At 69.4% G+C, this 57084-nt stretch carries 48 protein-coding genes; 17 read left to right on the top strand and 31 right to left on the bottom strand.

Features of this window, described 5'->3' with window-relative positions:
- Positions 1-173: 173 nt before the first annotated feature.
- From rplL to HMPREF3165_RS02555, 5 genes are all read right to left on the bottom strand, one after another.
- On the bottom strand, positions 174-563 hold the full coding sequence (gene rplL / locus HMPREF3165_RS02575; protein ID WP_009747839.1) for a 50S ribosomal protein L7/L12: 390 nt from the start codon (positions 561-563) through the stop codon (positions 174-176).
- Between the two features lie 63 nt (positions 564-626).
- The gene (rplJ, locus tag HMPREF3165_RS02570) at positions 627-1148 is read right to left on the bottom strand and encodes a 50S ribosomal protein L10 (RefSeq protein WP_009407225.1); all 522 of its coding nucleotides are present in this window, start codon (positions 1146-1148) and stop codon (positions 627-629) included.
- Positions 1149-1494: 346 nt separating this feature from the next.
- Positions 1495-1977: a DUF6912 family protein gene (locus tag HMPREF3165_RS02565; protein WP_003786969.1), complete on the bottom strand. Its 483-nt coding sequence runs from the start codon at positions 1975-1977 to the stop codon at positions 1495-1497.
- Positions 1978-2061: 84 nt separating this feature from the next.
- A complete protein-coding gene (locus HMPREF3165_RS02560; protein WP_003786972.1) occupies positions 2062-3945 on the bottom strand; it encodes a CpaE/TadZ family protein in 1884 nt (627 codons plus the stop codon).
- The gene (locus tag HMPREF3165_RS02555; RefSeq protein ID WP_040321427.1) at positions 3942-4622 is read right to left on the bottom strand and encodes a hypothetical protein; all 681 of its coding nucleotides are present in this window, start codon (positions 4620-4622) and stop codon (positions 3942-3944) included. Before HMPREF3165_RS02555 ends, HMPREF3165_RS02560 begins: the two co-directional genes overlap by 4 nt.
- Before the next feature lie 200 nt (positions 4623-4822).
- Here HMPREF3165_RS02555 and HMPREF3165_RS02550 point away from each other — a divergent pair, with 200 nt between their 5' ends.
- The gene (locus HMPREF3165_RS02550) at positions 4823-5047 is read left to right on the top strand and encodes a helix-turn-helix domain-containing protein (RefSeq protein WP_003786975.1); all 225 of its coding nucleotides are present in this window, start codon (positions 4823-4825) and stop codon (positions 5045-5047) included.
- A 23-nt stretch (positions 5048-5070) separates the two neighbouring features.
- Here the strand turns inward: HMPREF3165_RS02550 and HMPREF3165_RS02545 are convergent, their stop codons facing one another.
- Complete coding sequence (locus HMPREF3165_RS02545) at positions 5071-5619, bottom strand: hypothetical protein (RefSeq protein WP_003786977.1); 549 nt, start codon at positions 5617-5619, stop codon at positions 5071-5073.
- A gap of 180 nt (positions 5620-5799) precedes the next feature.
- Between HMPREF3165_RS02545 and HMPREF3165_RS02540 the strand changes: the two genes are divergently transcribed.
- Positions 5800-6645, top strand: coding sequence for a LysM peptidoglycan-binding domain-containing protein (locus HMPREF3165_RS02540; protein WP_003786979.1), 846 nt, complete (start codon positions 5800-5802; stop codon positions 6643-6645).
- A gap of 109 nt (positions 6646-6754) precedes the next feature.
- Positions 6755-7270 (top strand): Rv3235 family protein, encoded by a 516-nt coding sequence (locus HMPREF3165_RS02535; RefSeq protein ID WP_003786980.1) that lies wholly within the window; start codon positions 6755-6757, stop codon positions 7268-7270.
- A 71-nt stretch (positions 7271-7341) separates the two neighbouring features.
- Here the strand turns inward: HMPREF3165_RS02535 and secA are convergent, their stop codons facing one another.
- A complete protein-coding gene (secA, locus tag HMPREF3165_RS02530; RefSeq protein ID WP_003786982.1) occupies positions 7342-10173 on the bottom strand; it encodes a preprotein translocase subunit SecA in 2832 nt (943 codons plus the stop codon).
- A 330-nt stretch (positions 10174-10503) separates the two neighbouring features.
- On the opposite strand from secA, the gene HMPREF3165_RS02525 reads away from it, so the two are divergent.
- Together HMPREF3165_RS02525 and hpf are read left to right on the top strand one after the other, a co-directional pair.
- The gene (locus tag HMPREF3165_RS02525; RefSeq protein WP_070510647.1) at positions 10504-11424 is read left to right on the top strand and encodes a ComF family protein; all 921 of its coding nucleotides are present in this window, start codon (positions 10504-10506) and stop codon (positions 11422-11424) included.
- A gap of 216 nt (positions 11425-11640) precedes the next feature.
- On the top strand, positions 11641-12291 hold the full coding sequence (gene hpf, locus HMPREF3165_RS02520; RefSeq protein WP_003786987.1) for a ribosome hibernation-promoting factor, HPF/YfiA family: 651 nt from the start codon (positions 11641-11643) through the stop codon (positions 12289-12291).
- 101 nt (positions 12292-12392) lie between these two features.
- On the opposite strand, the gene HMPREF3165_RS02515 is transcribed toward hpf, so the two are convergent.
- The 3 genes from HMPREF3165_RS02515 to mtrA are packed head-to-tail and all read right to left on the bottom strand — an operon-like array spanning position 12393 to position 16784.
- Positions 12393-14189, bottom strand: coding sequence for an LpqB family beta-propeller domain-containing protein (locus tag HMPREF3165_RS02515; protein WP_003786989.1), 1797 nt, complete (start codon positions 14187-14189; stop codon positions 12393-12395).
- On the bottom strand, positions 14186-16069 hold the full coding sequence (gene mtrB, locus HMPREF3165_RS02510) for an MtrAB system histidine kinase MtrB (RefSeq protein ID WP_070510645.1): 1884 nt from the start codon (positions 16067-16069) through the stop codon (positions 14186-14188). The genes HMPREF3165_RS02515 and mtrB overlap by 4 nt, the downstream gene beginning before the upstream one ends.
- Before the next feature lie 34 nt (positions 16070-16103).
- Positions 16104-16784 (bottom strand): MtrAB system response regulator MtrA, encoded by a 681-nt coding sequence (gene mtrA, locus HMPREF3165_RS02505; RefSeq protein WP_003786992.1) that lies wholly within the window; start codon positions 16782-16784, stop codon positions 16104-16106.
- Between the two features lie 268 nt (positions 16785-17052).
- Between mtrA and HMPREF3165_RS02500 the strand changes: the two genes are divergently transcribed.
- The 5 genes from HMPREF3165_RS02500 (at position 17053) to HMPREF3165_RS02480 (ending at position 22732) form a co-directional block, all read left to right on the top strand.
- Positions 17053-18372 carry a DUF7847 domain-containing protein gene (locus HMPREF3165_RS02500; protein WP_003786994.1) on the top strand — a complete coding sequence of 440 codons (1320 nt, stop codon included), beginning with the start codon at positions 17053-17055 and terminating at the stop codon, positions 18370-18372.
- A gap of 7 nt (positions 18373-18379) precedes the next feature.
- On the top strand, positions 18380-19066 hold the full coding sequence (locus HMPREF3165_RS02495; protein WP_003786996.1) for a DUF4129 domain-containing protein: 687 nt from the start codon (positions 18380-18382) through the stop codon (positions 19064-19066).
- A complete protein-coding gene (locus HMPREF3165_RS02490) occupies positions 19063-20274 on the top strand; it encodes a DUF4350 domain-containing protein (protein ID WP_003787000.1) in 1212 nt (403 codons plus the stop codon). The genes HMPREF3165_RS02495 and HMPREF3165_RS02490 overlap by 4 nt, the downstream gene beginning before the upstream one ends.
- Positions 20271-21374 carry an AAA family ATPase gene (locus HMPREF3165_RS02485; RefSeq protein ID WP_003787003.1) on the top strand — a complete coding sequence of 368 codons (1104 nt, stop codon included), beginning with the start codon at positions 20271-20273 and terminating at the stop codon, positions 21372-21374. The genes HMPREF3165_RS02490 and HMPREF3165_RS02485 overlap by 4 nt, the downstream gene beginning before the upstream one ends.
- A 65-nt stretch (positions 21375-21439) precedes the next feature.
- Positions 21440-22732: a DUF58 domain-containing protein gene (locus tag HMPREF3165_RS02480; protein ID WP_003787005.1), complete on the top strand. Its 1293-nt coding sequence runs from the start codon at positions 21440-21442 to the stop codon at positions 22730-22732.
- Between the two features lie 23 nt (positions 22733-22755).
- Here the strand turns inward: HMPREF3165_RS02480 and HMPREF3165_RS02475 are convergent, their stop codons facing one another.
- The gene (locus HMPREF3165_RS02475; RefSeq protein ID WP_003787008.1) at positions 22756-23751 is read right to left on the bottom strand and encodes a stage II sporulation protein M; all 996 of its coding nucleotides are present in this window, start codon (positions 23749-23751) and stop codon (positions 22756-22758) included.
- Positions 23752-23765: 14 nt separating this feature from the next.
- Here HMPREF3165_RS02475 and HMPREF3165_RS02470 point away from each other — a divergent pair, with 14 nt between their 5' ends.
- On the top strand, positions 23766-24647 hold the full coding sequence (locus tag HMPREF3165_RS02470) for an RDD family protein (protein WP_003787010.1): 882 nt from the start codon (positions 23766-23768) through the stop codon (positions 24645-24647).
- Positions 24648-24705: 58 nt separating this feature from the next.
- On the opposite strand, the gene HMPREF3165_RS02465 is transcribed toward HMPREF3165_RS02470, so the two are convergent.
- Positions 24706-24945, bottom strand: coding sequence for a Trm112 family protein (locus HMPREF3165_RS02465; protein WP_003787012.1), 240 nt, complete (start codon positions 24943-24945; stop codon positions 24706-24708).
- On the bottom strand, positions 24942-25376 hold the full coding sequence (locus HMPREF3165_RS02460) for a DUF3499 domain-containing protein (RefSeq protein WP_003787014.1): 435 nt from the start codon (positions 25374-25376) through the stop codon (positions 24942-24944). Before HMPREF3165_RS02460 ends, HMPREF3165_RS02465 begins: the two co-directional genes overlap by 4 nt.
- Before the next feature lie 60 nt (positions 25377-25436).
- Here HMPREF3165_RS02460 and HMPREF3165_RS13595 point away from each other — a divergent pair, with 60 nt between their 5' ends.
- The gene (locus tag HMPREF3165_RS13595; RefSeq protein WP_003787018.1) at positions 25437-25913 is read left to right on the top strand and encodes a metallopeptidase family protein; all 477 of its coding nucleotides are present in this window, start codon (positions 25437-25439) and stop codon (positions 25911-25913) included.
- Between the two features lie 31 nt (positions 25914-25944).
- Here HMPREF3165_RS13595 and HMPREF3165_RS02450 read toward each other — a convergent pair whose 3' ends face one another.
- Genes HMPREF3165_RS02450 through HMPREF3165_RS02440 form a run of 3 tightly spaced genes read right to left on the bottom strand, consistent with a single transcriptional unit; the run spans position 25945 to position 32290 of the window.
- The gene (locus HMPREF3165_RS02450) at positions 25945-27900 is read right to left on the bottom strand and encodes a DUF5719 family protein (protein WP_003787020.1); all 1956 of its coding nucleotides are present in this window, start codon (positions 27898-27900) and stop codon (positions 25945-25947) included.
- Positions 27897-31973, bottom strand: coding sequence for a glycosyltransferase family 2 protein (locus HMPREF3165_RS02445; protein WP_020991739.1), 4077 nt, complete (start codon positions 31971-31973; stop codon positions 27897-27899). The genes HMPREF3165_RS02450 and HMPREF3165_RS02445 overlap by 4 nt, the downstream gene beginning before the upstream one ends.
- Positions 31970-32290: a WhiB family transcriptional regulator gene (locus HMPREF3165_RS02440; RefSeq protein ID WP_003787027.1), complete on the bottom strand. Its 321-nt coding sequence runs from the start codon at positions 32288-32290 to the stop codon at positions 31970-31972. The genes HMPREF3165_RS02445 and HMPREF3165_RS02440 overlap by 4 nt, the downstream gene beginning before the upstream one ends.
- A gap of 328 nt (positions 32291-32618) precedes the next feature.
- On the opposite strand from HMPREF3165_RS02440, the gene HMPREF3165_RS02435 reads away from it, so the two are divergent.
- Complete coding sequence (locus tag HMPREF3165_RS02435; RefSeq protein ID WP_020991740.1) at positions 32619-33410, top strand: TIGR03089 family protein; 792 nt, start codon at positions 32619-32621, stop codon at positions 33408-33410.
- 38 nt (positions 33411-33448) lie between these two features.
- Here the strand turns inward: HMPREF3165_RS02435 and manA are convergent, their stop codons facing one another.
- Positions 33449-34639, bottom strand: a complete 1191-nt coding sequence (gene manA / locus HMPREF3165_RS02430) for a mannose-6-phosphate isomerase, class I (protein WP_003787031.1) — start codon at positions 34637-34639, stop codon at positions 33449-33451.
- Positions 34640-34671: 32 nt separating this feature from the next.
- Positions 34672-35253: a dTDP-4-dehydrorhamnose 3,5-epimerase family protein gene (locus HMPREF3165_RS02425; RefSeq protein ID WP_020991741.1), complete on the bottom strand. Its 582-nt coding sequence runs from the start codon at positions 35251-35253 to the stop codon at positions 34672-34674.
- Positions 35254-35455: 202 nt separating this feature from the next.
- Between HMPREF3165_RS02425 and rfbA the strand changes: the two genes are divergently transcribed.
- A complete protein-coding gene (gene rfbA, locus HMPREF3165_RS02420) occupies positions 35456-36328 on the top strand; it encodes a glucose-1-phosphate thymidylyltransferase RfbA (RefSeq protein ID WP_003787035.1) in 873 nt (290 codons plus the stop codon).
- A 90-nt stretch (positions 36329-36418) separates the two neighbouring features.
- Here the strand turns inward: rfbA and HMPREF3165_RS02415 are convergent, their stop codons facing one another.
- The 3 genes from HMPREF3165_RS02415 to HMPREF3165_RS02405 form a co-directional block, all read right to left on the bottom strand.
- Positions 36419-37984 (bottom strand): DUF2142 domain-containing protein, encoded by a 1566-nt coding sequence (locus tag HMPREF3165_RS02415; RefSeq protein ID WP_003787037.1) that lies wholly within the window; start codon positions 37982-37984, stop codon positions 36419-36421.
- A 54-nt stretch (positions 37985-38038) separates the two neighbouring features.
- A complete protein-coding gene (locus HMPREF3165_RS02410) occupies positions 38039-38968 on the bottom strand; it encodes an SDR family oxidoreductase (protein WP_020991742.1) in 930 nt (309 codons plus the stop codon).
- A gap of 150 nt (positions 38969-39118) precedes the next feature.
- Positions 39119-40240: a glycosyltransferase family 4 protein gene (locus HMPREF3165_RS02405; RefSeq protein WP_003787041.1), complete on the bottom strand. Its 1122-nt coding sequence runs from the start codon at positions 40238-40240 to the stop codon at positions 39119-39121.
- A gap of 167 nt (positions 40241-40407) precedes the next feature.
- On the opposite strand from HMPREF3165_RS02405, the gene HMPREF3165_RS02400 reads away from it, so the two are divergent.
- The 3 genes from HMPREF3165_RS02400 (at position 40408) to HMPREF3165_RS02390 (ending at position 43737) form a co-directional block, all read left to right on the top strand.
- On the top strand, positions 40408-41520 hold the full coding sequence (locus HMPREF3165_RS02400) for a glycosyltransferase family 4 protein (protein ID WP_070510642.1): 1113 nt from the start codon (positions 40408-40410) through the stop codon (positions 41518-41520).
- Positions 41517-42527, top strand: a complete 1011-nt coding sequence (locus tag HMPREF3165_RS02395) for a glycosyltransferase family 2 protein (RefSeq protein WP_070510641.1) — start codon at positions 41517-41519, stop codon at positions 42525-42527. Before HMPREF3165_RS02400 ends, HMPREF3165_RS02395 begins: the two co-directional genes overlap by 4 nt.
- Before the next feature lie 136 nt (positions 42528-42663).
- Complete coding sequence (locus HMPREF3165_RS02390; RefSeq protein WP_070510639.1) at positions 42664-43737, top strand: glycosyltransferase family 2 protein; 1074 nt, start codon at positions 42664-42666, stop codon at positions 43735-43737.
- 27 nt (positions 43738-43764) lie between these two features.
- Here HMPREF3165_RS02390 and HMPREF3165_RS02385 read toward each other — a convergent pair whose 3' ends face one another.
- From HMPREF3165_RS02385 to HMPREF3165_RS02340, 10 genes are all read right to left on the bottom strand, one after another.
- A complete protein-coding gene (locus HMPREF3165_RS02385) occupies positions 43765-45054 on the bottom strand; it encodes an ABC transporter ATP-binding protein (protein WP_083303163.1) in 1290 nt (429 codons plus the stop codon).
- 8 nt (positions 45055-45062) lie between these two features.
- Positions 45063-45929 carry an ABC transporter permease gene (locus tag HMPREF3165_RS02380; protein WP_009747800.1) on the bottom strand — a complete coding sequence of 289 codons (867 nt, stop codon included), beginning with the start codon at positions 45927-45929 and terminating at the stop codon, positions 45063-45065.
- Between the two features lie 4 nt (positions 45930-45933).
- Positions 45934-47028 (bottom strand): NAD-dependent epimerase/dehydratase family protein, encoded by a 1095-nt coding sequence (locus HMPREF3165_RS02375; RefSeq protein ID WP_070510637.1) that lies wholly within the window; start codon positions 47026-47028, stop codon positions 45934-45936.
- Positions 47029-47212: 184 nt separating this feature from the next.
- Positions 47213-48319: an acyltransferase family protein gene (locus tag HMPREF3165_RS02370; protein WP_070510636.1), complete on the bottom strand. Its 1107-nt coding sequence runs from the start codon at positions 48317-48319 to the stop codon at positions 47213-47215.
- A complete protein-coding gene (locus HMPREF3165_RS02365) occupies positions 48316-50196 on the bottom strand; it encodes a rhamnan synthesis F family protein (protein WP_070510634.1) in 1881 nt (626 codons plus the stop codon). Before HMPREF3165_RS02365 ends, HMPREF3165_RS02370 begins: the two co-directional genes overlap by 4 nt.
- Before the next feature lie 74 nt (positions 50197-50270).
- Complete coding sequence (locus HMPREF3165_RS02360) at positions 50271-51113, bottom strand: NAD-dependent epimerase/dehydratase family protein (RefSeq protein WP_003787057.1); 843 nt, start codon at positions 51111-51113, stop codon at positions 50271-50273.
- Positions 51114-51148: 35 nt separating this feature from the next.
- Positions 51149-53158, bottom strand: a complete 2010-nt coding sequence (locus tag HMPREF3165_RS02355) for a hypothetical protein (RefSeq protein WP_070510632.1) — start codon at positions 53156-53158, stop codon at positions 51149-51151.
- Positions 53148-53615: a GtrA family protein gene (locus HMPREF3165_RS02350; RefSeq protein WP_003787061.1), complete on the bottom strand. Its 468-nt coding sequence runs from the start codon at positions 53613-53615 to the stop codon at positions 53148-53150. The genes HMPREF3165_RS02355 and HMPREF3165_RS02350 overlap by 11 nt, the downstream gene beginning before the upstream one ends.
- A complete protein-coding gene (locus HMPREF3165_RS02345; protein ID WP_020991747.1) occupies positions 53612-54667 on the bottom strand; it encodes a glycosyltransferase family 2 protein in 1056 nt (351 codons plus the stop codon). The genes HMPREF3165_RS02350 and HMPREF3165_RS02345 overlap by 4 nt, the downstream gene beginning before the upstream one ends.
- A gap of 97 nt (positions 54668-54764) precedes the next feature.
- Positions 54765-56810 (bottom strand): rhamnan synthesis F family protein, encoded by a 2046-nt coding sequence (locus tag HMPREF3165_RS02340; protein ID WP_003787067.1) that lies wholly within the window; start codon positions 56808-56810, stop codon positions 54765-54767.
- Positions 56811-57084 lie beyond the last annotated feature (274 nt).

Raw genomic sequence — 57084 nt, 5'->3', positions numbered from 1 at the left:
CCGATCCCCCACCGCCCCGAGCCCGACGACGTCGAAGCACACGGAGGCCGGACAGCACCAGGCCCCCGGAACACGACCGAGTCCCGCCCACCTCATGGTGGACGGGACCCGGTGAAGATGGGCATCCCCGGCCCTCGGCGACCCTCAGGCCGCCTCAGGCAGCGGGGAGAGACTCACTTGAGGGTGACGGTGGCGCCGGCGCCCTCGAGCTGCTCCTTGGCCTTCTCGGCGGCCTCCTTGTTGGCGCCCTCGAGGACGGGCTTGGGAGCGCCGTCGACGAGCTCCTTGGCCTCCTTCAGGCCGAGGGAGGTCAGAGCGCGCACCTCCTTGATGACCTGGATCTTCTTGTCGCCGGCGGCCTCGAGAATGACGTCGAACTCGTCCTTCTCCTCGGCGGCGGCGTCGCCACCGGCAGCGCCGGGGGCGGCGGCAACGGCCACGGCGGCCGGAGCGGCGGCGGTAACGTCGAAGGTCTCCTCGAAGGCCTTGACGAACTCGGACAGCTCGATGAGGGTGAGCTCCTTGAACTGCTCGATGAGCTCTTCGGTGGTCAGCTTCGCCATGATGGGCGTTCCTTCCTTATCAGGTTCCTGCGCGCGCAGGGTTGGTGGATGACGCGTGCGGCCTCAGGCCGCGGTCTCCTGCTTCTCGCGCAGGGCGTCGACGGTGCGCACGGCCTTGGAGGCCGGTGCGGCGAAGAGGTACGCAGCCTTGGACAGGGACGCCTTGATGGCGCCCGCGGTCTTGGCGAGCAGCACCTCGCGGGACTCGAGAGAGGCAAGCTTGTCAACGCCGTCGGCGGACAGCACGGCGCCGTCCATGACACCGCCCTTGATGACGAGCTGCTGGTTGTCCTTGGCGAAGTCACGCAGAGCCTTGGCGGCCTCGACCGGCTCACCGGTGACGAACGTCAGGGCGGAGGGGCCCGTGAGGTCGTCGGCGAAGTCCTCGAGCCCGACCTGGCGGGCGGCGATCGCAGCAAGCGTGTTCTTCACCACGGTGTACTCGGCGTTACCGGCGAGGGAACGACGCAGCTCCTTGAGCTGGGCGACGCTCAGTCCCCGGTACTCAGTCAGCAGGACCGCGTCAGCCTGACGGAACTTGTCCGCCAGTGCAGCAACGGCTGCTTCCTTGTCAGGCCGTGCCATGGGCCCTCCTTCCGTGGTATGCCGCAGGGGCCCATTCACTGGAAAAGCCCCGCGCCGGTGGGCACGGGGCTTGAATTCGGGCATGCCCGAAGAAGTCTCGTTCTCACCTGCGCCGGCCCCACCTGATGTGGACTTGGTCCCGCCGGAGCGGGCGACCTGCGGTCTTTGGCAGAGAGCACCTTACCCAGCAGCGACCTCCGCGGCGCAAGGCAGGCGGCCGTGGAACTGGTCACGCCACCGCGAATGCTGGACGAAAGCATCCCCCGGTCGGCCTGGGTTCGGGGGCAGCGGGCAGTCCGACGTCGGACGCGGACGCGCCCCGCACTGACCTGCGCTGCCGGCCCAGTCAGACGCCGAGGCTCTCGGCCAGCGCCTCCCGCTCCGTGACGTCGTACCAGAGCAGGTCGGCCTCGGCGGCGCGCTCGAAGGCGTCCTCGTCACCGAGTCTGGCGGCTCGTACATCGTCCTGCGCCTCGGGCTCGTCCACGAGCAGGGCGGCGACGTCCTCCCAGGAGATCTCACCGGTGACCTCGATCGTACCGGGCAGTACATCGCCCTCCACGGGAAGCTCACGCACGTTCTCGGCATCGACGTCGGCCGCGATGACGATGCGCCGGTCGGCCAGGCCCGCGGCCTCAGGCTCGGCCAGAAGGACGACGGAGGCGTCGGCGGCGCACAGCGAGGCGGAGACCTCCAGGCCCTCCTCATCCTCCTCGGGCAGGGCCTGGGCGAGGGCCGGGGTGACGGCGTGAGCCGTGAGCGGCTGGTGCGAGGACCCCAGGACGCTTGCACGCAGGTGGGCGGCGGTGGCGGGCAGGTAGATGCGCATGCGCCCAGTCTGCCCTACCTCCGCACTCACCCCCTTCCACGAAGCAGCCGGGCGGCCCACCCGGCACCGCCCGCGCTCCGGTTCTCAGTAGCGGTGTCGACCAGTTCCCGGCGGCGCAGACCCCGGGGGCGTTCCCGTACTCGACTCTGTCCCGGATTGGTGCGGCGAGCCGAGGACCGGCCTCTGCGGCTGGTTCACTGGCTGGCTCGCCGGCTGGATCGATGGTGGCAGGCCCGGAGGCGACTGCGGCGGCGCCTGGATGAGTCCGCTGGGCGCCTGGGGAGCCGGCGGTCGTTCACCGACCACCCGTCCCCCGTCCCCGCCTCGGCGGCGGCGCCTCGCACCCGCGCTGCACACGTTCGAGCGGCTCCTGCTTCTGCCGGTTGCGGCCTGGGCCGAGGAGCTCCTGCGGCCCCGGCGCCCACCGCGCCGCTTGGAGCGCCACAGCAGGGAACGACGCGGGGAGGCGGCCCTGCGTAGCGCTGCGACCTGCGGATCGATCCGGTCGACCAGTGCACTGAGAGCCTTGCCCAGTGCACTGGCAGGCGCCTGCTCCAGAACAGTGCACCCCTGAAGCAGGCAGGCATCGGCCGTTGCCGCGTCGTCGGGCAGGAGCACAATGTCCTCCAGCCCGCCGAAACGCGCCAGGGCCTCTCGCAGAGCCTGCTGGGGAGAAGGTCCTGCGGCCGAGGCCCGCACCCGGTTGATGACGACCTCGACCCGGCCTGCGGGGTTCATGGAGGCCCCCATCTCATCGAGGAGCTGGAGCAGCCGGCGCACCCCGACGGGGTCGGCCCCGCCGACGACCAGGATGACGTCGGCGTGCGACACCAGGTCGGCCGTCACAGCCCCACGTCCAGGCTCAAGGGTGAAGTCGTCGACGTCGTCATCGGCGGGCCCGCCGGCGACGTCGACGACGGTCCAGGCCGCGGCCCGGCGGCACTGCGCCCACACCTCGGCCATCGAGGCCGGTGGCAGCTCGCGCCAGCGCCCGGACCTGCCCAGGCCGCCCAGCAGGAAGAGCCCATCGCCCACCGGAGCCAGGATTCGTCGAAAGCTCTCCGCGTCAAGGCGGCCGTGGGTGGCCAGACGGGCGGCCCCGGCCAGGGCCGAGGAGTCCTCCGGCATGCCGAGGAGCTGGACGAGGCTGGGAGCCTCGACGTCGGCGTCCACGAGGATCGCGCCGCCGCAGGCGGCCAGGCCGTGGGCGAGGGAGGCGGCGACCGTCGAGCGCCCGGGAGCACCATGAGGCCCCCACACCAGGACGACCCTCCCTCCACGCTCGTCACCCGCCGGGCTCGCCGCGACCGGGAGCACAGGCTCCGGCGTATCCGCGGCGGCCGGCTCCCGGCCGCGCAGCCGGTTCTGCCCCGTGTCCTCCTCGGCTCCGGCGTCGTTGGAGACCCGGGGCGGCTGCGACGGCGCCGTCCCGCTCTCAGGGGAGCCAGGCGACTGGCGCCACAGCTCTTCGAGCCAGGCGGTCTCCTGGACGGCAGTGTTCGATTCCGTGTGCGGTTCCGTGCTCGGTTCCGTCGAAGCGGGGGTGGCGGCGCTCAGCCAGTCGGCGCTGTCAGCTGCCGGCCCGCTCCCGGTGGGGGCCACGCCGGAAGCCCCACCACGACGCACGAGGTCCTGCAGCGCCGCGCAGATCCGGCCGGGCTCCGTGTCGCGCCGGAGAATCGGCCACCCCGCACTGCGCCAGCGCTCCTCCTCGTGGGCCTCCACCAGGAGCATTCCGCTCAGGCCCGCACGCGTGAGCCGATCCAGGACGGTGCGGTCGATCTCGTCGAAACCGGTGTCCAGCAGGGCGAATCCCGCCAGTCCGGCCATTCCCGCTGAGAGCAGCTCTGGCAGGTCGGCGCATCGGCGCACGACGCACAGCCCGCTTCCCGCCTGGCTCAGCGCCCGCAGAATCTCGGCGTCGTCGCCGCTGAGAGCCAGGAGGACTCCGGCGCCCGGGGCGCTCACGAGGCCTTCTCCGCCGGCGCTTCCTGGCCGGTGGGAACCAGGACGAGCGCCCCCTCCTGACCGACGGCGCTGAGAACGGCGGCGAGGGAGGCCTCGGGAACCTTGACCTCCACCCCGGTGCCGGGTCCGGAGATCAGCCCCTTGCTGGTCTCACCGACTGAGGCGATGACCAGCCCTGTGGCAACGCGGCGGGCTCCAGCCCCCTCGGCCTGCCCCGACTGGTCGCCTTGGCCTCCCTGTCCACCCTGCCCGCCCTGCCCGGCCTGCCCGGCGGCAGGCGCCTGGGCTGCGGGCCTGCCCGCCACGCCCTCCTTGGGCACGATCCACAGATCGACGTAGTCGCCGACCTTGGTCGAGGCCGGCAGGTTGGAGGCGACAGTGAGGACCACCGGCCGCAGCTCCTGCTCCCGGCCGCTGTTGACGGCCGCCGCAGCCAGCAGCTCTCCCTTGCGCATGGAGCGCGTGGACACGGCGCCGTCCGGCAGGTGCCCGGCCTCGACGTAGGCATCGGTGCCGGGATGGGCCTCGACCACCGTAAGAATGCCGTCGGCAGTCAGGTCCGTCCCGGGAGCGACGTCCTGGGAGAGGACGTAGACGCGAGTGGTATCAGCAGCCGCGTCGACCGCCCAGGCCCCCAGGGCCACGGCCCCGGCCACCAGCACCACTCCCCCGGCCATACGCGGATCCTTCCAGGCAGGCCGGCGCCAACGACCGCGGGGACGCTCAGGACCGGTCAGGGTTCGACTGCGGCGAGATGACATCACGGGAATCCTCCTTGATCTCCTGCAATCATCGTTGGGATAAAATAGTACCTCAAGGTTATCCACAAGTGTCTTTAAGAATTGTGGAGCGGATCCAGCAGTGGGATCATCGTGGTATGAGCACACGATTCCTGACCATCGCCGACGTCGCCGAGCAGCTTCAGCTCTCCGCCCAGGCCGTGCGCGCCCTCATCCGCACCGGCGACCTTCCCGCCATTCAGGTCGGCGCCCGCAAGCTCTGGCGCATCGAGGACCAGGCCCTGGAGGACTACATCCAGCGCCAGCTCGCCTCCACCAGGGCCATGGTCGCCGCAGGCTGGAACGAGGACGGGGCGCCCTGAACCTCTCTGCCCGCCAGCCGACGTCAGCGACTGCGCAGCACCTCGATCGCAGCGGTCATGACGCTGACAACCCCTGCGCCGCCCACCCCGGGAGCGCGACGCGAGCGGATGCCGCCCTCAGGGTCGACGGCGACATCGACATGGTCCGCTCCCACCCGGACCAGCCGCCCCACCACTTCTCCGGAGCCCAGCACCAGGCGCACCCGCGCTCCGCGTCGGGCGATCTCACGCATCAGAGCCGTCAGCGTGGGCCGACGGCGGCCGTCCCGGGGCGCCGGACCGGCCAGTGACGCTACTGTGGCCACCGCGCTCACCGGGACGACGGCCTGCAGCCCCTCCCCCTCATCGACGAGGACGTAGGAGGGCTCCACCCGGCAGGCCACACCGTCGACGGGGACACCACCGCGAGTCCGCAGGTGGATGAGTCGGCCCACCGAGCCTCGCAGTCGGTCGACGAGCTCGATGGAGGCGTGCTCGGCCTCCGCGAGCTCGACGCTCTGAGCCACCAGGTCCGCACGGCGCTCAGCATCGAAGCTACTCTCCAGGTCGGCAATCATCGCGTCCCAGTCCATAGGCCCACCTCACCACAGTACGCACGCCGAGGAAAGCACTCCGAGGCGGCTCGGGCCGTGCGCCTCCAGCACCACTCCCGCCCCGTTACCACGACTCAGCGCACAGCATGTCATATCGTCACTATTGACATCATCACACCATAGGCGTACACCTAACATCATCAAACGACATCATCGGCGATGGAGGGTGACATGGGAGCTCGTCAACGACTGACGCTCCTGGCCGCAGCGTCAGGGGCCGTCCTGATAGTTCTGGGACGCACGGCCCACGGCGCCGCGGAGCAGCTCGTGCAGGTCCCGCCGCAGGCCTGGGGACTGAGCGACCTGTCGAACGCCGTGGTGGCCGGCACCTGCACATGCGGGGCCCTGGGAGCCCTGTGGCACGCGGTCTCGGCCCTCCTGGCACTCATGACGTGCCCCGGGGCGAACGACCCCGGCAAGCGCTGTCGCGGCGGCGCCTATGCGCTGGCAGCCAGAGCCCTCGAGGCCTGGGGAGCGCCAGCGGTGAGACGCATCGTCGCCTCCGCGCTGCTCGTCTCCCTGTCCTCGGCGCCGGCGCTGGCCAGCGAGGAGACCAGTGGCGGGGATGACCTGGGATGGCGCCCCACCAGCTCGGCGCCCGCCTCACCGCCTTCGCAGTCCTCGACGCCGTCGACGCCGGCCGATCAGTCCCCGCCCAGCGCTTCGACCGGTTCGAGCGACTCGGAGGGCGCAAGCCAGTCAGCAGACTCGACACCGCCGGGCAGCCAGGCGGCGCAGCCCCCTACCGGCCCCGACGCCCCACCCTCCTCGAGCCCCACTCATACCGTCGCGCCCGGCGAGAGCCTGTGGTCCATCACCGCTCACCTCCTGCCCACCGGCTCCGCCCCCGCACAGATCGCACAGGACTGGCCGGCCCTGTACCGCGCCAACTCCGAGGCCATCGGCGCCGATCCCTCGCTGATCCGGCCCGGCACGGTCCTGAGCGTCCCGGACGCCTTGTCCGCACCGAGCACACCGGCAGGAGGTCAGGCGCCATCACGATGAACCGCAACGCACCAGCGCCGGCGGCCCCCACCGCAGGCCCCGAACACCTTCCCCGTTCCACTTCGCACTCCGTGCCCACGGGGCACCCTCCCACTCCCAGGAGCCCACCATGACCGCGACCACCACTGTCCAAGCCACCCGCCCCGCACGCCGCAAGACCGACGCTCAACGTCGTAGCCGCCCCACACCGAGTCACCCGACGCCGACTCGTGCGGTTCCGCACAAACCCTCCAAGCCCGTGAACGACGCAGGCCCCGTCACGCGGGGTGCGCCTCTGACGCAGTGGCCCGCCGCCGGCACTGACGCCTCGCGCACCGCCGCCATCGTGGTGACGGCCGCCAGCGAGGTCCTGGCCGGGCTGCGCCCGGTGGACCACCTGGTCCGTTGGACCAGTCCCTCCCTGTTCGAGGCTCTCGCCCGTCGGGCGGGCCTGGCCGCCCGGATCCTGGGAGGCCAGTCCAGCCCGCGACGTCCGCGCATCCGTAGCGTGCGCACCGAGCTGACCATGTCGGGAGCCTGCGAGGCCACTGTCCTGCTGGAGGAGGGCCACCGGGTCCGGGCCGCGGCAGCACGCCTGGAGCTGCTGCGCGAACGCTGGATCCTCACCGGCCTGGAGATGGCGTGATCCCGCCGAACCCCGGTTGGTTGCCGGGTTCCGACGGGATCATCGACAGTCGTGTCAGCTCGCGCTGAGCCTCAGTGCCGGCGCTTCTTCCTGGAGCGACGACGCTCGGCCCGGTTGCCGCCGGAGTCGGCACCGGAACGGGAGGCCCTGCGCGAGGAGGCCCCGGAGGTCTCCTCCTCGCCGGACTCGCTGGGGCCGGAGTAGGTGACCCGCTGCTCCATGGACGCCTGCCCGGTGTCCCCCAGAACCGTGCCGCGCCCCTGGCCGCCGGCCTGGCCCACGCGGATGCCGGCCGCTGCGGTGGCGTTGGCCTTGGCGACAGCCTGGGCGGCCTCGACGGTGCCGTCCTCGGCGGCGCGCTGGGCGGCGGCGTCGAAGCGGGCGACGTTGGCGAAGATCTGCTCAACGGTCTCCTCGCGGATCCCCTCCATCATCGCCCGGAACATGCGGGCGCCCTCGTTGGCGTACTCCACGAGGGGGTCGCGCTGGGCCATGGCCCGCAGACCGATACCCTCCTTGAGGTAGTCCATCTCGTAGAGGTGCTCCCGCCAGCGCTTGTCCACCACGGCCAGCAGGATGCGGCGCTCCAGGGTGCGCATGGGGTCCTCGCCGAGCTGGACATGGGCCAGGGCGTTGGCCTCGATGCGGGCCTCGGCGTCCTCGTAGGCCACAGCGACGTCCTCAGTGAGCTCCTCGATGAGGCGCTCCGAGGTCAGTGCGTTCTTGCCGCCCAGCGCCTCGACGACCTCGTCCTGGGTCAGGCCCACCGGGTAGAGGCGGCCGAGCTCTCCCCACAGGGCGTCCAGGTCCCACTCGTCGGGACGGCCCTCGGCCGTGCCGGCCTCGACGATGGAGGTGACGGCCTGGGCCCGGAAGGCCTCGATCTGGGGCTCCAGGTCCTCACCGTCCAGGACCTGACGGCGCTCGGAGTAGACCTTCTCGCGCTGCTCGGTCATGACGTCGTCGTACTTGAGGACGTTCTTGCGGATCTCGTAGTTGCGCGACTCCACCTGGCGCTGGGCCCCGGCGATGCCGCGAGTGACCATCTTGGACTCCAGGGGGACGTCGTCGGGGTAGGCGCCCGAGGACATGATGCGCTGGGCGAGCCCGGAGGCGAACATGCGCATGAGGTCGTCCTCCATGGACAGGTAGAAACGGGACTCGCCCGGGTCCCCCTGACGGCCGGAGCGGCCGCGCAGCTGGTTGTCGATACGCCGCGACTCGTGACGCTCGGTGCCCAGCACGTAGAGACCGCCGAGCTCGACGACCTCGTCGTGCTCGGCCCGGCAGGCCTCCTTGGCGGCGGCCAGGGCCTGCGGCCAGGCCTTCTCGTACTCCTCGGCGTTCTCCTCGGGGTCCAGACCGGCCTCCTTGAGGGCGGAGACCGCGATGTGCTCGGCGTTGCCGCCCAGCATGATGTCGGTTCCGCGTCCGGCCATGTTGGTGGCGACGGTGACGGCGCCCTTGCGGCCGGCCATGGCCACGACGGCGGCCTCGCGGGCGTGCTGCTTGGCGTTGAGGACCTCGTGAGGGATGCCCTGCTCGCGCAGACGCTCGGAGAGGATCTCCGACTTCTCCACGCTGGTGGTTCCCACCAGGACCGGCTGGCCGAGCTCGTGGCGCTCGGCGATGTCGTCGACGACGGCGTCGAGCTTGGCCTCGACGGTGGTGTAGACGAGGTCGGGCTGGTCCTGACGGATCATGGGCTTGTTGGTGGGGATCGGGACGACGCCGATCTTGTAGGTGCCGGCGAACTCGGCGGCCTCAGTCTCGGCGGTACCGGTCATGCCCGAGCGCGAGCCCTCAGGGTAGAGGCGGAAGTAGTTCTGGAGAGTGATGGTGGCCAGAGTCTGGTTCTCGGCCTTGATCTCCACACGCTCCTTGGCCTCGATGGCCTGGTGCATGCCCTCGTTGTAGCGGCGGCCGGGCAGGACGCGGCCGGTGTGCTCGTCGACGATGAGGACCTCGCCGTCGCGCACGATGTAGTCCTTGTCCCGGTGGAAGAGCTCCTTGGCCTTGATGGCGTTGTTGAGGAAGCCGATCAGGGGGGTGTTCTCCGACTCGTAGAGGTTGTCCACCCCGAGGTAGTCCTCCACCCGCTCGATGCCGGCGGCGAGCACACCCACGGTGCGCTTCTTCTCGTCGACCTCGTAGTCCTTGCCCGCGCGCAGGCGCTCGGAGATCGTGGCGAACTCCTTGTACCACTTGTTGACGTCGCCGCTGGCCGGACCGGAGATGATGAGCGGGGTGCGGGCCTCGTCGATGAGGATGGAGTCGACCTCGTCGACGATGACGAAGGCGTGGCCGCGCTGGACCAGGTCCTCGGGGCGCTGGGCCATGTTGTCGCGCAGGTAGTCGAAGCCGAACTCGTTGTTGGTGCCGTAGGTGATGTCGCAGGCGTACTGCTCACGGCGCTCGGCGGGCGTCTGGCCCACGAGGATGCAGCCGGTAGTCAGCCCCAGGAAGCGGTGGACGCGCCCCATGAGGTCGGACTGGTACTCGGCGAGGTAGTCGTTGACGGTCACGACGTGGACGCCCTTGCCGGTCAGGGCCCGCAGGTAGGAGGGCATCGTGGCCACGAGGGTCTTGCCCTCACCGGTCTTCATCTCGGCGATGTTGCCGCGGTGGAGGGCCGCCCCACCCATGATCTGGACGTGGTAGGGGCGCATGCCCAGGACGCGGTCGGCCGCCTCCACGACCGTGGCGAAGGCCTCGGGCAGCAGGTCGTCGAGGGTCTCCCCGTCCTGGTAGCGCTCCTTGAGCTCATCAGTCATCTCGCGCAGCTCGGCGTCGGAGAGCTCGCTGTACTCGTCGGCGAGAGCCTCCACCTGATCGGCGATGGCATCAAGCTTCTTCAGGGTGCGGCCCTCGCCAATGCGAAGGATCCGGTCCACGATCGACACGCTGCATTCTCCCTTGGGACGTCAGATTGCGAAGAGCGACGATGAGACGCAGGCCGTATCGGTCGAGTCGGCCGACTCGGAATCAACTCGACATCGACGCGGAATCGGCTCAGGATCGGCTCGGTATCGGCTCAGGTCTCACCGGCTACCTGCCTCCGTACTCTAGTGGACCTCGCTGGGCGGCGGTCTTTCCGGCACCGAGATTCTTCCCACCGAGGACACAGGTGGGGCACGGGGCCACAGGGGACGACGACGACGGCCGTCCCCTCGCGGTGTGGACCGCGAGCGCCGCCAGGAGCGGGAAGGTTCCGCCTGCGTCACAGTGGGGATATGGAGCACCGTCACCGCAAGCCCCGCCGTCCCGCCGCACTCGGCCCGCCACTGGGCCTGTCGGCGGATTTCTCCCCCGCCCTGTCGCTGGGCCTGCCGACCAGCTGTGCGGGCTGTGGGCGCTGGGAGACGGCGCTGTGCCCGCAGTGCCGGGAGCTGCTCGAGGCCGCCCCCTTCGCCGTGGAGCACGCCGATGCCGCCGACGACCTGGACATCTGGGCCCTGGCCTCCTACACCGGCCCGGTGCGCACCATGGTGCTGGGCTGGAAGAACGGTGCCCGGGAGGACCTGTCGGAGGTGATGGCCCGATCCGGTCGGCACCTGGGGCGCCGGTGGGCACAGGCGCACCCTCCCACAGAGGTCTGGACCGGTTCCACCGGGGACACGCGGGTGCTGGTCGTGGTCCCCGCGCCCTCCGGGATCGTGCGCCGTCTGCGCGGCCGCCTGGTGGCGGCCCACCTGGCCGACGCCGTCACCCGGGGGATCTGCGCGCAGTGGGCCGGGCAAGAATCCGCAGTGCTCGTGCTGAGCACGGACCTGCTGCGCCGTCGGGGCGGTGGGGCGCACCAGGCGGGCCGATCCGCCCGTCAGCGACGGGGCAACCGCGCCCAGGCTCCGCGCCTGCTGGCCGCCGTCACCGGCCTGCCGATCCTGCTGGTCGACGACGTCGTGACCACCGGGGCCACTCTGGGAGCCTGCGCCCGGGCACTGCGGGCGGGCGGCGGGCGGGTCCTGGGCGCCCTGGTGCTGAGCGCAGCCCCGCCCCCGGCGCATGCGCGTGCCGCGGTGCCGGTCGGCCCTGGGGTGGTCGCCGCAGGCCGCCGCACCCCTGGCCGCATGGATCCGGGAGCCTCCACCTTGTCCGCCTGCGGCGATCAGGAGGCTTCTTTCGGGCGCGGCGCGTACGAAAGGGAGGCGTGAACAGCCCCACATGGTGTACCTTATGTGGCACAACGCACAGGCGGCTCCCGACGCCGACAAGGACAGTCGATCGGATCCCCGCCTCGGTGCCTGAGGGCCCTCACGAGGTGACCAGGAGGTGATGACACCAGTCCCGAACCCGCCGTGAGACGTGGCGGGTACTTGTCGCACACGGCCCGTCAGGGCCGGCCCACGAGCCTAGAAAGAGGTTCCACCATGGATATCACCGTCGTCGGTCGTAACGCTGAGATCAGTTCTCGCCTGCGCGACTACGTCGAGGACAAGGCCGTCAAGGTTGAGCAGTTCGACCCCCGGGTCCAGCGCGTCGAGGTGGAGGTCACCCACGAGCGCAACCCGCGCCAGGCCGACACCGCCGAGAGAGTGGAGATCACTGTCGTCTCCAAGGGCCCGATCATCCGGGCGGAGGCCTCCTCCTCGGACCGCTTCGCCGCTTTTGATATCGCCATGGGCAAGCTGACCGAGCGCCTTCGCCGGGCCCGGGACCGCAAGAAGGACCACCACCGTCGTCACACCGTGGCCGCACCGAATGAGGACCTCCAGGCAGCTCCCGGCATGGAGGTGCCCCTGGTCCCCGACACCGGTGACGCGCCGATCGAGGACTCCCCCTCCGCCCCCACCGAGCCGGGTGTCGCCGTTGAGGCGCAGCTCGGCGACTCCCCGGTGATCGTGCGTCAGAAGCTGCACGAGGCCAAGCCGATGACCGTTGACGAGGCCCTCTACCAGATGGAGCTCGTGGGGCACCCCTTCTACCTGTTCATCGAGAAGTCCTCCAAGCAGCCCTGTGCCGTCTATCACCGTCACGGGTGGACCTACGGCGTCATCCGCCTGGACGCCCAGGTGCTGTAGCCCCATCCGGCCCCGCGGCGCGGGTTTGGCCCCTGATATCCGGGTGCTCCACGGTCCTGACCGACCGGGGGCACCCGGAGCCGCGTGTCGGGGGCGTCGGCTCAGGGCAGGGGGAAGGAGGGGTCAGTGACCTCGGCGGTGAGCACCCGCCACATCGCCCCGCGACGCTGCCAGGTCTGCCCGTCCTCGTCGACGATGAGGAGGGACTCCTCGGAGCGGTCGGAGATGACCGAACGGGCCCGACGCACCCCCACCAGCGTGTTGACCGCCCCGCCGACCTGGACCAGACGCACTTCCGGCACGCTCCCGCCCTCGGTGCCGGCAGCGGCCAGGACGCACACGGCGTTGGGGGCGCACCAGGACAGCCCCCGCGTGCCCGTCCCACTGGCGCGGGGCATCTCCAGGGCCGGCCCCAGCCCGGTGGGACGGCCGTCCTGGTCCCTGATGATGATGGCGACGGCGACCCGCCCGTCGGTTCGCCGCACGGCGATCCGCTCGGACTCCACGGACAGGTCGAAGGCCGCGACCGTGCCGTCCTGCAGCCAGGAGGACTCCAGGGTGGCGCGCTGCCCGGAGCCGTTGACGGCGGTCAGACGCCCCTCGGCCAGCAACCAGGCCCAGCCGTGCCGGTCGCCCATCGGCGCTCCCAGCCCACCGGCGCCCGCGGAGGGATCCCCCACCGAGAGGATGACGCTGGCGGAGCCCTGCCCCCGGGGCAGGCGCAGCAGGCTGGAGGCCGACAGTGCGTAGACGGCCCCGTCGGCCCCCAGGCTCGGGCTACGCGCGTCACTGGTCCCCAGGACCCGGTCACTGGCCAGGGTGACGCGCCTGGCCCCCGTGCCGCGCACGACCGATCCCTCCGACATCCCCACGATGCCTCCGACCTCGGGGGCCATCGGTGTCAACTGGGCAGCAGCGCCGAGGTCGACGGTGCCGGCGAGCACCCGCACGTGGTCGATACCGCTGATCTGGACGAGGCTCTGCTCGATCTGGGCCACCATGAGCCCGCGGGCGTCCTCCGAGGCGGGGTCGGAGTCCGCGCTCAGGTGGACGGTGGCGGTACCGCCCTCGACGACGACCCCCCGCCCAGCCCGCTCGGCGTTGCGCGGGATGAGGCTGGAGGCCCCCTTCGCAAGCCAGTCCGAGGGCCCGGCCAGCAGCCCGGAGACCAGGGAGTCGGCCTGCGAGCTGCGCGGGTACCAGCGCAGCTCGGGGACGAACCTGGACCGGTCCCGGGACAGGAAGGCCAGGGAGCTGACCGCGAAGTTCTGCATGAGTCGGGACAGGGGCAGCAGGATGCCGTGAGGCAGGCCGACGATGCGCCACTGGCCGGTGGAGTTGGTGGCCAGGGAGAACTCGCCGGTATAGGTGCTCCCCTCCGGGGCGGGGGTGAAGACACCCAGGGAGTTGAGCACCCCCACCTGCCCGGAGGTCACCGTGAAGGAGCCGTTGGCCGCCACCGAGACCTGCGGCTCGGTCGACCCGCTGTAGGCGCTCACCGTCTCCAGGGGCTTCCACTGCGCGACGGCGTGATCGCTGAGGAACTGCTTGGCGGTGGCGAAGTCGTCGGAGAACCCCGCGATGGTGGCGCGCAGGAAACCGTTGACGATGTCCTCGGCCGAGTCCCCCTCACCTGGTCCGGGAGCGGTCTCGATGAGGGCGTTGGTGTCGGAGGCGGCCACCCCGGAGCGGGTAACGCGGCTGGAGCTCGGAAGCGCCGTGCAGCCGGCCAGCACGCCAGCGGCCGTGGCCGAGAGCAGCCCCAGCGCGCCGCGTCGCGACAATCTGGCCGGAACCGTTCCGAGGAGCCCGATGGGCTCAGTGGGCCCGGCCGGCTCTGCGGCCTCTGCGGATCTGCGCCCCTGAGTGGGCGCGTCGCGGTTCATCGGCTGCGTCATCGGCGCCACCCCTCTTCCTCGGTCTCCTCGGGTGTGCGGGTGGCGGGCTCCTGACCGGGAAGGACGACGACGACTCGGCCGACGTCCTCGGTGACCGCGTCGTGGCTCTCCCCGGCCAGGGGGATGTCGCCCAGGACGACGCTCTGGCGGGCCCGGCGGGTGGCGGGCGCGGGCCCCAGGGGGCCGACCGGGGAGAAGGAGGACTCCTCGTCGATGGGGATGCCGGCGCGGGCCACCGCGGGCGCGTCCTGCGGGACGAGCTCGAGGGGGCCGGGGCCGCTGAGCCGGCCGGGACCGCCGTCGGCCCCCTGGGTGCGAGGCAGGACCAGCAGGAAGGAGGAGCCGTCGGCCGGCCATCCCCAGGCCGAGAGGCGCCCGCCGTGCAGACGGGCATCCTCCATGGCGATGGACAGCCCCAGTCCGGTGCCTCCCAGGCTGCGCTTGCGCGAGGGGTCGGCGCGGTAGAAGCGGTCGAAGACCTTGGTGACGACGTCGGGGCTCATGCCGATGCCGTGGTCGCGCACCCGCACCGCCACCGCATCGGCATCCACGGCGACGGTGACGTCCATCGGCTTGCCCTCACCGTGCTCGAGCGCGTTGACCACGAGGTTACGGATGATGCGCTCGACCCTGGTGACGTCGATCTCCGCGGTGGCCGGCTCCTCGGGGAGGTGGAGGCGCAGCTCGGTGCCGGTGGCGTCGAAGTGGAACTGGGTGGTCTCGATGACGGTGTCGACCACCTGGGCGAGGTCGAACTCCTCCAGCCGGAGCTTGACGTTCCCGGAGTCGATGCGGGAGATGTCCAGCAGGTCGGTGAGCATAGTCTCGAAGCGGTCCACCGAGCTGGACAGGACCTGGATGCTGCGCAGGGCGAAGGGATCGGAGATCTCCTCGCGCGCGTCCTGGATCTGCTCCGTGGCCAGGCGGATCGAGGCCAGCGGGGTGCGCAGCTCGTGGGAGACGTCGGAGACGAAGAGGCGCTGCACCTTGGACAGGGACTCCAGGCGCTCGATCTGGTCCTCCAGCGAGGTCGCCATGTGGTTGAAGGATCTGGCCAGGGTGGATATCTCGTCCTCCCCCTGGATGCTCAGCCGCTCGGCCAGCAGTCCGGAGGCCAGCCGCTCAGCGGCCCGGGCGGTGTGCCGCACGGGGCTGAGCACCCACCTGGTGAAGGCCCACACCACGACGATGAGGATGGCCAGGAAGCCCAGCCCCCCAATGGTGATGTTGCGCGAGGCCAGGGAGACGATGCGCTGCTCGCTGGCCAGGCTGTAGACGAGGTAGAGGTCGTACTCCCCGGCCAGGGGCAGGCTCACCCGGGTCCCCACGATGAGCCCCGGATCCGTGCCGCCCTCATCGTTGGGTACCGCCACCGACTGCCAGTACTGGGCGCGCGCCCCGCCCTCATCGAGGGCCCGGGACATCTCAGGGGTGATGAGGGAGCGCAGACGGGTGTCGGTCTCCAGGTCGTTGACGACCGTCGTCGAGGTCTCCTCCTCGTTGCGCAGCATGAGAACCCCCCCCCCACCGGAGGAGGAGATCGAGTCCTTGGCGCCGTTGACCTGCCGCTCCGCCGCGGCCGAGACCTCGTCAACGGTGACTGCCGTGGTCGAGTCGAACTCGGCCTGAGCGACGCTGGCGCGCAACGCGGCATCGGCGAGGATGACGTCGCGCTGATCGGCGAACACCTCGGAGCGGATCCGGTCGGTCACGAAGGTCAGCAGCAGCACAATGAGAAGCAGACCAATGACGGTGGCGGTGCACACCATGCGCACCTCCAGGCTGCGGCGCAGCAGCCCCGGCAGAGGCAGACGCCGAACCAGCCGCTCCTCCGCGGTGCCCACCGATGACCCCATCGACGTGCCCCCTGAATTACGCATCGGGTTCATTGTATGGCGCCCGATGCGCCGTCGCTCACGCGGATTCGCCGACCCTGTAGCCGACACCGCGCACCGTCACCACGATCGAGGGACGCTCGGGGTCCTTCTCGATCTTGGCCCGCAGGCGCTGAACGTGAACATTGACCAGACGGGTGTCGGCCGGGTGCTGGTAACCCCACACCTGGCTGAGGAGCTCCTCACGGGTGAAGACCTTCCACGGCGACCGGGCCAGAGTCACCAGCAGCTCGAACTCCAGCGGCGTCAGGGAGATGACCGACTCGCCACGCTTGACCTGGTGACCGGCGACATCGATGTCGAGGTCCCCGGCACGCACGTGCTCGGCCGCACCGGGGTTGGTGCGACGCAGGCGGGTGGAGACGCGGGCCAGCAGCTCCTTGGACTTGAAGGGCTTGGTCACATAGTCGTCCGCACCGGCCTCAAGACCGGCGACGACGTCCTGGGTGTCGGTGCGCGCGGTCAGCATGATGATCGGCACGTCGGACTCGGAGCGGATGAGCCGGCAGATCTCGACGCCGTCGAGCCCGGGAAGCATGAGGTCGAGCAGGACCAGATCAGGGTTGACCTCGTGGAAGGCGTCCAGGGCCTTGGCCCCGTCATGACAAAGTGTGGGCGTGTAGCTCTCCGACTCCAGCATGATGCCGATCATCTCGGCCAGGGATGCATCGTCGTCGACGACCAGAATGCGCGTGCTCATAGCCCGTATCTTGGCATGAGCCCCAGGACCCGAGGGACACCCGGACCACCGAGGTGGCGTCCACAGTTTCCCCAGGAAATTAAGAGAATCCCCTCAGTTACGGGAAAAACCGGCGTCAGCGCGCCCAGAAGCCGGGATTATTGCGGCCGAACCGTGATCTTCGCTGCGCCCCCTGAACCTGGCTCAGGGCACACGCGGAGCTCCAGCGGCACGATTTCCTCCTCCAGGGGGAGGGCCAGATGACGGCCGGACATGACAGCATGGGCTTATGAGTACCGACTTCCCCCCTGACGGCAGCGGTCCGAGCGGAGAGCCGGACCGCGAGGCTCACGGCACCTCCGGCAGCAACTTCGTCGGAGGCGATCAGGACGGATGGCAGGCCCCCGACGCCGGCGCCTTCACAGGAGCTCCCTCCTACCCGGCTCCGGGCTCAGCAGCGGGACCCCAGTACCCCGGCTACGGCGGCTACCAGACGCCACCGGTGGGTCAGCCGGGCTACGCAGGCGGCTCAGTCCCCGGAAGCGCCCCCTATCCCGGAGCACCGGGGTATCCGGGAGCTCCCGGCGGCCCCGGATACCCGGGCTACGGCGGCTACACGTCGGCACTGGCCCCCAAGCCCTCGATCATTCCGCTGCGGCCGCTGTCCATCGGGGAGATCCTCGGGGGAGCCTTCGAGTCCCTGCGCGCCAACCCCAAAGCCATGTTCGTCCCCTCACTGGTGGTGATGAGCATCGTGGGGCTCTTGTCCGCCGGCAGCTTCGCCCTGTTCCTGTCCCGGCTCGGCCTGCCGAACCTGACGTCCGGGAAGGTTGAGCTCTCCGACGCCGACCTGGACAAGATCGGGGCATCGTTGGTGGGCCTGCTCGTCCAGCTCGGCGTGACCAGCGTGCTGAGCATGATGGCCACCTCGATCATTATCGGCCTGCTCATCGTGACCGTCTCACGCACCATTCTGGGCCGCAAGGCGTCCCTCGGCGACGTGTGGCAGCGCACCCGGCCGCGAGTGTGGGCGCTCATCGGCCAGACGCTCCTCATCGAGCTCATCCTCGCCGTCATCACCGCCGTCGTCACAGCGATCGCCGTTGGCATCGGCTGGGCCCTCCTGGGGAACGTCATTGCCAACGGGGCCGCTGAGGACTCCGCCGGGACCATCATCCTCGCCATCCTGGCGATCCTGGCGGTGATCGCCGTGCTCGGGCTGGCGATCTTCGCGCTGATGTGCAAGCTGTGCCTGGCGCCGGCGGCACTGGTCCTGGAGAACATCGGCGTCATGGAGGGGATCTCCCGCTCCTGGACCCTCACGCGGGGTTACTTCTGGCGTATCGTCGGCATCCGCCTGCTCTCCTTCATCATCGTCTTCTTCGCCTCCCAGATCGTGTCCCAGGGCGTGTCCATCGTCATGCAGGGGCTCCTCTACGCCGCCCCGGACATGACCCTCGCGATCCTGGTGGCATCGACGCTTCTCAGCAGTCTCGTCCAGGCCGCGATCCTGCCCTTCGACTCCGCCGTGGTCGCGCTCATGTACACCGACCTGCGGATGCGCTCCGAGGGCCTGGACGTCGAGCTGCGTCACGCCGCCGGAGTATGAGCCGGCCGTGACACCTCTCAGGACGATCAGCGCGCAGGCCCCAGCGACCCCCGACGCCGACGAGGCCCGGCGCGCCGCGGGCAGGGAGCTCTCCCGTCCGATCTACCACGACCATCACGATCTGTGGGACCGGATCTGGAGCTGGCTCAGGGGGCTCTTCGATGTCGGCAGCATGGTCCCCGGGGTTCCCTCCTGGGTGTCCACGCTCATCGTGGTTCTCGTCGTCGCCGCCGGTATCGCGCTGCTGACCCTCCTGCTGACCAGGCTGTCCTCGGCCCGCAGGGTAGCGACGCCGCCGTCGCTGTCGGTCTTCACCGACGACCGCGATGCCGACGCTCTGACCCGCGCCGCGGACACGGCGGCCGCGCAGGCCGACTTCACCACCGCCGTCGTCGAACGCTTCCGCGCCATCATCCGCTCCCTCGATGAGCGCGGGATCATCGATGAGTACCCGGGCATGACGGCCCTGGAGGCGGCCACGCTCACCCACCAGGCCCTCGGCGAGCACCGGGTCGTGGCCCCGCTGTACGAGGCCGCCCACCTGTTCGACGCCGTCCTCTACGGTCGAGTGGTCTCCACCAGCGCCCAGGACCAGCAGATGCGCGAGCTCGCCGATCAGATGACCACGGTCCGTCTCCCCAGCGGACACGCCCTCGTCGACGCCTCCGCCCACGTTCCGGGGACGCCGGCATGAGCACCCCCACGACGACGTCGCAGCCCCCGCCTCCCCCGGACTCCTCTCTCGAGGCCGCCCCGCCCCAGGTGACGGGTCCGCGCTGGTCCCGGCGCTGGCGCCGGTGGCGCCCAGGGGTCATCGCGGTGGCCCTCATGCTCATCCCCGTCCTGGTGACCGTGTGGACTCGGACCATCACCTCCACGACGCCGCTGGCCATCGACAACCCCAAGGACTGGGGAACCATGGCGCTCGCCGAGCTGCTGCGCGACGAGGGGATCTCCGTGAGCAAGGCCGGCAGCCTCTCCCAGGCCGTGGACGCCGGCCGCGAGGGCGCGACCATCGCCGTGGTCAACGCCGACCGGCTCAGCAACCAGGACCGGCGGGCCCTGGCCGAGTCGGGCGGCGACGTCGTCGTCGTCGGAGCCGAGAGCGGCAGCGACGCCCTGGCGGGGCTGACGGGCATGACCGCCAAGGGCACCGCGGCGGCGGCCTCCTCCACCCGGGCGCCACAGTGCGACGACGCCGATGCCCAGGCCGCCCGGAGCCTGGCCGGCACGCGCGCCTCGGTGTCCCTGCAGGGCGATGGCGACGCCGTCGGCTGCTTCCCGGTGGGCGAGGACCGCTACGCCTATGCCACCGACTCCCTGCCCAGCGGTGCCACGCTGCGGGTCCTGCCCGATCCCGCGCCGGTGACCAACGTTCACCTGGCCCAGGAGGGGCACGCAGCCCTGGGAGTGCGCGCGCTGGGCCATCACAGCCGCGTGCTGTGGTTGGACGGGGAGCACATGGAGGCGCCCTCCGTGTGGAACTCCTCCTCCACTCCCCCCTGGCTTCCGGTCCTCATCTTCCAGCTCCTCGTCATCGCCGGCGTGCTGGCGATCGTCCAGGGGCGTCGCTTCGGCGGCATCGTGAGCGAGGACCTGCCCGTCGTCGTGCGCTCCATCGAGACCACGGTGGCCCGCGGGCGTCTCTACCGTCAGGGCTCGGACCGGCCCCGTGCGGCCCAGGCCCTGCGCTCGGGTGCCGCGCTGCGTCTGGGCGCCACCCTGGGCCTGCCCCCCGGGACCTCGCGCCGTGACGTCATCGCCGCCGTCTCCCTGGCCTCGGGCATCGCCCCGGCCACGGTGGACTCTCTTCTTTACGGCCCGCCGCCCACCAGCGACAACGCCCTGGCCACCCTGGCAGTTCAGCTCGACCAACTCGAGAGCGAGGTTCACTCCACATGAGCACGGACAGCACCGACCCCACCCGCGCCCCGGGCATCGCAGGTGACGCGGATACCGGCGCCCCCCACCCCCAGGCCCCCGAGGGCCCGGACGCCTCGGGAACCCACAGCGCCCCAAAGGTCTCACCGTCCTCCCCCCGCGGGGAGGACGGCTCCGACCCGCGCAGGCGCCTGGTGGCCGTGCGCAGCGAGGTGGGCAAGGCCGTCGTCGGTCAGGAGGCGGCTGTGACCGGGCTGGTCATCGCCCTGCTCGCCGGCGGGCACGTCCTGCTCGAGGGGGTTCCCGGCGTGGCCAAGACCCTCCTGGTGCGGTCGCTGGCCACCGCGCTGGATCTGGAGACCAAACGCATCCAGTTCACCCCCGACCTCATGCCCGGGGACGTCACCGGCTCACTCATCTACGACTCCCGCAGCGCCCAGTTCTCCTTCCGGGCAGGTCCCGTCTTCACCAACCTCCTGCTGGCCGACGAGATCAACCGCACCCCGCCCAAGACGCAGTCGGCGCTGTTGGAGGCCATGGAGGAGCGTCAGGTCTCCATCGACGGCGAGCCCCGGGCCCTGCCGGATCCGTTCATGGTGATCGCCACCCAGAACCCGGTGGAGTACGAGGGGACCTACCCGCTGCCCGAGGCCCAGCTGGACCGCTTCCTGCTCAAGCTGGTGCTTCCCCTGCCCGAGCGGGCCCAGGAGATCGAGGTGCTCTCCCGCCACACCTCAGGATTCGATCCGCGCGACCTGCTCTCGGCAGGGCTGCGGGCCGTCGCCGGGGTCCAGGAACTGGCTCAGGCCCGGGCCCAGGTGAGCACGGTCGGAGTCACGCCGGAGGTGCTGGCCTACGCGGTGGATCTCGTGCGCGCCACCCGCTCCATGCCCTCGGTGGCCCTGGGGGTCTCACCGCGTGGGGCCACGGCGCTCCTGGCCGCGTCACGGGCCTGGGCCTGGCTCGCCGGCAGGTCCTTCGTCACTCCCGATGACATCAAGGCACTGGCGCTTCCGGCTCTGCGCCATCGCATCAAGCTGCACGCCGAGGCCGAGATGGAGGGCATCACCCCTCAGTCCGTCATCGAGGCCGTGCTGCGAACCGTGCCGGTCCCGCGCTGAGGCATCGGCCGCCGAAGACCACGAGCACAGAACCGATCAGCTGACCGACTCACGACAGGAGTGGCATGTTCCTGACGATGCGCGCCGTATGGGCGATGCTTGCGGGGATCGCCCTGGTCCTCATCGCGCCGCGCCCGGCCACCGTGCTGGCCTGGGCCGGCGTGGTCATGGTCCTCGTCGTGATCGACGTGGTGAGCGCCCCCTCGCCCGCAGTGCTGCGGGCCTCGCGCTCCGTGAGCCACGGCGTGCGGCTGGGCGAGTCGATCACTGCCACACTGACGCTCACCAACACCGGTCGGCGCACGGCCCGCCTCCTGCTGCGCGATGCCTGGCCCCCCAGCGCCGGGGCGACCCACGATCGCGGGGCGATGACGATCCCCCCGGCACAGCGCCGTCGTCATTCCACGGTGCTCACGCCCCGACGCCGGGGGGAGCGCCAGGCGGGGCCACTGACTGTCAGGGTGACGGGTCCCCTGGGCATCGCGGGGCGGCAGGCGTCATTGGAGGTCCCTGCCTCCGTCCGGGTCCTGCCGGCCTTCCGCTCGCGCCGCCACCTGCACTCGCGCCTGGCCCGGCTGCGGGAGATGGACGGACGCAGCGCCGTCATGGTGCGCGGGGAGGGGACCGAGTTCGACTCCCTGCGCGAGTACGTCGTCGGAGACGACGTGCGCTCCATCGACTGGCGCTCCACTGCCCGCCGGGGCGAGGTGCTGGTACGCACCTGGCGCCCGGAGCGCGATCGGAGGGTTCTCATCATCATCGACTCGGGTCGACTGTCCGCCGCCCGCCTGGGGGACGCCCCCAGGCTCGACGCCCAGATCGAGGCCACCCTGCTGCTGGCGGCCCTGGCCTCCCGCGCCGGCGACCGGGTCGACGTCCTGGCCATGGACGACGCCGTGCGCGCACAGGTGCGGGGCAGCGCCGGACCGGTGCTCATGACCGAGCTGGCCGAGCACCTGACCGATGTGGAGCCGCGCCTGACCGAGCTCGACTGGACCCTCGTGGCCTCTCTGGTGCGCACCACGCTCTCGCAGCGCGCACTGGTGGTGGTCATCTCCGCCCTGGACGGCAGCGCCGGGGACGCGACGATGATTCGGACGCTGGCGGCTCTGGCCCGGGAGCACACGGTTGTTCTCGCCTCGGCCCTGGACCCCGAGCTGGAGGAGCTCAGGTCGACGCGTGACGACACCGACTCGGTGTACGTGGCCGCCTCCGCGGAGAAGGACCTGGTGGAGATGCACGCCGTGCGCCGCCGCCTGAGTCGCGGCGGGGTGGAGGTCGTGGAGGCACCCGACCAGGGGCTTGCTCCGGCACTGGCCGACTGCTACCTGGACCTCAAGGCCGCGGGGCGTCTATGAGGCGCACTGCGACGACGCCCGGTTCAGCCGGCCTCGGGCTGGACGTAGCCGGCCTCATCCTCCTCGAGGTCACCCGTGGACCCTGCGGCGACGGCGGAGCGGCCCAGGATGAGGGTGTAGGCCCACAGCAGTGCCAACGCACCGGCTCCGATGGCGATCTTGACCAACCAGGGGATGGGGGCCGGAGTCACGAAGGCCTCGATGAGTCCGGCGACGGCCAGGGCGGCGGTCAGGCCCACGGCCACCGTGATGAGGGCCCGTCCCTCGGCGGCCAGCGCGGCCGTGCGGCTGCGCCGGCCGGGGACCAGCATGGTCCAGAAGAGCTTGAGTCCGGCCGCGCCGGCGATGAAGATGCAGGTCAGCTCCAGCAGGCCGTGCGGCGAGATGAGCGAGAGGAACACGCCGAGCATGTCGTGGTCGGCCATGATCGCCCCGGCCTGTCCCACGCCGACGGCGTTCTGGTACAGCATGTAGAGCGGCAGGAACCCCGTGATCCCTCCGGCCACGCAGATCGCTGCGATACGGGCGTTATTCGTCCACACCGCAGCGGCGAAGTCGGGGGCGGAGTACGTGGAGTAGTAGGACTCGAAGGCCTCATGGGCGTAGGTGTCCAGCGTCTCGGGGCTGCCCAGAGCTGCCATGGCCTCCGGACTGCGCAGGGTCCACGCCCCCACCACCAGCGCCAGGGCGATCTCGGCAACCATGACCCCGCAGGTCCACCACCGGATGCGGTACAGGGCCGCCGGCACGGACTGGAGAACAAAGCGGCGCACCGAACGGCTCCTCACCTCCCGTGTTCCGGTCAGGCGGCCGCGAGCCGCGGCCACTCGGGAGGACAGCTCGGCGATGAGTTGCGGATCCGGCGCGGCCGAGCGCACCCGCGACAGATGACGGGCGCAGGTGCGGTAGAGAGCCACGAGCTCATCGGTCTCAGCCCCGCTGAGGTGGCCGCGCCCCACGAGCACATCGAGACGTTCCCACTGATCGCGGTGCGCCGCGGAGAAAGCATCAAGATCCACGCAAGGAGTCTGTCATGACGGCCGCATCCCCTACATCCTCCGAGCGGATGATCGAGCCCGAGCTGCTCATCACCGGGGAGGCGGTCGCCCTGGAGATCACCCCGGCGACGGTCGCCAATCGCATCACCTCGGGACTCATCGACTACGCCGTCTATGCCCTGGGGGCAGGACTGTCCGTGGTCGTGGTGATGGTGCTGGCCATCTCCACGGGCTCGGAGTTCCGAGAGAATCTCGCGTTGACCCGGGCGATGCTGTCCCTGGCCCTCCTCGCCTGGATGGTCGTCATCCCTCTGCTCGTCGAGCTCCTCAGCGGGGGCCGGAGCCTGGGCCGCATGGTGACCGGGGCCCGGGTGGTGCGCGACGACGGCGGTACCGTCAGGCTGCGCCACTGCCTGGTGCGCACGCTGCTGGCCGTCGTCGAGATCTGGGGCACCTGGGCCGTGCCGGCCCTGTGCGCCAGCATCGTCTCCAAGCGGGGGAAGCGGTTCGGGGACATGCTGGCCGGCACCTACGTGGTTCGAGAGCATCACCGCTCCCACATGGCGCCACCGCTGCTGATGCCCCCCGAGCTGGCTCAGTGGGCGGCGGGCACGGACCTGCGCGCCCTGCCCGGGAACCTGAGCCTGACGGCGCGCACCTTCCTGCAGCGCGCCTCCTCCCTCGTGCCCTCCTCCCGCCACCAGCTGGGACTCGAGCTGGCTTCTCAGGTCCAGGGATACGTCTCTCCCCCGCCGCCCGCCGGCACGCACCCCGAACGGTTCCTTGCCGCGGTTCTCACCGAGCGCCGTAACCGTGAGCTGGTGCTGGAGAGCCGCGACCGCCGGCTGGAGGAGGACGTGCTGCGGGACATGGCCCGCCCGCCCTATGGAGTGGGAGGAGAGACCCGACGGCGTTGAACCACCCCGGGCTCGGCCCCACGACGGGCCACCCGGGTCGCAGCGGGGGCGCGGCGCCTCAGCCCTGAGGGTCGGGACCGGGAGCGGGCACGCGTGATGCCTCGTGAACCAGGAGGATCGGAACGCCGTCGCGCACCGGATAGGCCAGGCCCGTGCCCCGGGAGACGAGTGCGGGGCGACCGGCCTCGTCGAGGCCGTCAACGAGCTCCTCGCCGCTGAGCGGGCAGCGCAGGGCGGACCTCAGTCCGGAGGGGAGGACCGCTCGCTGCTCAGGCACGGGAACGTCCGACCGGCTCATGCGTCCCCCTTCTGTCCGCGCAGGACCCGCAGGTGCCCGCGCCGCAGGATCTCGTCCTCGGCGATCTCCGGCGGGGGCGGCAGCGGGGCCGTCAGGGAGGCCGGCATGATCCCGCCGGGGCGGGGTCGGTGCTCGGCCGGCGAGGCGACCGGGCGTGGGGCGCGGGAGGCCTCGCGCACGGCGTCGGCCAGGGCCAGGAGGTCGTCCTCACTGGGGGGAGCCGGCTCGAACTCGGTGGCCAGGCGGATGATCTGCCAGCCGCGGGGGGCCGTGAAGGAGGAGACGTGCTTGTCGCACAGGTCGTAGGCCTCGGGCTGGGCCTCGGTGGCCAGTGGCCCCAGCACGATGGTGGAGTCCGCGTAGACGGAAGTCAGGGTGGCCACGGCTGGGCGCTCGCAGCCGGGCTTGCGGCAGTGTCGGACTCTTCTCACGCTCGCAGGTTACCGTGCCGTTGCCCGCCGGTCATCCACACGCCGCTTAGGCTGGCCGATGTGACCGACCTGTTCCCCTTCTCGCCCGGGCGGATCCCCCCGCGCTCCGCCGCGGCACCGGGGCGCCGCCCGAGCAGTCGTCGTGACCGCCACGGCCGGGGGCTGCGCGGTCCACTCCTGCCGCCGCATCTGCCGGCCTGGCGCACTCGCGCCGAGCGCTTCGACGAGCTCGTCGTGGACGCGGCCCAGAACCTGGCCAGACGCTGGCCGTCGGTGGATCAGATCCAGTTCGCCGTCGAGGAGGTCCCGCCCTCGGATCCGGCGCCCTGGGAGCGCTCGGTGGTGCTGGGACGCGGCTTCACCGCTGAGCCCCGTGCGGGACTGCCGGCGCGCGTCGTCATCTACCGCCGACCGGTGGCCTCCCGGGCCACGAACGATGCCGAGCTGGCCGACCTGGTGCACCGTGTCGTCGTCGAGCAGGTGGCCCTCATGCTGGGGCGCCGCCCCGAGGAGATCGATCCCGACTCGGCCCTGTGAGACGGACTCCCCCGCCCGGGGCCCGGTGGCGTCAGTCCAGCAGGATGCGGCGCTGGGCCTGAACGGTGGCGTCGGGCTGAGCCGGCACGGTGGAGATGAGCGTGCCGGCCAGGTCTCCACCGGCCTGCGCGGTCACGACGGTTGCGGCGGCCAGTCCACTGGGGGCGTGCGAGGTCCCCGATGAGCCCTTCCGACCGGCCGCGTTCAGGCGGACGGCGGAGACCTTGGCCGGCACCTCGACGACGCTGGAACTGCCCTTGGCGACCTTGACGTCCTGCTTCCAGGAGCCGTCGAGGGAGGACAGGGTCACCGAGGTGGTCTCACCGCTGTTGGCCACGGTGACCGCCGAGCTCAGGGAGGCCGCGCGCGGCACCGCCAGCAGGCCGGAGTCCGCGGCACCGGGCAGCGCGGCCTGCGCCCAGGCCTGGTCGTGGACGAGGGCCTTGGAGCGCGCGGGGTACTCGCCGCCGCTGCGCACCATGCGGACAGCGGCTCCCACTGGCGTGTTCGAGGTGACCTGCACCCCGTAGGTGCCCGCGGGCACGCCGGCCAGCTGGATGTCGAAGACGGAGCCGGCGTCGATGGTCACGGACTGCGCCCCGCTCAGCGGGCGGGCACCGTCCTTGCCGAGCATGGTCACCGACACGGTCGCCGGGGCGGCACCGGGGTTGACGATGCGCACGGCCGGGTTGTCGGAGGAGTCCGCACCGGTCTTGGCGTCGGGCACCTCACCCTGTGTGGCCGGCTCGGTGATCTCCACGCCGGGGATCACGAGGTCGGTGGCCGGGGTGGCTCCCGGGGTGATGACGTCGGTGCCGGCGGGGGTCTCCCCGTCGAGGGACTCGGTGACGAGGGTGGGCACCACGGAGCCGCCGTCGGCCTCGACGGATACGGCGATGCGCGGGTCCTGGCTGCCCTTCGTCTCCAGGGCCAGGGAGGAGGAGCCGCCCGCGGGCACGGTGATCTCCCCGTTGCTGGGCAGGCTGAGCCGGCCGATGGAACCGTAGAGGGTGACCTTCGCGGTGGCGGGGGTGACGCCGGGGTTGACCAGTCGCAGCTCGGCCGAGGAGCCCGCCGCGATGGAGCCGCCCACGATCCAGGACATGGCGGACGGCTGGGTGCAGGGGGCGGCGGTGAGCCCCCGCAGGTCACCGCTCTTGGTCAGAGTCGTTACCGCCCCGACGGCGTTGGCCACCCGGCCGTCCGCGGGCGCGAGGGTGAGGATGCCGCCCTCGGCGGTACTCATGGAGGTGGCTGTGTCGGTGGGGATGCTCCGACCGGCATAGGTGGCCGACTTGCCGGCCCCGTCTCCCTTGGCCGGGACGATGGCGGTGGCGGACTCCATGGCGCCGACGTCGGTGCCCCGCAGTGTATTGGTGGGCGCGTGCGGGCAGACGTAGGTGGTGGTGCCTCCGGGCTGGGCCAGGCTCAGGGCCTGCAGCTGCGGGGTCGGTGTGGTCGGTGCGGTGTACCCCCACCAGGTGACGCCTCCGACGGCTGCGGCCAGCGCGAGGGAAGTCAGGACACCGACGCCGCGGGAGACCGTCTGCCCCAGTGACCGGCGGTGCCGCCTGGTGCTGGCGGGGCTCCTTCGCCGCTTCGTGGAGGGGCTGGTGGAGGGAGTGTCAGTCTCATCCACCGTCTCAGCATCGGTGTCATCCGACGCCTCGGCATCGGTGTCGGCGGCATCCTCGGCATCGGTGTGGGGGGCGTCGTCAGTGGGCTCGTCGGTGGGGGTGCTGCCTGAGTCCTGGTCCTGGCCGGCGGGGCTGTCATCGCCTTCCTCCGCCTGCGTGTCCGCCTCCTTGTTCACCGCCTCGTCCACGATCTCATCCGCGGTCTCGTCGTCGGTCTTCTCCGCGGAGGCGGTCCCGCCGTCGGCCTGCTGCGGGGCCGGCCTGGTCGACCTGTGCTGCGGGGGCTGGGTCTCGGCCTTCTCCTCCGACTCCTGCTGGCTGTCGGCGTCGTCCTGACGGGGCTGCGTCATGAGGCCATCTCCTTTCCGCGTCGCAGGGGCAGTGCCGCCACCAGGGTCAGGGCCCAGACGGCCCAGATCGTGTAGGTCGCGGCGGCCGTGGACCTGCGGGTGTGGGTGACCACCAGCTCCCCGCCTTCAGAGCCGACGGTGAAGCCCTGCTTCCAGCTGCCGTCCTGGGCGCGAACCGTGGTGGCCTCAAGGCGCCGGCCATCGAGGGTGGCGCTCCAGCCGGCGTCGGAGCGCTCCACCATGACGAGGGTGCGGGGGCCGGCTCCGGCGGGGATCTCGGTGCGGGTCCCTGAGCCGGTACCGGTGGAGGCGACCGGGGTGACCACACCTCCGGCGTCCAGGAGGCTCAGGCGGGCCGAGTCGGGGTGAGCCGAGGACGTGACCCTCCAGGAGTTGCCCGAGGCGGTCTGGGCGAGCTGCTCCAGTCCCGGCGTTGAGGCCAGGCCTACGCGGGCCTCGGCGGTGACGGCGTCGCCCTCCTGATGATCGAGCACGACGACGGCGATGCCGTGGGCCGCCAGGGCGTCGGCGGCTCCCTTGTCCTGTCCGGCGGTGGCGCGGGTGACGATCTGGGCGAGCTCGACGTCGGCGGGGTCGTCCAGGACGAGTGCCTGACCTGAGGCTGCGCTGCTGGGCCTGGCCGGCTGAGCGTCCTTGCCGGGCTTGAGCCCGGGGTCGGCCAGTGCCGCGGCGGCACGGGTGCGCGCCTCGACGTTGACCGCTCCGGGCAGGACGTCGCTGATCTGGGTGCCGGGCCCGCGCCAGATGGTGGCCTGGAGCCCCTGCGGCGTGGAGGTGAGTCTGAGAACTCGTCCGGCCGCCTCCGAGCCCTGGAACTGCTCAGCAATGAGCGGGATCTGCTGAGGCGTGGAGTGCAGCGCCAGGACCCGCGGGTTACTGGCGCGGTGAGCCTGGTAGGACCAGATGCCACCGACCACCACCGGGGCGAGCAGGACGAGGCAGGCCGCGGTCGTGAAGGCCGCCTTGAGGCGGCGCGATCGCTTCCGCCTCACCGTCGGGTCTGCGGCCAGGGAGGAGGCCGCGTCGGCATCCTTCCGGCTCCTGCGCTCCAGCGCTCGACGGCCGCCTCTGGACCGCTGCCCAAGCAGGTCCCAGATGGTCTCGCCGGCGGTCAGGGCCGCCGCGAGGAAACCGCTCAGTGCCAGGGACAGACCGGCCCCGGACCATCCGTTGACGGGAGCCAGGCCGCTTCCGGCAACGTCCGGTCCCAGACCGGTCGGGGTGCGCAGGCAGAGCCCGGCCAGGATGAGGCCGCCCAGGGCCAGGAGGATGCCGGTGCGGGCCACCCGGACGCGCCGGGAGACGAAGAGCCCGACGACGCCCAGGACCGGGACCAGCGCCAGCAGTACCCGCAGCAGGACACTCAGAGCCCCGGAGGAGACCAGGGCGTCCAGGTCCATCGGGGAGCCGACCAGCAGGTCGAGACTGCTCGGCGCCGGCGCGGAGACGGGCAGGCCGATGTCGGTCAGCAGCAGCCGGACCCCCTCGGCCCAGCCCGCCCGGTGGCCCAGGAGCCAGGCGCCCCACCAGGCCGGGGCGGCGGTAACCAGCATGGGGACCAGGGTGAGGACCAGCTTGAAGCCGCGTCGCGTAGTCACCGACAGCAGAAGGATGATGACTGCCAGCACGGCGGCGGTGGCCGGGACGGCCGCGACGACGACGCTCAGCAGCAGCCCTGCGACTGCAGCGGCCGTCGCCGACCCGTAGCCGTACTTCTCCGTGGGGGGCAAGTCGATCTCGGGCTCGCGAGCGGCCGGGGCGCGGACGGCAGGGCCGGTCTCCGCCTCATCCTCACCGCGGTCATGATCCTCATCGTCCGAGGCATCCTCCCGGGCGGGGGTCGTGTCGGCCTCCCCGTCCTGGGCGGGTTCGGCATCACCCGCAGTATCACCCTCAACATCCACTGCATGCACTGCATGCACTGCATCCGCAGCATCCTCGGTGGCCGCGGCGTCGTCAGTGTCCTCGGTGTCCTCGGTGTCCTCGGTCTTCGACTCGGCCTGTGCCTCCTCATCCAGGTGGGCGAGGTCGGTGACCTTCTCGGTGGAGAATCGGTCGAGCTCAGCGCGCTCCTCGTCGGTGAGCAGGTGGGCACCCACCAGTCCGGACAGGACGAGGTCACGCCGGTCGGCGCCCACTGCGCGGGCCAGCGCCAGCAGCGCCCAGGGCAGGACGAGGTGGACCAGGAGGGCACCGAGGCGCCCTTGGCCCAGGGCGAGCAGGAGGCTGGGAGACAGGGCCCACACAAGTGCCGCCCAGGCCCGCAGCACTACCTTCCGGGTCATCGTGCCGGCGGCGAACCATGCCCCCAGCGCTGCCAGGGGCACGGCCAGGAGCACCAGAGCGCTGATGAGCGCGCTGGTCTCCAGACCCACCAGTCTTCCCAGAGCCGCCGGTAGGGCCAGGATGCCCAGCAATGGGGTGACGCCGCCCGGGTAGCCGTCCGCGGTGGCGATCCAGGTGCTCCAGGCGCTGTCCCACATCTGACGCCAGCCGCCGCTGAACAGGGGCAGGGCCCCACCGGTGATGGAGCGGGTCAGCAGCAGCCGGGACAGGCCGTAGGTGCTCAGTGCCAGCACCAGCACCATGACCGCGCTCAGGGTGCGGCGCCGGCTGCGGGCCAATGCGGCGAGCTCGCGCAGCTCAAGCTCACTGGGGGCCGCCGCACGGGCGCGACGCTCGCGCTCCTGGCGGGTGCGATCACGGCGTACCCCGCGGATCTCGGCCGCCGTGGCGTACAGGCGCCCCAGTGCGGATGCGGGCACCTTGGTGTGCTGGGCGAGCCGACGTCTGGCGGCCCTGACCCGTCGGCCGCGGCCGGCCACGGCCAGAGCCGCGCCGAGCTCGTCGCGGGCCAGCGCCGGAGCCTTGGAGGCCAGGCGCCACACGAACCGCATGAGTCCGAGGACGACGAACCAGGTCAGCAGCAGACCGATGGGACGGGTGGAGAAGGCCGCCCAGTTGGTGAGCTGGGCGCTGCGCCGAGCCCGGAAGGATCGCTCCGGGTCGGGCTCGGGAAGGGCGACCTCGATGGCCTCGGCATCGGTGCGGGGCGGCGCGTCGGAGGAGTGGGAGACGGATGCGGGACGACGAAGCCCCTGGTAGGAGGCCCGTCGGTGGCGGATGACGGCGGTGGGTTCGACGATGACGCGGTATCCGGCCAGGCGCGCGGCGCGCGAGAGCTCCAGGCCGTCGCCGAAGGGGCCGAGCCACGGGGCGATGCCGCCGATCTCCTCCCACACGGCCCGGTCGATGAGGGCTCCGGCTGTTCCTACGGCCAGGACGTCACTGCGGTCATCGTGCTGACCCTGGTCGACCTCGCCGGGGACGATGTCATTGGCGCGGCGGGCCGAGGCAGTGGCGCGCAGCCCGACCTCCAGGAGCAGCTCGGGGTTGTCCCAGCCCACCTGCTTGGGTCCGACGATTCCCACGGAGCGGGCGTTGGTCGCGGCGGTGAGCAGCCGCTCGAGGCAGTCCTCGGCGGGCGCGGAGTCATCATGGAGCAGCCAGAACCACACCTGGTGCTCCGGCATCTCCGGGGTGGCCTCGGTGGGGGCCACGAGCCGCTGCTCGTAGGCGGTGATCGGCGAGAGCGCGCCGGTGGGACCGGTGATGGGACCCGAGCCCGACAGCAGCAGGTCCCGCACCGAGGTGCGCGGCCCACTCGAGGTGGTGTCAGCATCTGAGCCCTCTGCGCCGTCGGGGGCCTCAGAGCTGCGGCGCTTGCGGTTACCGGCGGCGACAAGTCCGGCGTAAGCGGTCAATCCCCGGGAGACGGCGTCGCCGAAGTTCTTGGCCTCCTTGGCCCTGACGACGCGCACGGCGGTGACGGCGTCCAGCCCCGACCTCTCCACGAGCTCCTCGATCGGGGTTCCGTCCCCCAGCCCGTTGGCTCGCGAGGCGACGTCGACGACGAGGACGACGTCGGGCGCGCAGGTCTGTGAGGTGATCGCGGACAGTGTCTGCGCCAGAAACGGGCTCGCCCCGGCCGACACGACGACGGCCAGGGCTCCTACCCGACTGGCTCCCTGTGTGGAGCCGGCGGGGGTCATACTGCGCGACGCTTGAGCTTGCGCCGCTCGCGCTCCGACATACCGCCCCAGATTCCGAAGCGCTCGTCGTTGGCGAGGGCGTACTCGAGGCACTCCTCACGAACCTCGCAAGTCGCACAGACTCGCTTGGCCTCGCGTGTGGAACCGCCCTTCTCAGGGAAGAAGGCCTCAGGGTCCGTCTGGGCGCACAGAGCGCGCTCCTGCCACGCCAGAGGACCTTCATCGACGTCGTCACCGCCACCGAAGAGGAGCGACAGTACCTCCGCGTCAGGCTCCTCTGGGTGCTTCAGTGGGCCGTCGCCGAGGATGTTCCACATGCCGGCCTCCCTTCGATCCGAGCTTCTTGCCAGTAAGAATTACATGCGTGTGAGACAAGGCCAGTCAAGCCAGCGAGGGAAAGTTCACCCTCTCGTGACCGTCGACATCATTCCTTGATATATCAAGGAAAATCCCCATCTGGATGGAACCATATGTCGACTTCCTACAAAACCCCTGAGAGGCTCCCACTGCCTGGCTGACAGTGGAAATACCCACGGCATTGCAGAGGATTTCAGGACGCCTGACGCACGTTCACATCATGCCCCTACCGACTGGACACCACCAGGGAAGTTCCTGAAAGCCACAGGATCTGCTTCAATCGGGGTCATGCCAGATCCCTTGCTCCCACTGCTCCCCAGTCCGCAGGACGCCGACAGGCCATGGCTCGTCTGTTATGGAATCGACGAACGAGTCGAGCTGACCGGACACGTCCTGTCCATGTGGCTGGCGAAGATCGCGGGATTCGTCACATCGGAGTCGGCGCCCGGTGACGGGGTCCACCTGGGGCTCCCCCCTCATTGGCGGAGCGTCGCATGGGCCTGCGGTACGTGGCTGGCGGGGCGCAGCGTGCTCCTGGGAGGCAGCGCGCACATCCGCGCCGCCGGCCTCCTCCCCGAGCTGAGTGTGGCATTCGCCCCGGAGAGCCTCTGCGATGAGGCCGAGGCGCAGGCGCTGGTCCCGCTCGCCTCGCTGGCGCTGCGCTACCCGGGCGAGCTGCCCGCCCTCGTGCTCGACGGCGCCGCCGACCTCATGCACTATCCCGACCGCTTCACACCGGTGAGCACCGCGGCTGATTCGGTGTGCCTCAGGGACCTCGCCGCCGAGGGGGCGGCGCCTGCGGCTCCAGGCACCCCGGCGGGCGCCGTTCCGTCACGCGAGCGGCCCACCACCCTGACACGAGCCCAGCTGGCGGCCCGGGTCGAGGCGGCCGGCGCATCGGTGGGGGCCGACAACCGCTCCGCCTCACGTGCGGTCCTGGTGCGCAGCCCCGACACGGCCCAGATGCTCCAGGAGGTACTGGCCGCCTGGCGCGCCGGGCGCACCGCGGTGGTTCTCACCCCCGAGGCGGACGACGACGTCGCCGCGGCCGCCATCCGGCAGGAGGGCATCACCGCCTGAGTCGGCAGGGCTCAGTCCCGCCGACCCTGCCGGTGGTGTCAGGGGACGTCGGCCTGGACGAGGGTGCCCTCCCCCTCGACGGACAGGCTGCGCTCGTCGGCACCGACGAACACGGCCTCGCCCTGGGCGAGCGTCTGGGTATCGGCCTGGGTCACCAGGGTCATGGCGCCCTCGACGGCCAGGAGGATGCGCGGCCCCCGTCCGGGGACCGGCAGGCGCCCGTCGGCGGCCACCACGGTGGTGACCATGAGCTCGAAGTCATCCACCGGCGCGTAGTAGGCGCGGGTGGCGCGAGAGAGGTACTCGGGGGCGGGGCGCACCGGCGGGGCCGCCACGTAGTCGACGCAGGCCAGCATCTCGGGGACATCGATGTGCTTGGCGCTCAGTCCGGCGCGCAGCACGTTGTCCGAGGAGGCCATGACCTCCACCCCCAATCCGGAGATGTAGGCGTGCACGCTTCCCGCCGGCACGAACAGCGCCTCACCGGACTGCAGGGTGACGGGGTTGAGCAGGAGCGCAGCGGCGATGCCTGGGTCCCCGGGGAAGGTGCCGGCCATCTTCACGACGTTGGAGTCCACTCGCAGGGACGGGGACGTACCGGCCTCGAACCTGGCGGCGATCTCAGTGACGAGGGCGTCGATCTCCTGAGGGCTGGGACGCGTGGCGGCCGAGACGACGTCGGAGAAGACCTGCCGGATGCCGTAACGCGTGGGGTTGAGGCGCAGGGTGCGGCGCATCCGGCGGGCCAGGGGGCTGTCCAGGCCGGCCAGGACCTCGACGGCGCGGCGCGGGGCCCGGAAACCGGCGACGGCCTGGAAGCGGGTGAGGGCCAGGACCATCTCCGGCTTGTGGTTCGTGTCCTTGTAGTTGCGGCAGGGGTGGTCCAGGGCGATGCCCGCCTCGTCCTCCAGGGCGTAGCCCTCGGCGGCCTGGGCCTGGCTGGGGTGGACCTGGAGGGACAGGGGCTGCTCGGGTGCGATGAGCTTGAGGAGGAAGGGCAGCCTGCGCCCGAAGCGCCAGATGATGTCCTCCCCCAGGAGGCGCTCCGGCTCGGCGTCGATGAGCTCGGACAGCACGCCGCCCTCGGCGACCTGGGCGGGCCCGGCCGGGTGGGATCCGTACCAGGCCTCGGCCCAGGGGGCGCCGTCGTCGGCCCTGCCCAGGAGGGCGGGGATGGCGGAGGTGGACCCCCAGGCGTACCGCTGGCGCGCCGGCTCAAGTCGTCTCATGGCGCCTCACCGTACCGGTGCGCGGGCACGTCCTAGGCCTCTGCCCCGGGAGCCGGGAAGGGGGTGACCTCGGCCAGGCGGGGGTGCGCCTTGTCCTTGTCGGAGAGGATCGCCTCACTCAGCGCGATCGGCCAGGGCACGTTCACCGTCTCATCGGCCAGGTTGAGGAAGGTGTACCGGGCGTCGGCCGACCAGTGGTCGTTGACCAGGTAGGTGTAGGCGGTGTTGGGCTCCAGCGTCTGATAGGAGTTGCCCACGCCCCGGGGCACGAACACCGCCACCGACGGGTCGATCTCGCAGGTGTAGACGGCCCCGAAGGAGGGTCCCTCGCGCAGGTCCACCCAGGCGCCGAAGACGCGGCCGGTGGCCACCGAGACGAACTTGTCCCAGGGCTCGGCGTGGATGCCGCGGGTGACCCCGATCTCGTTGTTGAAGGAGATGTTGTTCTGCACCGGCCCGAAGTCGGGCAGCCCCAGGGCCAGCATCTTCTCCCGCTGCCAGTTCTCCTTGAACCAGCCGCGGTTGTCCCCGTGAACAGTCAGGTCGATCCGCAGGAATCCCGGAATCGGCGTCTCCTCGACGGCAAGCGGCTTGCCCAGCTCGATCTGCCCCATTGATGGCCCCTTCTGTGCGCACAGGTCTTGGTCTCGGCGCCCCGTATCCGTCAGGCGCCATTGCCCGAGTCTATCGGTGCGGCCCGTCGACACCCCGCAGACGGGGCCACCAGGGGCGGAACGTGCCGGGAAACACGAACCTGAGCTCCCGATCCGCCCGATCCTGGCGCCATTGAGGGCCTCAATAGGTCATGCTTGGAGCATGCGAGGAATCATTCTGGCCGGAGGCTCCGGCACGCGACTCAACCCGATCACCCTGGGGACCTCCAAGCAGCTGGTGCCCGTCTACGACAAGCCGATGATCTACTACCCGCTGAGCACCCTCATGCTCGCCGGGATCCAGGACGTCCTGGTCATCACCACCCCCCACGACGCCCCCTCGTTCCACCGCCTCCTGGGCGACGGCTCCCAGCTCGGCGTCAACCTGTCCTACACGGTTCAGCAGGAGCCCAACGGCCTGGCTCAGGCCTTCGTCCTGGGCGCCGACTTCATCGGTGACGACAGCGCCGCCCTGGTCCTGGGCGACAACATCTTCTACGGCCCCGGCATGGGCACCCAGCTGCGCCGTCACACCAGCCCCGACGGCGGCGTCGTCTACGCCTACCAAGTCGCCGACCCCACGGCCTACGGCGTGGTCGAGTTCGATGAGAGCTTCAAGGCCATCTCCATCGAGGAGAAGCCGGCCCAGCCCCGCTCCAACTACGCCGTGCCCGGCCTGTACTTCTATGACAACGACGTCGTCGAGATCGCTAAGAACCTCCAGCCCTCCGCCCGCGGCGAGTACGAGATCACCGACGTCAACCGCACCTACCTGGAGGCCGGCCGGCTCACCGTGGAGGTCCTGCCCCGCGGCACCGCCTGGCTCGACACCGGCACCTTCGACTCCCTGGCCGACGCCACCAGCTTCATCCGCACCGTCCAGCACCGTCAGGGCCTCAACATCGGCGCTCCCGAGGAGGTCGCCTGGCGCATGGGCTTCATCGACGACGAGGGCCTGCGCCAGCGCGCCGAGCCCCTGGTGAAGTCCGGGTACGGCGCCTACCTCCTGGGTCTGCTGGACAACCAGCAGTCCTGAGGCTCCTGGCCGGAGGCCTCCGGCCTGCTCCGTTACTGCCTCATGACGTGTGGGCGGGTGGCGCCACTCCGCGCCGCCCGCCCACAGTGCTCACGACTCCTGGGGCGCCTCGTGCTTGTCGGCTGTGCGCGTCAGCATTGCGATGGCGGTTCCCAGTGCCGCAGTGGCGAAGCAGGTCGTGAGGAACCAGACCATCATGGGCGAGACCGGTGCAGTCCACCACCACTCGATATGCTTGTTGAGGTCGAGTTCCCACCGTTCCTGAGCACCCTGCACGAATCGCAGCAGCAGCGTATGCAGGGTGATTGTCTGGCACAGCGATATGAAGACGGTGACCCAGACGGCCTGCGGAACTGTGAACCACGCCCCCTCATCCTGATCGACGGCCAGCATGAGGAAGAAGGTGGGCGCCAGCAGCGGGAAGATGTACCGGGCCTGATAGAGCTCGATGGTGTCCATGGCGCCGTTGGCGTAGAACAACGCCGGAAGAAGGACCATCGACCCCGCGATGATCGCCAGAGCGGTCCACTTCCGCCAACCGCCACGGCGCAAGCCGACGGCCACGAAAGCACCGGCCGCCATAATGGTGAGCACGTAGGGGGCGCGAGCCCCCAGAGGAACATCGTGCCACCCCGGGGTCCATGTGTGCCCCCAGAATCCGCCGAGATATTTCGGTGCCGTCTCCAGCCCAACGAGGAGCTTCTCGAAGAACGGCTGCTTATCGGCGGATTTCGCAGGATCAGACGCCTCAAAAACCCTCAGGAAGTATGCGACCTTCGACACCTGGGACGAAGCCATAAAGGTGCCGACCCCGAGGAGGGCCACTCCGGCGAGGGCACTCAGCCCTATCCATCCCCCTCGTTTCCACGGCACCGCGAAGAGCAGGGCAAGGCCGACGACAAGGAGGAAGAAGGCGGCGTCATATCTCGACGTCAGGCACATCACGGCGCCGATCACTGCGCAGATCACGAGGGCAATACGATGACTCCCCTTCTGCTGCGGGGCCATAAATGTTGCCGCGGAGTATGCCATCAACCCGGAGACGGCCCACGAGCTGGGATTGTTGGAGGCGATGAAGTAGACCCCCATGGGGACCCACGAGGCGACAATCGCGCCGATGAATGGCCGCCTCAACTGCCGCGGCGCGCAGAAGCCGATGGTTCCCAGAAGCGCCACGGCGATGAGCACATTGACGCCTCGCATCACCAGGACCGAGGTCTGCACGTCCTTGCCGACGAAGAGGTGATGGAAGTGGTAGTAGCCAATTGGGTAGGCGCCATTGTCGAAGCGCTTGGACCACACCATATGAGAATCGTCGTACCCGAGCGCACATCCCGCCGACTTATTCGATTGCAGGACGTAGCATCTCATTGACTCGTCCGCCACCGCGATCGGAACCCGGACCACCGGATCGCCGTCGACAACGCTGGTCTGGCAGGATTCACCGGCCGGACGGGGGCACCAGATGCTGCCCAGGTGATAGTTGTCGTCGGGAGACGACTCCACCGGCGAGGACACCGCCCACCCGAGTCCGGTCAGCAGCATCAGGATGAGGAGGAGCCCGCCGACCACCGTCGGGCGCCGTGACAGCGCGGCGCCGGTTTCCATACGACTCATGGTCGGCAGTCGTAAGTACTTGGTGAGCTCACGTCTCATGCTGATCTCCGACGAGAAACGGGGGCGAGGGAGTGTAAACCGGTCGGTTTCAACCTACAGGAGGCCCTGAAGATAAGCCTCCAGGCGCTCCGTGGAGTCAGCCGGGGTGAAACCTGTGGCTTTGATCTTCGCCAGGTCCAGGGCCGAGCTCAGTGGCCGCGGTGCGATCCCCTCCTGACCGGCGTAGTACTCCTCAGTGGTGACGGCAGTGACCTCGTCGGGGCTGTGGCCGGCGCGCTCGTAGACCCGCTTGGCGACATCGGCCCAGGAGACGATCGGTCCATCACCGGAGAGGTTGTAGGTGCCGAACTCGGCGCCCGCGGTGAGGAGGTGGATGATGCCCGCCGCCAGGTCGGAGGCGAAGGTGAGGCGCCCGGTCTGGTCGGCCACGACACTCGGCGTGATGCCGCGCTCAGCCAGGGAGAGCATCGTCTTGACGAAGTTCTTGCCGTCACCGACCACCCATGAGGTGCGCACCAGGTAGTGCTGGGGACAGACACTGACGGCGGCGTCCCCGGCGGCCTTGGACTGGCCGTAGACGCCCAGCGGCGAGGGGGTCTCCTCCTCGGTGTGGAGAGCCGTGGCCCCGTCGAAGGTGTACTCGGTGGACAGGTGCACCAGGGTCAAGCCGTGCCGGACGGCCGCTCGGGCCAGGTTGACCGGGCCGACCGTGTTGGCCCGCCAGGACAGGCGGCGTCCCTCGGGAGTCTCGGCCCCGTCCACATTGGTCCAGGCCGCGGCGTTGATGATGATGTCGTAGCCACTCCAGTCCCAGGAGGACATGGCGGCCGCGTCCGAGATATCCACCTCGGGCAGGTCGACGCCGGTGGGCTCGAAGCCCGCCTGTGGCAGCAGGGTCATGAGCGCACGCCCGAGCTGGCCGTTGGCACCGGTGACGAGAACCCGCACACGCATCTGCCCTTCTTCGCGCCCGGCACTGGGGAGGGAGGTCCCCTCAATCTGCGCGGGCTTGGTCTCGTTCACTGGCCGTCTCTTCCTTCCCACCGAGCGTTGTTCTACCGGCGTCTCATAAGCGTCATCAACCTGTCGATGAACACTACACGAGCGCACCGGCCACATTGGCCGATATCACCAAGGACAGACGGCGTACCGTGCTCCGCTCAGGGGTGGGCACTATCGCGCCAGGACGGCGCGGTAGGCCTCGACGTGCGCCTGGGCGGATGCCCTCCAGGTGAACTCGGCGGCCCGTTCGAGGGCGGCGCCCCCCAGGGCCCGGCGCCACTCGGGATGGGCGTCCAGGACCACGAGACCCCGGGCAATGGCTTGGACGTCCGATCCGCAGTAGGCGACGGCGTCGCCCCCAACCTCGGGCAGGCTCAGCTCGCGGGTGGTGAGCACGGCGGCCCCGCAGGCCATGGCCTCCAGGACCGGCAGGCCGAAGCCCTCACCGATGGAGGGATAGGCCAGGATCTCACATCCGGAGAGGAATCCGGGCAGGTCCTCCAGGGGCAGGTAGCCGGGCCGCAAGACGTTCAGGTGCCGGGGCACCTGAGCCAGGGCGGGCTCAATGTCCTCGTCCCACCCGGGTCCGCCGGCCAGGACCAGGGCCGGGGCGTCCTCGCAGTCACGGAAGACGTCGATCCAGGCGCGCACCAGGTTGGGGACGTTCTTGCGAGGCTCCAGGGTCCCCAGGAAGCCGATGTAGCGCCGGCCCTCCAGTCCGAGGGAGGCGGCCACGCGGGCTCGCTCGGCGTCGTCGACCGGGTGGAACACGGAGGTGTCCACGCCGTGGTAGGCGACGTGGAAGCGCTCGGGGTCGCCTCCGACGTACTTGATGGTCTCGTCGCGAGTGGCCTGCGAGGGCACGACGAGTGCGTCGGCCCGCCGCACGGCCCGGCGGATGGCGCTGGTGAAGAACTTCTGCTTGAGGGGCGAGTGCGCCTGCGGGTGGGAGAAGAACGTGGCGTCGTGGAGGGTGACGACCACGGGCACCTGGTGCAGGGCCGGGAAGGTGTAGTGGGGCGAGTGCAGCACGTCGGGGCGGATCCGGTGGATGAGTGCCGGCAGCCCCGTCTGCTCCCAGGCCATCCGGGCGCCGCGCGACTCCATGGACTGCGGGACCGGGAAGAGGTGGGCGCGGGGCACCTTGGCGGAGAAGTGCGCCACATCACGTTGCTGGACGGCCATGGCCAGGTTGACGCCGCAGGCGATGAGCTCGGGCACGAGGTCGTCGACATAGCGCCCCACGCCTCCGAGGTCAGCCGGGATCGCCGTCGCATCGAGAAGAACCTTCATGACGGCAGGCTACCGCGCCTGGCGCGGTCACCCCGTACTCTGAGCCCATGAGCGCAGATCATTCCCGCCCGGCGCACTCCCCGGCCCCTTCCCCCTCTCCCGCCTCCCGCACCGTGTCCTCCACCGCCAAGGGCCCCCGTCCACCGGCTCGCCCCCGCGGCCCACGCGTGGGCATGGTGGTGGAGCAGCTGTGGCAACCCGTCCCCGGGGGCTCGGGCACCTACATCGTCGAGCTCGCCCAGGCCCTGCGCGCCCGGCGGGTGCCCGTGGCCGGGATCGCCGCCCATCACCAGGGGGCCGCCTCGCCGCGCCAGGTCGGACTGCCGCCGATGCCGATGCGCTCCTCCCACCTGCCTCGTACCGCCCTGTACGAGTCCTGGAACCGTCTGGGGCTGCCGCGGGCCGAGTCCATCCTGCCCGGCGCCCAGCTCATCCACGCCACGACCTGGGCGCTGCCCCCCACCTCGCTGCCGCTGGTCGTCACCGTGCACGACCTGGCCTTCCTGCGCTCACCCGAGCACTTCACCGCGCGCGGCAACGCCTACTTCAGCCGCTGCCTGGAGCGCGTCATCGCTGAGGCCAGCGCCATCATCGTCCCCTCCCAGGCCACCGCTGACGACTGCATCGCGGCGGGGATCGATGCCGCCCGTCTCTACGTCATTCCTCACGGGGTACGCACCCGCACCGTCACCGACGAGCAGGTCGAGGGTTTCCGTGCCGCCCGGGGCCTCACGCGCGACTACATCCTGTGGACGGGTACCCGTGAGCCCCGCAAGAACCTGTTGGGGCTGCTGCGCGCCTTCGCCCTCCTCATCGAGGAGCACGACGACGCCGGCGGCCTCGACCTGGTCCTCGTCGGTCCGGCCGGGTGGGGCGACGACGCCGCCGAGCGCGAGCTGCTGACCCGCCTGGGTGATCGGGTCCACGTCACCGGCAGGCTCGACGACGACGAGCTGGCGGCCGCCTACCGCGGCGCCCGCGCCTTCTGCTTCCCCTCCATCTGGGAGGGCTTCGGCCTGCCGGTCCTGGAGGCCATGGCCTATGGGGCCCCGGTGGTCACCAGCGCCGGGACCTGCATGGCCGAGGTGTGCGGACAGGCCGGCCTGCTGGCCGACCCCCCCTCGCCGCGTGAGATCGCCAGCCTGCTTGCCCGGGCTATTGGAGCGGAGCACGACGAGCTGGCCGAGGCCGGCCGCGAGCGCGCCCGGACCTTCACCTGGGAGGCCTGCGCCGCCGCGCACACGGAGGTCTATCACGCCCTCATCGGGGGTGCGGTGTGACCCAGCCCGTCAGGCGCCCCTCAGCCCGCGTCGTCATCGTCAACTGGCGCCAGGCCGAGCTGACGATCCGGGCGGCCCGCTCCATCCGTGAGCAGCTGGGAGGCGAGGACGTACTCGTCATCGTGGACAACGCCTCCGGTGACGGCTCGGCCGAGAGACTTCGCCGAGAGGGACTCACGGTGGTCGAGTCGAGCGAGAACCGGGGATTCGGAGCCGGCGTCAACCTCGGGGCCCGAGGCATGGTCGAGGAGGTCCTCATCCTGCTCAACAATGACGCGGTGGCCGAGCCCGGCTTCCTCGAGGCGCTCCTGGCCCCCCTGGGCGACCCGCCGTCCGCTGCGGCTCCGGCCGCGACCACGGCGCGGATCCTGCTGGCCGGACGCTGGAAGCCGGCCGCCCCCGGCCAGCAGGACGCCCTCGTCTCCCCGCGCACCGGGCGGTGGACCCGCCTCGATGAGGAGGCCGCTGCCCGCGGCGAGGGGGAGGTCCTGGTCAACTCCACGGGCAACTTGGTGGACGCCTCCGGCAACGGCTATGACCGGGACTGGCTGGTGCCCGCCGGACAGGAGCACTCCCCCAGCGAGGTCTTCGGCCTGTGCGGAGGCGCCTGCGCGATTCGGCGTGAGGCGTGGCAGGCACTGAGAGGCTTTCGCGAGGACCTGTTCATGTACTACGAGGACACGGACCTGTCCTGGCGCCTGCGTGAGCGCGGTTGGCGAGTCCTCTACGTGCGCGAGGCCGTGGCGCGCCACGATCACGCCTCCTCCTCGGGCACGGACTCACCGATGTTCATCCGGGTCAACGTCCGCAACCGGATCCTGACGGCAGCTGCCCACAGTCCGGCCCCGGTGGTGATGCAGGCACTGGCCCGTACGCTGGTGCGCTCCCTGCGAGGACCGCAGCGCGGCCCGGTGCTGAGGGGACTGGCTCAGGCTCTCACCGGCCTGCCCCGCGAGCTGCATCGGCGGGCGAGGAGCCGCGCACGCAACTCGGCGAGAAGTTGTTGATTGTGGCAAGCGCCTACGCCAGCGCCACCCCACTCGATACAGTGACGGGGCTGAAACCTTGTCAGACGCCCCAGGCGGTTCGGTAACATCGCCAAGCATGATGCGCCCCTGACCAGATCAAGGAGGATCCCCGACAATGGCTGGACACGCCGCACAATCCCCCCGAGTCACCGTGGTGACCCGGACCCGTAACCGTCCCGTGCTGCTGACGCGCGCACTCCAGTCGGTCGGGGCGCAGTCCTTCCAGGACCTCGAACTCGTCATCGTCAATGACGCCGGAAGCACCAAGTCGGTGGACAGCGCTCTGGAGAGCGCTCCCGAGTGGCTCAGGGAGCGCACCCGGGTGGTCACCAACGAGACCTCTCACGGGCGCGAGGCCGCCCTGGAGGACGGTCTGGCCGTCTCCTCCTGCGAGTTCTTCGCGATCCATGACGACGACGACTCCTGGGAGCCCGGCTTCCTGGCCGCCTGCGTGGCCCACCTCGATGACCACCCCGAGCACGGCGCTGTGGCGACGCGCTGCGACGTCGTCGATGAGATAGTCACCGACGAGGGCCTGACCGAGCGTGGCCGGTGGGTGATGACGCAGGACAAGGAGAGCTGGACCCTCATCGACACGATGGTGGCCAACTATGTCCCGCCGATCTCGCAGCTCATCCGCCGTGAGGTGGCCGATCGCATCGGCCACTGGGACGGCACCCTGCTGACCCAGGCCGACTGGGACTTCAATCTGCGGCTGCTGGCGACCTCCCCTGTGGGTTTCATTGACGGGGAGCCGCTGGCGCACTGGCACCACCGTGACTCCACCGACGGGACGATCGGCAACTCCGTCGTCGTCGACGCCGCCCACCACCGTACCGACAACCTCGCCATCCGGGACCGTTACGCCCGTCTGTCCGTGAGCTGCACCGGGACCGAGTCCTCCCCGCAGGGCGTGGCGGCCGCTTCCGAGAACCTCGGACTCCTGCTCGTCTCAGCGGAGTACTACCACCGGATCCAGAAGAGGCTGGAGCAGCAGGACGAGGAGATCGCGCACCTCAAGAAGGCCATGCACGACCTACGCTTCACCATCGGCGACCTGCATGACACGATGCGCCAGGTCCTTATGCACGCCTATGAGATCAACCTGAAGGTCGACCATGTGGAGGCCACGGCCAAGCCCTTCTTCCGCACCGTGGCCCAAGGGGTCAAGAAGATGCAGAGGCGCTGAGTAGCGGCACTGACCGCCCGCCGAGCCTCAGTCGTCCTTGGTGAGCGTGACCATGGGGCGAGGCGGGTCGATCCGCTCGTAGTGGGCCCCCAGGGCCACCAGGCCCCCGGACTCCATGCGTGGCCCGGGGATGATGTCGAAGGCCGTGGCCTTCTGGTAGGCGTCGATGACGCTGGAGAGCTGCCAGGGCTGGATGGAGGCGGAGATGAGGTAGGCGCCCGGCCGTAGCATCATCGCGGGGATGGAGATGTCCACGGTCCCCTCCCCCGGCTCGATCCTCTCGGGCTGGAAGCCGTCGTCGAGGCCGTGAAGCCCCCAGGCGAAGATGCCCTCACGGGTGTCGATGGAGCAGCCGAAGACGGGCTTCTCGATCGTCTCCTCGCAGTGGTAGTGAAGGCGAATGGTGGCCTCGTCCCCGGTACGCATGGAGGTCGCCGGCCGGCCCGTGCGGTCGAGCAGCTCGATGCGGCGGATCTGGGCCTCACCACTGCCGAAACGGGTGCCTTGGCCCTCTTTGACCTTCTTGGCTCCGTGGGTGACGTCGGAGTACTTGTCGATGACCTCTGGGGCCGGGCCGACCTCCTTGAGGTGGCCGTGGTCGAGCCAGGCGACCTCATCGCAGAAGGTGCGCATCTGCTCCAGGCCGTGGGAGACGACGACGACGGTGCGGCCGTCCTCGCGGAACTCGGCGAACTTGTCCATGCACCGCTCCTGGAACTCCATGTCGCCGACGGCCAGGACCTCGTCGACCAGGAGGATCTCCGGCTCGACGTGGATGGACACGGAGAAGCCGAGGCGCACGTACATGCCCGAGGAGTAGTTCTTCACCGGCTGGTCGATGAACTCACCCACCCCGGAGAAGTCGACGATGTCATCGAACTTGGCCTCGATCTCCTTGCGACTCATCCCCAGGATGGCGCCGTTGAGGAAGATGTTCTCCCTCCCGGAGAGCTCGGGATGGAAGCCCGAGCCGACCTCCAGCATGGCGGCCATGCGCCCCCGGGCGGTGATGGAGCCCGAGTCGGGAGCCAGGATCTTAGCGATGCACTTGAGCAGCGTGGACTTGCCCGATCCGTTGTGTCCCATGAGCCCGAAGGTCTTGCCCTCGGGGATGTCGAAGGTGATGTCCTTGAGCGCCCAGAAGTCCTCGTAGACGCCGCGGCCCCGCTGCAGGACGGCGCCCTTGAGGGACTGATTGCGGTGGTGATAGATCCGGAAGCGCTTGGAGACGTCCTCGATGCGCACGGCCGGCACGGCCGAGGCAGCCGGCACCGACGACGTGAGTGATGATGCGGACGATCCGGTTGATGCGGTCATCTGGCGTGTCAGAGCTCCTCAACGATGCTCGCCGAGTGCCGGCGGAAGAAGACCAGGCCCAACGTGAGCATGACGATCGCCCATGCCAGGCAGGCCAGGAAGACGGGCTGCGACGGCAGGGCGAAGTCGTACAGGCAGGATCGGAAGGCCTCGAGGTAGGTCTCGGCGGGGTTGAGACGCAGGATCGTGGTCAGCGGGATCGGCCCGCCGTTGACCTGCCAGCCCTTGTCGAACAGGTCGTTCTGAACCTTGTTGACCATGGTCAGGGGGAAGACGACCCCGGAGGCGTACATCCACATCTGGTTGAAGATCTGCCACAGGTGTCCCAGGTCCCGGAAGTAGACGGTGGCGATGGACAGCATGAGGCCCAGTCCAACGGCGAACATCCCCACCAGTACGGTGACGACGAGCAGTGCCGGGATCATCGCCAGGACTCCCGGCCCTCCCAAGATCATGGCGATGATGACCAGCACGAGCAGCTCGAAGGCGAAGTCCACGGCCAGTGACAGGACCGCGGAGTAGATGAGGACCTGGCGGGGGAAGTAGACCTTGGTGAGGAGCCCCGCGTTGTCCACGAGGGCGTTCATGGAGGCCATGATGCCGCTGGAGAAGAAGGTCCAGCTGAGCACCCCGATGCCGATCCACAGCGCGAAGGAGTTGATGCCGGAGTTGCGGCCCGGCTCCACGCCTCCGCGGAAGACGACGCCGAAAATGAGGGCGAAGATGGCGATGGTGGCCAGGGGGTTGATGAATGACCACAGGCGCCCCAGGGCCGTGCCCTTGAACTCCGAGGAGACCGAGCGCTGAGTCAGCCGCAGGGTGAGGTCCAGCGTCTGGCGGGCATCCTCCGAGCGGAGCAGTCGAGAGAGCTTCATAGGCTCACACCTCCGTCGCAGTGCCGGTGGGCGCTGGGGGAGCCGCCTTCTGCTGGGCATCGATCCAGTCGCACAGCCGGTTAATGCCCTCGGTGACGCCGACCCGGGGCTCCCAGTCCAGCGCCTGGCGGGCGCGCGCGGTGTCCGCCCAGGCGGCACGCACATCGCCGTCACGGAACTGGCCGGTGACGTGCGGTGCGGGCGCTCCGTAGTGCTCGGCGATGGTCTGAGCGATCTGCATGATGGTGGTCCGCTCCCCCAGGCCGATGTCGTAGGGCGTGGAGGTGGCCGGCGAGTGCAGGACGCCGGCCACGATGGCGGAGGCGACGTCGTCGATGAAGACGAAGTCCCGCACGATCTGGCCGTCCTCGTAGACCGGGATGGACTGGCCCTGCTTGGCCAGGCGGGCGAAGAGGGAGACGATGCCGGTGTAGGGGTTGATGAGGGACTGGCCGGGTCCGTAGACGTTCTGAAGCCGGAAGAGCACCGGGGTAACGTCGAAGGAGCCGCACCAGGACGTCACGAGGTTCTCCTGGCAGAACTTGGTGGCGGCGTAGACGTTGGCCGGGGAGGCCTTGACCTCGGTGGAGGACTGGACCGAGGGGGTCAGCCCGGCGAAATCCCACTGACCAGCCTCGAGCATTGCGTGGGTGCGCTGGCCGGGGTAGGAGGGGTGTCCCGCAGCATCGATCCACTTCCCCTCGCCGTAGACGGCCCGGGAGGAGGCCAGGACGATCTTGTCGGGACGGATCTCGTGGCGCACGAGGGCGTCGAGCATCTGGGTGGTGCCGACGACGTTGACGTTGGCGTGCCGGGAGGCCTCGGTGAGGGACTGGCCAGTTCCGGTCTCCGCCGCCAGGTGGACGATGGCATCCGGCGCGACCTCGGTCAGGAGCGAGTCCCAGTCCTCGGCGACGGACACGTCCAGGCGGCGCAGCTCCACGCGCTCGTCGAGCTCGGCAGGGCGAGCCTGGGAGGGGTGGATCTGCGGGTGCATGTTGTCCAGGGCCACGACACGGTCGAAGGCGTCCGCCAGGTCATGCGAGATCGCGCAGCCGATGAATCCGGCACCACCGGTCACGAGGCAGGTACGGGTCACGAGGGTCTCCCTTGGTGTAGTCGAGTCGGGGCGGTGGGACGAGCTCTCACGCGTCGTACAACGGCCTCGTCACTATTCTCGGCGTTCCCGGAGCCGTGCGGGCCGGCGGCCGCCGTTGCCTTCGACACGCCTCAGAGGCGCTGGACACGAGCTCGTCCCTGCCCGGAGCCGCACGCCGAACATATCAGCGTTCGACCTCGGAGACCTCGGGATGCCAGCTCATGCCTTTGAAGGCCTTGGTGACGAAAGCGACGATGTGGTCGGTGATCCTCACCAGCGCCACCGACAGGCCGAAGACGATGACGCAGGTCGCGGCCAGCATCGTGTAGCGCTGAACCGGCACGAAGCCCGCCACGTTGATCTTCTCGAAGAGGACCATGATGACGACGTGGTGGACCAGGAAGATCGGATAGGAGTACTTGGCGATCAGGTCGACGAGTGCACGTACCGGCTGGATCGCCACATAGCGACCGACGACCACGAGGATGAGGAAGGCCGAGATGCCGACAAGTGTGGTGGCCACGTCCTCGGGGATCTCCTCGGGGAGCATCGCCGAGACGGCCAGGACCGCGGCTGCCGGAATGACGACGGCCCAGTGGACCCGGCGGACGTAGAGGACGAAGTAGCTGCCGAAGGCCAACTCGGGGAGTCTGGTCGTGAGGATCATCGCCGAGGGGTAGCCCGCGAAGTAGCGCTGCATGACGATCACGGTGGCGGCATAGGCCGCCAGGATGACGACGCCGGTGACGACCGGGAAGCGGTCGATGGCCCACAAAAGCGCTGGGAAAACGAGGTAGTACAGGAGGATGAACCCGAGGAACCACTCCCCCAGGAGGTAGGCGGTACGCACCTGGAAGTTGGCGACCAGGCCGTCCACGCCGAGGACCGTGAAGATGAGGGAGCGGGTCGGGGCACTGTTGGGCGGCCGCCCCCCGGTCGTGACGAAGAAGTAGAGCGTCGCAAGGACCCAGGCGGTCCAGAACATCGGGTAGATGTTGAGACAGCGCTTCCAGTAGAACCGTTTGAGATTGATCGGTCTCCGATAGGTCACCGTCAGGGCGGCCCCGGAGATGATGAGGAACAAGGAGACGCCCAACCCACCCACATAGATGCCGAAGGGGAAGTTGGTCAGGACGTAGCCGCCATCAGCCAGGTAGGGGTTGTTGAAGTGGGTGAGGACGATGAGAAGCGCTGCCAGGGCTCGGACCAGATCGAGGTAGAAGATCCTGGTCCGTTTTCTGGCGACCGGCTTGACACCCGCCGCCCCAGCCGACGCGCCCGTCTCGGTCACTCCCCGATCCTCCTGACTCGGCGGTAGGCACTCTTGAGGGGCGAGCGCACTGCGGTCGGGATCCAGCGGCTGACCTGATCCTTGACCTGCTGACGAGTGCTGCGAGCACTACGGATCTGTTGGACCATTCGCTGCTCGACGTCGACCCCCCAGTGCTGTGACACCGCGGTGGTGAACTCCCTGGTGTAGTACGACAGATTCGTCAGCTCGATCCTCGCGAAGGAGTCGGAGAAGAGCCATCCGCAGAAGTAGCCCGAGGCCTGCGCAACATAGCCGTAGGCACGCTCGATGGCGTGGAGGATGGTTCCGTCGATGTCATTCGGCTCAGGCGGGAAGTCCTCCCACTGCCAGTCGTGGTCGAAGAGCGGCTTGAGAGCCGCCGGCCGGAACCAGAACATGGTGCCCAGCGGGGCGATGACCTCCTTGTGAGCATCGAGCGGGACACTCAGGTTCAGCTCTTTTTCAAGGAGCATCTTCGTGCGATCGAAGTTCGGCCCCCAGCTGTAGGAGTAGATCGGGAAGTAGTCGGCGTGGTTGGGAGGGGTCGGCGACAGCAGACCGAGTCGGGGCTCCGAGTCGAAGGTGGAGATGACGTTCTCGACGAACTCTCGAGTCGGGAGGAGGTTATCGAAGCACTTGCGGGCGAAGCCCTCACCCACGGTGTACGGGCTCAGCTGGGTGACCTTCTTGTCATGGATGAAGCAGACGAGGTCGTAGTCGCTGACGATGTCCTTGCAGCCCACCAGGAGCGCACTGACGTCCCGCCCTCGGTTCTCAATGAGGCGCACGGTCACGTTGTAGGGGAGATCCTTGCAGGCCTCCTCCACCAGCTCCACCTTCTCCTGAGAACCGACGGTGAGGATGAAATCCGTCCCCTCGGGCATGGAGCGGGCGTAGGCGAGCGTGGGCTCCAGGAGGTCCATGTAGTACAGGTGCGCAATGAGGGCGACCTTCTGAGGCTTGGGCTCGCGGGCCACCGCCTGCGTGGGCAGGACGTAGGTGAGCTGGAGATTCTTGACCAGGTCCGCCATGTTCATGGAGCGCAGGGCGTTGTCCCAGATGAGGTTCGTGTCGAAGTCGGTGTGGTCGCGCAGGTACTCGTAGAGCTCCACGGTTGCGTTACCCACGGCCTGGTGAAGCACGTCCTCGTAGCTGTGGAAGAAGGAGCGGCGCTTGAAGATGGGGCAGCGCCTCTCCGCAATGAGCTGCTTGGGGGCGAAGAGGATGGGCTGCAGGGTGAAGCCCTCGAGGTCCTCAGTATTGACATACACGTCAGAGGTGAAGCCCAGCCGCTCGAAGCGCTGGGTGAAGGGCGCCTCGTGGAGCCCCACGGAATCCTCGTAGGAATTGATCTGAGGAAGGTTGTCCCAGTAGTCCTGGAAGGCCTTGGAGGAGACCAGGGAACGCCGGTAGGCATGGAAGTGGGACTGAAGATGACGGGGCAGGTACCCCTCCAGGGCGTGCCCGAAGGGGTCTCCGGGAGCCAGATGGAACCAGGTGATTCCCCAGAAGTCGATGTCTCGACCCGCCATCTCGGTGAACATCTCCTCGAAGGGGTACACCGGTCCCATGATGGTGGCGTTGAACAGGACGACCTCGTCGAACTCGACGAGCCGGTCCCAGCCGTAGCTCTCCATGGCCGTTTTGTAGGCCCAGGCATCCAGGCCCTTGTTCTCCCGCAGGATGATGTTGTCCGTGAAGGCGGTCAGCTTGGCATAGCTCTTGGCGGTCAACTCACCGTTGACGACAATGACCAGCTCGGAGAGGTTCTTGACCATGTCAGTAAGCAGGGTCTCCACGTAGGAGTCCACGATGCCCTGAGCGTCGAAGAAGAAGAAGATCCCGAGTCGCTTCGGGTCCTGGCCGAGCGTTGCCATAATGTCCCTTCTGGGCAGTGGTTCGAGCCGCTCACCGTAGCGGGAGAGCGGAGTAATAGGGTTTCCCGGGCGCGTCAGCCCGCGCTTGAGGCGAGGATACGGCGGATCTTGGTCGGGTCACCCCACACGCCCGGCGAGTCGTAGGGCCGGTCCGGGAAGGCTCCGTACTCCAGGGTGATGTCCAGGTCGTTGTCCCGGATGTAGGCCTCGACGCGCTCGGCGAGGCTCATCGGCTCACCGGTGCAGGCGTTAATGATGCCGTCGACCTCAGTCTGGTCCACGATCGCGGCGATCTGCGTGGCCAGCTCGTCCACGGAGATGAAGTCGTAGCGGTTCTTACCCGTGGTGAAGGGGAAGGTGGTGCGCCCCTCCTCGGCGGCCTCCAGGAGCTTGGAGAAGATCGAGTTGCCGAACTTGTCGTCGCCCACGATGTAGTAGGCGCGGATCCACTGGGCGACGGCGTCGTGTGCCTTGGCCGACAGGAAGGTGGTCTCCCGCAGTGCGTTCTTGGCGATGCCGTACAGCGAGGCGGGGTTGCACGGGGAGTTCTCGTCGATGGCGCCCTCCCAGTAGCCGACCTCATGCATGGTCCCCATGACGGCGAGCTGCTTGAGACCGCCCGCATAGAGGTTCTCAATGAGGTTGACGTGCTTGGCCAGGTCGTCCATGTGGGCGGACGAGGCGTGCTTGAAGCCGTCGCGCCAGGCCATGTGCAGGACGACGTCGGGGCGCCCCATCTGGTCGTAGATGTCGGCGTCCCCGGAGAAGAGGTCCAGGGTAAGCCTCTCCGCCCGCTCGTCGACGCCGTCGAGTCGCAGGTCGAGGGCCTTGACGTCCAGGCCGCGCTCCAGGAGCGCGGTGACGACGTGGCGACCGATGTAGCCGCCTGCTCCAGTGACGAGAACTGTCTTTGCCATGGTTCTGGATCCTAACAGGTGCGGTTGCGGAGCAATCACTTGGTTCTGCCGTTGATGGACATGAGGAGATCGCCGTTGACGGTCATTCCGTTCTCCGTGGTCGGGAACTGGTCGACCGCGGGATTGATCTCGACGACGGCGCTGCCGCCCTCGGTCAGCTCACTGGTGATCGTCACGGTGTACTTCTCGCCACCGCGCAGGACGAGTCCCTTGGCCGGGAACTCGTGCAGACCCTCGTGGAGGGAGTTCGCCGGCGCCGCGGTCTTGAAGACCCGGGCACCGGAGGCGTCCGTGACCTCGACGTTGACCACCGAGGAGTCGAGCCACTGGATGTCTCCGGCCAGGAAGGCGATATTGAGGGAGCTGACCTCCACGGTGGACGGCAGGGTGATGGTCTCGGAGACCCTGGCCCCATCGCCGAGGATGTTGACGCTCCCCGCCTGAGGGGTGTCGGTGACCGCCGAGTACGCCACAGGAGCAGCCGGCACGAAGTAGGGGAGCAGCACCAGCGCGCTGAACGCCGCCGGCATGGTCAGACGCGACCAGGCCGCGGAGCGTGGGACCCGCTCGCCCTGCCCCAGCTTCTCGACCATCTCGGTGCGCGGGAAGTTGATGAAGAGGAACGCCAGAGCGCAGGCGATCATGAAGCCGACGATGAAGGAGCCCTGCCGGCTGATTCCCATGACGTCGAGGAACTGCGCGGGGGTCTCATACCGGGGCTGCGCCGTCGGAGTCATCAGGTGAGGCAGGAGCAGCTGATCGAGGATCGACCGGTTGTACATGGAGAAACCGGTGAAGGTGTACATGAGGAACAACGCGGTTCCAACACCCACCTCAAGAGCAGAGTTGAGCAGCACGTGACGCGGGTTGAGGAAGATGATGAGCACCGCGAAGGGCGAGACCATGACGGCCCAGTAGGGGTTGAGCGGGACGACCGTGGCGAAGACGAGGTAGATGGCCATACAGATGTAGACCGCGTCGGCCGCCAAGGCCTTCGTCCCCTGAGGGCGGCGCAGGTAGGCGAAGATGACGATCCCGACCATGAACACCACGAAGATCGGAATCATGCTGCTCTGCCACGGCACCCCCACGGCCGTGAGCCTCTGAAGCATGCTGCTCATGAATCCGCCGGTGGACGCCTTGTAGGCCACATTGCCGTGGTAGATGGCGCGGCACCCGACCAGACCGATGAGCCCGACAACGACCTGGAGGGCCACCACGCGCAGCCGCTTCTCCCTCAGCAGCAGGAGCGGCACGAAGATGAAAAGGGCGAAGAGCTTGAGCGTGTTGGCGATCGCGAACCACAGCAGGAACCTGCCCAGCCGGCCACGCAGGTAGGCGCGCAGCCCCAGCAGGATGAAGACGATCATGATGATGTCGTACTGGACGATGACGAAGACCGGGACGAACAACGTCATCGACGACAGGAAGAAGAAGGCGACCCACTTGCTGCGCTGCCGGCTGACGCCGAGGTCACGCGCGATATCCACCAGCACCTTGGCGGCGAGAAGCGCGGCCAGCACCATCATGGTCTTGAGCCACAGCTGCGCCGGCGTCGACAGCAGGTACTGGAAGCCGGTGATCCGGTAGATGATGTAGGTCGGCAGGTTCCACAGCCCGAAGAGCAGGTAGAGCGGGATGTCGTAGACCGCCGGGTGACCGGTCGAGGTGTGCTCGATCGCGATCCGGTAGAAGTCGCCGATCCTCCCCTGAAGAACCGAGTCCAGGAAGTTGAAGGAGTGCTCGAAGGTGGCTCGCACGTCCCCGTAGAGGAAGAAGGCGTAGGCGCCGAGCAGGATGATGCCCAGCAGCGCCCAGTCCACGAGGCCGGGACGCTCGGTACTGCTCCACCAGGAGCCCAGGCGGCTGTCCACCACGCGCTCGACCAGCCGGCGTCCCTGATCGCTCGTCGTCTCAGTGAGCGCGCGCATCCGTGTGACGAGGCCGGCGGCGGAGCGGGTCTGCGGCGTGGAGTCGTGATCGGTTTTCTCGGCGTCGTTGTTCTTGACCTGACTCGTTTTGTTCTTCGCGGACTTACCGGACACGAGAGCCTGCCTGTTCATCGGGGTGGTGGACAGTGGTCGGCCCGCCAGAGGCGCCGAGACGCTCCAGGAGGGCTTTGCGGGAGATGAAGTTGTAGATGAGCACGATCGCCGTGGCGAGGATCTTCCCCAGGAAGGGGCTCATGCCGGCGAGGTCGGCGCAGACGTAGAGGATGAGTGTGTTCAAGCCCAGTGCGACGACGTTGAGCAGAACATACAGCGTGAATTCCTTGAGGACACTGACATTCTCCTGCGCCTCGAAGACGTAGCGCCTGGAGAGGATGTAGTTGAGGACCACTGAGGTGGAGAAGGATGTCGCACTGGCGATGAGGTGGGGTACGCCCAGCCCGTACAGCACAGTGAAGAGGCCGAAGTCAACGCTGAAGGAGATGCCGCCGACGACGAGGAATCGCCCGAACTGCGCAAGGAGGGGACGCAGTTTCTCCTGGAGGGTGCTCAAGAGGCGTTCCCGCCGGGGCGTTCCTGCGCGGAGGGACCCGCCTGCGACGACGCCGGGCCGCCTCCGAAGCTCGAAGGACCTTCGGAGGGCCCGAAGTTGAGGCGCTCACCGATGACCACGCGAGGCTTGCTGACGACGCGCCCGTTGATGCTGAGAATGTACTCGCCCAGGATTCCGATGAAGAACAACTGGATGGAGCCCAGGAAAAACAGGCCCACGGTGCGCGAGGCCTCTCCCACTGGATAGGCGTTCCAATCGATGAGCTTCTTGACCAGGACGAAGGTGGCCAGGCCCAGGCAGATGATGCCGACGAAGGTGGCCACGAAGGTGGCCATGCGCATCAGCAGCTTGGTGGAGCTGGTGATGCCCTGCATGGCGAAGTCGTAGTTACGCAGGAAGTTGAAGTTCGACTTTCCTCGGGAGGACTGGGCCTGATCGTACTGGACGATCTCGAGCCCGATCCCGTACTCGGCGACCACCGTCTTGAAGTAGGGCTGAATATCGCCGATCTGCCGCAGAACATCGATGAACTCGACGTCGTAGAGCCCGTATCCGGTGAAGCGCGCGATCTGAGGGGTGTCGGCGAACCAGTCGATGAGCTTGTAGTAGAGGTGACGGCATCCCGTCATGATGAAGCCCTCATCAGAGGATCTCCTCTGCCCGATGACGACCTTGGCTCCGGCCTCCCAGCGGGCCACGAACTCCGGGAGGTTCTCCGGAGGGTCCTGGAGGTCGCCGAAGAGCATGAAGGTCGCGTCCCCCGAGCCGTAGGTGAGCGCCGAGAAGACATTCCGGTGAAAACCGAAGTTACGGGCGTTGAAGACGGCCTTCACCCGCTTGTCCTCACCCGCCAGAGCGCGGATCGCATCGCGGGTGCCGTCCGTCGAGTAGTCATCGACGAAGATGATCTCGTAGTCGTACTGAGGAAGATGCGTGTGAAATACCGAGTTCAGTCGGTCATACATCAACCTGACGCTTTTTTCCTCATTGTAACTGGGGATGACGACGCTGATCTTCTTCATGGACAGGTCAAAGGTCCTCACGTGACTCATTGATCGAGGCAGGGGCTCCAACAGGGGCTCCAAGGGGCATACCCGACCATGCCGGCAGGAGGTGCGGGGAGCACCTCTCGTTATGCTAACACCTCGCTCAATCCCCCTTGTCTTCCTCCCGATGGCGGCCGACACCGCGCAGACGCCTGCCGGCACTCGTCGCGGCGCGCGCCAGGCCCGAGGCCCCACCGGTCAGGTAGCGGTAGGCGGGCTTGAGAGCACTGCCCATGTCGGGGTGGTGGACGTCAACGTAGGTGCGCACCCGGGCGCCGACTCCGGCCAGCGGTCCGAATCGGGCCTGGAGGAACCTGACCTGCTCATCGGTGTGGGCCGGAAGGTCCGCGGTGACGACTCGATGCTTGTAGGCCAGGGCCCCGTAGAGCCGCCCGGCCCAGACCGGAGTGAGCACCTCGCGGGGGTGGAAGCCGCTGGACATGGCCGCATAGACGGTCAGCAGCTCGAGCACCTCGGCGGCGCGGGCGCGTCTGAGGCGCTCGGCGGACTGCTCGGCTCCGGCGGCGGCCTGGTCGGTCAGCCGCACGAGCTCCTTGGCCCCTTCACTCAGGGTGCGCAGCGCTTCGGGGCGGGCCATGAACATCGCGCCGGGAGGAGCCACGGGGGCGAGCGGATCCAGCTCGGCGCTCAGACCGAGCCGCCGGGACAGGGCCTTGGCGGCGCCGGCCAGCCCGTCCCACGTGGGTCCTCCATGAGCCTGCCCGATGTGGCCGGCGGCGGGCATGGCCACGCCAAGGCCGGGGTGACGCGCAAAGAGGTCGATGAGGCCGGCCGTGTACCCCGGCGAGTCCAGCAGGCAGTCGAGTGCCTGCCGGTGGGCGACGTCGTCGGCCCGCGTACCGGGGACGGGCGGGGGCCCCACGGTGATCCGCAGGACGAGGGGGCCACTGTCGCCGCCCTCGTCGCCGCCGGCGGCACGCCCGGGATCCCAGAGGTCGTCACACTGGGTGAGGAAGGCGATCGTGCCCCGCGGGTCGAGGTCGCGCACCAAGCGGAAGGACACATCCCCTTCCCCGTGCGCTGAGTCCTCCTGTGTGTCCTCCTGGCTGGGACGGCGGCCGGTGACCCGCTCCAGGTCGGCGGCATCCAGCCGTTCGGGCGAGGTGACTACGACCCGCCAGTGCGCAGGCAGGCTCGCCAGGCGCTGGGCCAGCCCATCGGCCTCGGCGCGCTCGAGCGCCTCCCTCCCGGCCGGGACGTGGACGACGACGCAGCCCGTGGGCCGCCGCTCAGGCGAGCTCGTCTCGGCACCGGCCCCCGCGGCCCCGGGGACGCACCCGGTCACGACCTCGGTGAGGCCGGCGTTGACGATGAGGTCGCGGGCGGCCGCGGTGTGGACGACGTCGGACAGGATGAGGTCCTCGCTGTAGCCGGCCCGGGCGGCGGCCTCCAGCAGCTCCCCGCCGACGACGGCCTGGCGGTCCTGGTGGAGCGGGTCGTGGAAGAGGGCGCGGCGCTTGAGCAGGGGGCAGCCGTCGGCCAGCAGCGCTGGGGCCTCCTCGATGGCCGGGTTCTCCGAGCGGTAGCGGTCCACGGGGAAGGCGACCTGCCAGGTGTGGCCGAGCTCGGCGAAGTGGCCGGTGAAGCGCGATTCGTGCCACTGGATGGAGTCGCGGTAGGAGGAGACCGGCGGCATCTGCTCCCAGTACTCCCGGAAGGCCGGGTCCGTCAGGAGCCTGCGGCGCACCGCGATCCAGTGGGACTGGAGGTGGCGGGGCAGCTCGCGCTGGGCGAGGAAGGGGTGGGGGCGCATGGTGGCGTGCTCGGTCATACCCCAGAAGGAGATATCGCCCCAGCCCGCGGCGCGGGTGAGGACCTCCTCCCAGGGCCGCAGCGGCGCGTAGTAGGTGTGGTTGGTCAGGATGAGCTCGTCGAAGTCGGCGAGCCGTTCCCAGCCCAGGTGCTCCAGGCCGGCTCGGTAGGCGCCGGCATCGAGCCCCTCATTGGGACGCGGAAGGATCTCATCACAGCAGGTCGCCAGGCGGGCGCGGTCGACCTCACTGATGGGTGAGTTGGAGACCAGCAGGATGTGGTTGGCGTGGGGCCGCAGGGAGCTGAGCGCGGCGACGACGTAGTCGCGGACCTGATGATGAGGATCGAAGTGGAAGTAGACGAGTCCTCGGTTCATGTGGAGGTCCTTCCCGGCAGGTGGTCGATGAAGGCGGCTGGTAAGGAAGCGGTGAGGCGGCCAGTGTCTCATGAGCTGTCTCACGCACTTCTGGCCGCCTCGCCGCTCCCCCGGTGCGGGATGTCAGCGGATGGTCACCTTCCCGTTGGGCGCCACGGAGATGCTGCCCTTCTCAAAGGTCTGGGTCGTGGTGCCGTCGGCCTGGCGCACTGCGCGTCCGGTGGGCAGCCCCACCTTGGAACGTTCCCAGCCGGCGGCGGCCCAGGCGTTGAGG

Source organism: Actinomyces sp. HMSC08A09 (assembly GCF_001807465.1).
Classification (GTDB): Bacteria; Actinomycetota; Actinomycetes; order Actinomycetales; family Actinomycetaceae; genus Actinomyces; species Actinomyces oris.
The sequence above is the reverse complement of the archived record's forward strand: the minus strand, read 5'-3'. Positions and strand labels throughout refer to the sequence as shown.

Bases quoted from the DNA above. Each gene is read 5' to 3' on its own strand.
- rplL (WP_009747839.1), bottom strand. From the start codon at position 563: ATGGCGAAGCTGACCACCGAAGAGCTCATCGAGCAGTTCAAGGAGCTC.
- rplJ (WP_009407225.1), bottom strand. From the start codon at position 1,148: ATGGCACGGCCTGACAAGGAAGCAGCCGTTGCTGCACTGGCGGACAAG.
- HMPREF3165_RS02565 (WP_003786969.1), bottom strand. From the start codon at position 1,977: ATGCGCATCTACCTGCCCGCCACCGCCGCCCACCTGCGTGCAAGCGTC.
- HMPREF3165_RS02555 (WP_040321427.1), bottom strand. From the start codon at position 4,622: ATGGCCGGGGGAGTGGTGCTGGTGGCCGGGGCCGTGGCCCTGGGGGCC.
- HMPREF3165_RS02550 (WP_003786975.1), top strand. From the start codon at position 4,823: ATGAGCACACGATTCCTGACCATCGCCGACGTCGCCGAGCAGCTTCAG.
- HMPREF3165_RS02545 (WP_003786977.1), bottom strand. From the start codon at position 5,619: ATGGACTGGGACGCGATGATTGCCGACCTGGAGAGTAGCTTCGATGCT.
- HMPREF3165_RS02540 (WP_003786979.1), top strand. From the start codon at position 5,800: ATGGAGGGTGACATGGGAGCTCGTCAACGACTGACGCTCCTGGCCGCA.
- HMPREF3165_RS02535 (WP_003786980.1), top strand. From the start codon at position 6,755: ATGACCGCGACCACCACTGTCCAAGCCACCCGCCCCGCACGCCGCAAG.
- HMPREF3165_RS02525 (WP_070510647.1), top strand. From the start codon at position 10,504: ATGGAGCACCGTCACCGCAAGCCCCGCCGTCCCGCCGCACTCGGCCCG.
- hpf (WP_003786987.1), top strand. From the start codon at position 11,641: ATGGATATCACCGTCGTCGGTCGTAACGCTGAGATCAGTTCTCGCCTG.
- HMPREF3165_RS02515 (WP_003786989.1), bottom strand. From the start codon at position 14,189: ATGACGCAGCCGATGAACCGCGACGCGCCCACTCAGGGGCGCAGATCC.
- mtrB (WP_070510645.1), bottom strand. From the start codon at position 16,069: ATGCGTAATTCAGGGGGCACGTCGATGGGGTCATCGGTGGGCACCGCG.
- mtrA (WP_003786992.1), bottom strand. From the start codon at position 16,784: ATGAGCACGCGCATTCTGGTCGTCGACGACGATGCATCCCTGGCCGAG.
- HMPREF3165_RS02500 (WP_003786994.1), top strand. From the start codon at position 17,053: ATGAGTACCGACTTCCCCCCTGACGGCAGCGGTCCGAGCGGAGAGCCG.
- HMPREF3165_RS02490 (WP_003787000.1), top strand. From the start codon at position 19,063: ATGAGCACCCCCACGACGACGTCGCAGCCCCCGCCTCCCCCGGACTCC.
- HMPREF3165_RS02485 (WP_003787003.1), top strand. From the start codon at position 20,271: ATGAGCACGGACAGCACCGACCCCACCCGCGCCCCGGGCATCGCAGGT.
- HMPREF3165_RS02480 (WP_003787005.1), top strand. From the start codon at position 21,440: ATGTTCCTGACGATGCGCGCCGTATGGGCGATGCTTGCGGGGATCGCC.
- HMPREF3165_RS02470 (WP_003787010.1), top strand. From the start codon at position 23,766: ATGACGGCCGCATCCCCTACATCCTCCGAGCGGATGATCGAGCCCGAG.
- HMPREF3165_RS02465 (WP_003787012.1), bottom strand. From the start codon at position 24,945: ATGAGCCGGTCGGACGTTCCCGTGCCTGAGCAGCGAGCGGTCCTCCCC.
- HMPREF3165_RS02450 (WP_003787020.1), bottom strand. From the start codon at position 27,900: ATGACGCAGCCCCGTCAGGACGACGCCGACAGCCAGCAGGAGTCGGAG.
- HMPREF3165_RS02445 (WP_020991739.1), bottom strand. From the start codon at position 31,973: ATGACCCCCGCCGGCTCCACACAGGGAGCCAGTCGGGTAGGAGCCCTG.
- HMPREF3165_RS02440 (WP_003787027.1), bottom strand. From the start codon at position 32,290: ATGTGGAACATCCTCGGCGACGGCCCACTGAAGCACCCAGAGGAGCCT.
- HMPREF3165_RS02435 (WP_020991740.1), top strand. From the start codon at position 32,619: ATGCCAGATCCCTTGCTCCCACTGCTCCCCAGTCCGCAGGACGCCGAC.
- manA (WP_003787031.1), bottom strand. From the start codon at position 34,639: ATGAGACGACTTGAGCCGGCGCGCCAGCGGTACGCCTGGGGGTCCACC.
- HMPREF3165_RS02425 (WP_020991741.1), bottom strand. From the start codon at position 35,253: ATGGGGCAGATCGAGCTGGGCAAGCCGCTTGCCGTCGAGGAGACGCCG.
- rfbA (WP_003787035.1), top strand. From the start codon at position 35,456: ATGCGAGGAATCATTCTGGCCGGAGGCTCCGGCACGCGACTCAACCCG.
- HMPREF3165_RS02415 (WP_003787037.1), bottom strand. From the start codon at position 37,984: ATGAGACGTGAGCTCACCAAGTACTTACGACTGCCGACCATGAGTCGT.
- HMPREF3165_RS02405 (WP_003787041.1), bottom strand. From the start codon at position 40,240: ATGAAGGTTCTTCTCGATGCGACGGCGATCCCGGCTGACCTCGGAGGC.
- HMPREF3165_RS02390 (WP_070510639.1), top strand. From the start codon at position 42,664: ATGGCTGGACACGCCGCACAATCCCCCCGAGTCACCGTGGTGACCCGG.
- HMPREF3165_RS02385 (WP_083303163.1), bottom strand. From the start codon at position 45,054: ATGACCGCATCAACCGGATCGTCCGCATCATCACTCACGTCGTCGGTG.
- HMPREF3165_RS02380 (WP_009747800.1), bottom strand. From the start codon at position 45,929: ATGAAGCTCTCTCGACTGCTCCGCTCGGAGGATGCCCGCCAGACGCTG.
- HMPREF3165_RS02365 (WP_070510634.1), bottom strand. From the start codon at position 50,196: ATGGCAACGCTCGGCCAGGACCCGAAGCGACTCGGGATCTTCTTCTTC.
- HMPREF3165_RS02360 (WP_003787057.1), bottom strand. From the start codon at position 51,113: ATGGCAAAGACAGTTCTCGTCACTGGAGCAGGCGGCTACATCGGTCGC.
- HMPREF3165_RS02345 (WP_020991747.1), bottom strand. From the start codon at position 54,667: ATGAGTCACGTGAGGACCTTTGACCTGTCCATGAAGAAGATCAGCGTC.
- HMPREF3165_RS02340 (WP_003787067.1), bottom strand. From the start codon at position 56,810: ATGAACCGAGGACTCGTCTACTTCCACTTCGATCCTCATCATCAGGTC.